Origin of the sequence: Streptomyces sp. NPDC058701, assembly GCF_042715295.1 — a bacterium.
GTDB lineage: Bacteria > Actinomycetota > Actinomycetes > Streptomycetales > Streptomycetaceae > Streptomyces.
In genome coordinates, this window is the sequence record NZ_JBHXSY010000044.1 from 1 (window position 1) to 54,462 (window position 54,462).

At 73.2% G+C, this 54,462-nt stretch carries 56 protein-coding genes, 1 pseudogene and 1 riboswitch (1 of these 58 only partly in view); of the genes and pseudogenes, 20 read left to right on the top strand and 37 right to left on the bottom strand.

Features of this window, described 5'->3' with window-relative positions; translation table 11 throughout:
• Positions 1–183: pseudogene (locus ACFWW8_RS31380) on the bottom strand (hypothetical protein); the annotation flags it as partial.
• Between the two features lie 174 nt (positions 184–357).
• Between ACFWW8_RS31380 and ACFWW8_RS31385 the strand changes: the two are divergent.
• Positions 358–762: a CoA-binding protein gene (locus ACFWW8_RS31385; protein WP_386534264.1), complete on the top strand. Its 405-nt coding sequence runs from the start codon at positions 358–360 to the stop codon at positions 760–762.
• A gap of 105 nt (positions 763–867) precedes the next feature.
• On the opposite strand, the gene ACFWW8_RS31390 is transcribed toward ACFWW8_RS31385, so the two are convergent.
• Positions 868–1,482 carry a helix-turn-helix domain-containing protein gene (locus ACFWW8_RS31390; protein ID WP_386534384.1) on the bottom strand — a complete coding sequence of 205 codons (615 nt, stop codon included), beginning with the start codon at positions 1,480–1,482 and terminating at the stop codon, positions 868–870.
• Between the two features lie 106 nt (positions 1,483–1,588).
• Between ACFWW8_RS31390 and ACFWW8_RS31395 the strand changes: the two genes are divergently transcribed.
• Positions 1,589–2,455 carry an EamA family transporter gene (locus ACFWW8_RS31395; protein ID WP_386534267.1) on the top strand — a complete coding sequence of 289 codons (867 nt, stop codon included), beginning with the start codon at positions 1,589–1,591 and terminating at the stop codon, positions 2,453–2,455.
• Between the two features lie 9 nt (positions 2,456–2,464).
• Here the strand turns inward: ACFWW8_RS31395 and ACFWW8_RS31400 are convergent, their stop codons facing one another.
• Positions 2,465–3,232: an acyltransferase gene (locus ACFWW8_RS31400; protein WP_386534270.1), complete on the bottom strand. Its 768-nt coding sequence runs from the start codon at positions 3,230–3,232 to the stop codon at positions 2,465–2,467.
• 193 nt (positions 3,233–3,425) lie between these two features.
• Between ACFWW8_RS31400 and ACFWW8_RS31405 the strand changes: the two genes are divergently transcribed.
• The gene (locus ACFWW8_RS31405) at positions 3,426–3,971 is read left to right on the top strand and encodes a gamma carbonic anhydrase family protein (protein WP_386534273.1); all 546 of its coding nucleotides are present in this window, start codon (positions 3,426–3,428) and stop codon (positions 3,969–3,971) included.
• A 97-nt stretch (positions 3,972–4,068) separates the two neighbouring features.
• Here ACFWW8_RS31405 and ACFWW8_RS31410 read toward each other — a convergent pair whose 3' ends face one another.
• The 3 genes from ACFWW8_RS31410 to ACFWW8_RS31420 all read right to left on the bottom strand — a co-directional run bounded on the left by ACFWW8_RS31410 (position 4,069) and on the right by ACFWW8_RS31420 (position 7,630).
• Positions 4,069–4,731: a DedA family protein gene (locus ACFWW8_RS31410; protein ID WP_386534276.1), complete on the bottom strand. Its 663-nt coding sequence runs from the start codon at positions 4,729–4,731 to the stop codon at positions 4,069–4,071.
• Between the two features lie 58 nt (positions 4,732–4,789).
• Positions 4,790–7,312 carry a beta-glucosidase gene (locus ACFWW8_RS31415; protein ID WP_386534279.1) on the bottom strand — a complete coding sequence of 841 codons (2,523 nt, stop codon included), beginning with the start codon at positions 7,310–7,312 and terminating at the stop codon, positions 4,790–4,792.
• A gap of 117 nt (positions 7,313–7,429) precedes the next feature.
• The gene (locus ACFWW8_RS31420; RefSeq protein ID WP_383929470.1) at positions 7,430–7,630 is read right to left on the bottom strand and encodes a type II toxin-antitoxin system VapB family antitoxin; all 201 of its coding nucleotides are present in this window, start codon (positions 7,628–7,630) and stop codon (positions 7,430–7,432) included.
• Positions 7,631–7,813: 183 nt separating this feature from the next.
• On the opposite strand from ACFWW8_RS31420, the gene ACFWW8_RS31425 reads away from it, so the two are divergent.
• Positions 7,814–8,653, top strand: coding sequence for a hypothetical protein (locus tag ACFWW8_RS31425; RefSeq protein ID WP_386534281.1), 840 nt, complete (start codon positions 7,814–7,816; stop codon positions 8,651–8,653).
• Positions 8,654–8,758: 105 nt separating this feature from the next.
• Here the strand turns inward: ACFWW8_RS31425 and ACFWW8_RS31430 are convergent, their stop codons facing one another.
• Positions 8,759–9,196 (bottom strand): DUF4442 domain-containing protein, encoded by a 438-nt coding sequence (locus ACFWW8_RS31430; protein WP_386534386.1) that lies wholly within the window; start codon positions 9,194–9,196, stop codon positions 8,759–8,761.
• Between the two features lie 110 nt (positions 9,197–9,306).
• Between ACFWW8_RS31430 and ACFWW8_RS31435 the strand changes: the two genes are divergently transcribed.
• Both ACFWW8_RS31435 and ACFWW8_RS31440 read left to right on the top strand, forming a co-directional pair.
• Complete coding sequence (locus tag ACFWW8_RS31435; protein WP_386534284.1) at positions 9,307–10,338, top strand: hypothetical protein; 1,032 nt, start codon at positions 9,307–9,309, stop codon at positions 10,336–10,338.
• Between the two features lie 70 nt (positions 10,339–10,408).
• Positions 10,409–11,716 carry an MFS transporter gene (locus ACFWW8_RS31440; protein ID WP_386534287.1) on the top strand — a complete coding sequence of 436 codons (1,308 nt, stop codon included), beginning with the start codon at positions 10,409–10,411 and terminating at the stop codon, positions 11,714–11,716.
• Here ACFWW8_RS31440 and ACFWW8_RS31445 read toward each other — a convergent pair.
• The 4 genes from ACFWW8_RS31445 to ACFWW8_RS31460 form a co-directional block, all read right to left on the bottom strand.
• Positions 11,703–12,494, bottom strand: a complete 792-nt coding sequence (locus ACFWW8_RS31445; RefSeq protein ID WP_386534388.1) for a spermidine synthase — start codon at positions 12,492–12,494, stop codon at positions 11,703–11,705. The two genes, ACFWW8_RS31440 and ACFWW8_RS31445, sit on opposite strands and share 14 nt — an antisense overlap.
• A gap of 162 nt (positions 12,495–12,656) precedes the next feature.
• Positions 12,657–13,502 carry a patatin-like phospholipase family protein gene (locus ACFWW8_RS31450; RefSeq protein WP_386534290.1) on the bottom strand — a complete coding sequence of 282 codons (846 nt, stop codon included), beginning with the start codon at positions 13,500–13,502 and terminating at the stop codon, positions 12,657–12,659.
• 120 nt (positions 13,503–13,622) lie between these two features.
• On the bottom strand, positions 13,623–14,804 hold the full coding sequence (tuf, locus tag ACFWW8_RS31455) for an elongation factor Tu (RefSeq protein ID WP_386534293.1): 1,182 nt from the start codon (positions 14,802–14,804) through the stop codon (positions 13,623–13,625).
• Between the two features lie 267 nt (positions 14,805–15,071).
• Positions 15,072–15,788, bottom strand: coding sequence for a DNA alkylation repair protein (locus tag ACFWW8_RS31460; RefSeq protein WP_386534296.1), 717 nt, complete (start codon positions 15,786–15,788; stop codon positions 15,072–15,074).
• Positions 15,789–15,837: 49 nt separating this feature from the next.
• Here ACFWW8_RS31460 and ACFWW8_RS31465 point away from each other — a divergent pair, with 49 nt between their 5' ends.
• The 5 genes from ACFWW8_RS31465 (at position 15,838) to lnt (ending at position 19,916) form a co-directional block, all read left to right on the top strand.
• The gene (locus tag ACFWW8_RS31465; RefSeq protein WP_386534299.1) at positions 15,838–16,566 is read left to right on the top strand and encodes a TVP38/TMEM64 family protein; all 729 of its coding nucleotides are present in this window, start codon (positions 15,838–15,840) and stop codon (positions 16,564–16,566) included.
• Positions 16,567–16,614: 48 nt separating this feature from the next.
• Entirely contained in the window at positions 16,615–17,493 is an 879-nt protein-coding gene (locus ACFWW8_RS31470) for an undecaprenyl-diphosphate phosphatase (protein ID WP_386534302.1), read from the top strand.
• A 113-nt stretch (positions 17,494–17,606) separates the two neighbouring features.
• Positions 17,607–17,783 carry a hypothetical protein gene (locus ACFWW8_RS31475; RefSeq protein WP_351282195.1) on the top strand — a complete coding sequence of 59 codons (177 nt, stop codon included), beginning with the start codon at positions 17,607–17,609 and terminating at the stop codon, positions 17,781–17,783.
• 69 nt (positions 17,784–17,852) lie between these two features.
• The gene (locus ACFWW8_RS31480) at positions 17,853–18,320 is read left to right on the top strand and encodes a nuclear transport factor 2 family protein (protein ID WP_386534305.1); all 468 of its coding nucleotides are present in this window, start codon (positions 17,853–17,855) and stop codon (positions 18,318–18,320) included.
• 48 nt (positions 18,321–18,368) lie between these two features.
• A complete protein-coding gene (gene lnt / locus ACFWW8_RS31485) occupies positions 18,369–19,916 on the top strand; it encodes an apolipoprotein N-acyltransferase (protein ID WP_386534308.1) in 1,548 nt (515 codons plus the stop codon).
• Here the strand turns inward: lnt and ACFWW8_RS31490 are convergent.
• Positions 19,861–20,766 (bottom strand): Gfo/Idh/MocA family protein, encoded by a 906-nt coding sequence (locus ACFWW8_RS31490; RefSeq protein WP_386534311.1) that lies wholly within the window; start codon positions 20,764–20,766, stop codon positions 19,861–19,863. The genes lnt and ACFWW8_RS31490 overlap by 56 nt on opposite strands.
• 85 nt (positions 20,767–20,851) lie before the next feature.
• Between ACFWW8_RS31490 and ACFWW8_RS31495 the strand changes: the two genes are divergently transcribed.
• Complete coding sequence (locus tag ACFWW8_RS31495; RefSeq protein WP_386534312.1) at positions 20,852–21,373, top strand: DinB family protein; 522 nt, start codon at positions 20,852–20,854, stop codon at positions 21,371–21,373.
• A gap of 213 nt (positions 21,374–21,586) precedes the next feature.
• Here ACFWW8_RS31495 and ACFWW8_RS31500 read toward each other — a convergent pair whose 3' ends face one another.
• The 8 genes from ACFWW8_RS31500 to ACFWW8_RS31535 form a co-directional block, all read right to left on the bottom strand.
• Positions 21,587–22,123 carry a hypothetical protein gene (locus ACFWW8_RS31500; protein WP_386534314.1) on the bottom strand — a complete coding sequence of 179 codons (537 nt, stop codon included), beginning with the start codon at positions 22,121–22,123 and terminating at the stop codon, positions 21,587–21,589.
• Between the two features lie 95 nt (positions 22,124–22,218).
• Complete coding sequence (gene ung, locus ACFWW8_RS31505; protein WP_383929479.1) at positions 22,219–22,887, bottom strand: uracil-DNA glycosylase; 669 nt, start codon at positions 22,885–22,887, stop codon at positions 22,219–22,221.
• Positions 22,888–23,022: 135 nt separating this feature from the next.
• The gene (locus ACFWW8_RS31510) at positions 23,023–24,606 is read right to left on the bottom strand and encodes an ABC transporter substrate-binding protein (protein WP_386534316.1); all 1,584 of its coding nucleotides are present in this window, start codon (positions 24,604–24,606) and stop codon (positions 23,023–23,025) included.
• A 152-nt stretch (positions 24,607–24,758) separates the two neighbouring features.
• Positions 24,759–25,520: an SDR family oxidoreductase gene (locus ACFWW8_RS31515; RefSeq protein ID WP_386534319.1), complete on the bottom strand. Its 762-nt coding sequence runs from the start codon at positions 25,518–25,520 to the stop codon at positions 24,759–24,761.
• 20 nt (positions 25,521–25,540) lie between these two features.
• Positions 25,541–26,302 (bottom strand): 3-oxoacyl-ACP reductase FabG, encoded by a 762-nt coding sequence (fabG, locus tag ACFWW8_RS31520; RefSeq protein ID WP_386534321.1) that lies wholly within the window; start codon positions 26,300–26,302, stop codon positions 25,541–25,543.
• Between the two features lie 222 nt (positions 26,303–26,524).
• On the bottom strand, positions 26,525–26,908 hold the full coding sequence (locus tag ACFWW8_RS31525) for a DUF3037 domain-containing protein (protein WP_386534324.1): 384 nt from the start codon (positions 26,906–26,908) through the stop codon (positions 26,525–26,527).
• Positions 26,905–27,744 (bottom strand): HipA family kinase, encoded by an 840-nt coding sequence (locus ACFWW8_RS31530; protein WP_386534325.1) that lies wholly within the window; start codon positions 27,742–27,744, stop codon positions 26,905–26,907. Before ACFWW8_RS31530 ends, ACFWW8_RS31525 begins: the two co-directional genes overlap by 4 nt.
• 18 nt (positions 27,745–27,762) lie before the next feature.
• Positions 27,763–28,377 (bottom strand): isochorismatase family protein, encoded by a 615-nt coding sequence (locus ACFWW8_RS31535; RefSeq protein ID WP_386534328.1) that lies wholly within the window; start codon positions 28,375–28,377, stop codon positions 27,763–27,765.
• A 202-nt stretch (positions 28,378–28,579) separates the two neighbouring features.
• On the opposite strand from ACFWW8_RS31535, the gene ACFWW8_RS31540 reads away from it, so the two are divergent.
• Complete coding sequence (locus ACFWW8_RS31540; protein WP_386534390.1) at positions 28,580–29,005, top strand: pyridoxamine 5'-phosphate oxidase family protein; 426 nt, start codon at positions 28,580–28,582, stop codon at positions 29,003–29,005.
• 46 nt (positions 29,006–29,051) lie between these two features.
• Here ACFWW8_RS31540 and ACFWW8_RS31545 read toward each other — a convergent pair whose 3' ends face one another.
• Entirely contained in the window at positions 29,052–29,954 is a 903-nt protein-coding gene (locus ACFWW8_RS31545; protein WP_386534331.1) for a LysR family transcriptional regulator, read from the bottom strand.
• Positions 29,955–30,027: 73 nt separating this feature from the next.
• On the opposite strand from ACFWW8_RS31545, the gene ACFWW8_RS31550 reads away from it, so the two are divergent.
• On the top strand, positions 30,028–31,011 hold the full coding sequence (locus ACFWW8_RS31550; RefSeq protein ID WP_386534333.1) for a DMT family transporter: 984 nt from the start codon (positions 30,028–30,030) through the stop codon (positions 31,009–31,011).
• 154 nt (positions 31,012–31,165) lie between these two features.
• Here the strand turns inward: ACFWW8_RS31550 and ACFWW8_RS31555 are convergent, their stop codons facing one another.
• Positions 31,166–32,500, bottom strand: coding sequence for an aminotransferase class I/II-fold pyridoxal phosphate-dependent enzyme (locus ACFWW8_RS31555; RefSeq protein WP_386534335.1), 1,335 nt, complete (start codon positions 32,498–32,500; stop codon positions 31,166–31,168).
• Between the two features lie 38 nt (positions 32,501–32,538).
• Here ACFWW8_RS31555 and ACFWW8_RS31560 point away from each other — a divergent pair, with 38 nt between their 5' ends.
• Complete coding sequence (locus tag ACFWW8_RS31560; protein WP_386534338.1) at positions 32,539–33,243, top strand: pyridoxamine 5'-phosphate oxidase family protein; 705 nt, start codon at positions 32,539–32,541, stop codon at positions 33,241–33,243.
• On the opposite strand, the gene ACFWW8_RS31565 is transcribed toward ACFWW8_RS31560, so the two are convergent.
• Both ACFWW8_RS31565 and ACFWW8_RS31570 read right to left on the bottom strand, forming a co-directional pair.
• On the bottom strand, positions 33,225–34,220 hold the full coding sequence (locus ACFWW8_RS31565; protein WP_386534340.1) for a DMT family transporter: 996 nt from the start codon (positions 34,218–34,220) through the stop codon (positions 33,225–33,227). The genes ACFWW8_RS31560 and ACFWW8_RS31565 overlap by 19 nt on opposite strands.
• A gap of 163 nt (positions 34,221–34,383) precedes the next feature.
• Positions 34,384–35,340, bottom strand: a complete 957-nt coding sequence (locus ACFWW8_RS31570) for a DMT family transporter (protein ID WP_386534343.1) — start codon at positions 35,338–35,340, stop codon at positions 34,384–34,386.
• A gap of 171 nt (positions 35,341–35,511) precedes the next feature.
• Between ACFWW8_RS31570 and ACFWW8_RS31575 the strand changes: the two genes are divergently transcribed.
• Positions 35,512–35,940 (top strand): SRPBCC family protein, encoded by a 429-nt coding sequence (locus ACFWW8_RS31575; RefSeq protein WP_386534346.1) that lies wholly within the window; start codon positions 35,512–35,514, stop codon positions 35,938–35,940.
• A gap of 111 nt (positions 35,941–36,051) precedes the next feature.
• Here the strand turns inward: ACFWW8_RS31575 and ACFWW8_RS31580 are convergent, their stop codons facing one another.
• A complete protein-coding gene (locus ACFWW8_RS31580; protein ID WP_386534348.1) occupies positions 36,052–36,663 on the bottom strand; it encodes a PadR family transcriptional regulator in 612 nt (203 codons plus the stop codon).
• 659 nt (positions 36,664–37,322) lie between these two features.
• Here ACFWW8_RS31580 and ACFWW8_RS31585 point away from each other — a divergent pair.
• A complete protein-coding gene (locus ACFWW8_RS31585; protein WP_386534351.1) occupies positions 37,323–38,144 on the top strand; it encodes a PhzF family phenazine biosynthesis protein in 822 nt (273 codons plus the stop codon).
• Between the two features lie 34 nt (positions 38,145–38,178).
• Here ACFWW8_RS31585 and ACFWW8_RS31590 read toward each other — a convergent pair whose 3' ends face one another.
• A complete protein-coding gene (locus tag ACFWW8_RS31590; protein ID WP_386534353.1) occupies positions 38,179–39,000 on the bottom strand; it encodes a CPBP family intramembrane glutamic endopeptidase in 822 nt (273 codons plus the stop codon).
• An 88-nt stretch (positions 39,001–39,088) separates the two neighbouring features.
• Positions 39,089–40,624 carry a glutamate-cysteine ligase family protein gene (locus tag ACFWW8_RS31595; RefSeq protein WP_386534356.1) on the bottom strand — a complete coding sequence of 512 codons (1,536 nt, stop codon included), beginning with the start codon at positions 40,622–40,624 and terminating at the stop codon, positions 39,089–39,091.
• A 493-nt stretch (positions 40,625–41,117) separates the two neighbouring features.
• On the opposite strand from ACFWW8_RS31595, the gene ACFWW8_RS31600 reads away from it, so the two are divergent.
• Both ACFWW8_RS31600 and ACFWW8_RS31605 read left to right on the top strand, forming a co-directional pair.
• On the top strand, positions 41,118–41,732 hold the full coding sequence (locus ACFWW8_RS31600) for a hypothetical protein (RefSeq protein WP_386534358.1): 615 nt from the start codon (positions 41,118–41,120) through the stop codon (positions 41,730–41,732).
• Between the two features lie 261 nt (positions 41,733–41,993).
• The gene (locus ACFWW8_RS31605) at positions 41,994–42,200 is read left to right on the top strand and encodes a DUF5999 family protein (protein ID WP_385778455.1); all 207 of its coding nucleotides are present in this window, start codon (positions 41,994–41,996) and stop codon (positions 42,198–42,200) included.
• A 72-nt stretch (positions 42,201–42,272) separates the two neighbouring features.
• Here ACFWW8_RS31605 and gcvP read toward each other — a convergent pair whose 3' ends face one another.
• Positions 42,273–45,158 carry an aminomethyl-transferring glycine dehydrogenase gene (gene gcvP / locus ACFWW8_RS31610; protein WP_386534360.1) on the bottom strand — a complete coding sequence of 962 codons (2,886 nt, stop codon included), beginning with the start codon at positions 45,156–45,158 and terminating at the stop codon, positions 42,273–42,275.
• A gap of 196 nt (positions 45,159–45,354) precedes the next feature.
• Positions 45,355–45,453, bottom strand: a riboswitch (glycine riboswitch).
• A gap of 112 nt (positions 45,454–45,565) precedes the next feature.
• Between gcvP and ACFWW8_RS31615 the strand changes: the two genes are divergently transcribed.
• Positions 45,566–45,958: a PRC-barrel domain-containing protein gene (locus ACFWW8_RS31615; protein ID WP_386534362.1), complete on the top strand. Its 393-nt coding sequence runs from the start codon at positions 45,566–45,568 to the stop codon at positions 45,956–45,958.
• A 35-nt stretch (positions 45,959–45,993) separates the two neighbouring features.
• Here the strand turns inward: ACFWW8_RS31615 and ACFWW8_RS31620 are convergent, their stop codons facing one another.
• The 9 genes from ACFWW8_RS31620 to ACFWW8_RS31660 all read right to left on the bottom strand — a co-directional run.
• Positions 45,994–47,478: a DNA polymerase IV gene (locus tag ACFWW8_RS31620; protein ID WP_386534365.1), complete on the bottom strand. Its 1,485-nt coding sequence runs from the start codon at positions 47,476–47,478 to the stop codon at positions 45,994–45,996.
• Positions 47,479–47,620: 142 nt separating this feature from the next.
• Positions 47,621–48,259 carry a MerR family transcriptional regulator gene (locus ACFWW8_RS31625; protein ID WP_386534368.1) on the bottom strand — a complete coding sequence of 213 codons (639 nt, stop codon included), beginning with the start codon at positions 48,257–48,259 and terminating at the stop codon, positions 47,621–47,623.
• A 192-nt stretch (positions 48,260–48,451) separates the two neighbouring features.
• Entirely contained in the window at positions 48,452–48,925 is a 474-nt protein-coding gene (locus ACFWW8_RS31630; protein ID WP_007262890.1) for a bifunctional nuclease family protein, read from the bottom strand.
• A 55-nt stretch (positions 48,926–48,980) separates the two neighbouring features.
• A complete protein-coding gene (locus ACFWW8_RS31635; protein WP_386534371.1) occupies positions 48,981–49,748 on the bottom strand; it encodes a MerR family transcriptional regulator in 768 nt (255 codons plus the stop codon).
• 40 nt (positions 49,749–49,788) lie between these two features.
• Positions 49,789–50,331: an FHA domain-containing protein gene (locus ACFWW8_RS31640; protein WP_386534373.1), complete on the bottom strand. Its 543-nt coding sequence runs from the start codon at positions 50,329–50,331 to the stop codon at positions 49,789–49,791.
• A gap of 483 nt (positions 50,332–50,814) precedes the next feature.
• The gene (locus tag ACFWW8_RS31645; protein ID WP_386534375.1) at positions 50,815–51,759 is read right to left on the bottom strand and encodes a DUF881 domain-containing protein; all 945 of its coding nucleotides are present in this window, start codon (positions 51,757–51,759) and stop codon (positions 50,815–50,817) included.
• Between the two features lie 5 nt (positions 51,760–51,764).
• Positions 51,765–52,097 (bottom strand): small basic family protein, encoded by a 333-nt coding sequence (locus ACFWW8_RS31650; protein WP_112452698.1) that lies wholly within the window; start codon positions 52,095–52,097, stop codon positions 51,765–51,767.
• Positions 52,094–52,996: a DUF881 domain-containing protein gene (locus ACFWW8_RS31655; RefSeq protein ID WP_386534378.1), complete on the bottom strand. Its 903-nt coding sequence runs from the start codon at positions 52,994–52,996 to the stop codon at positions 52,094–52,096. The genes ACFWW8_RS31650 and ACFWW8_RS31655 overlap by 4 nt, the downstream gene beginning before the upstream one ends.
• A 109-nt stretch (positions 52,997–53,105) precedes the next feature.
• Positions 53,106–54,462, bottom strand: the 3' portion of a protein-coding gene (locus tag ACFWW8_RS31660) for a sugar phosphate nucleotidyltransferase (protein ID WP_386534380.1). The gene runs 1,136 nt beyond the window's last position; the window shows 1,357 of its 2,493 coding nt (coding positions 1,137–2,493); its start codon lies off the right edge, out of view; its stop codon occupies positions 53,106–53,108.

Here is a 54,462-nt window from a genome sequence, read left to right on the forward strand (position 1 = left end):
CCAAAGATCGCGAACGGACTCCGCATAGAAGTCCAGGTCGGCTTCGCGGCCCGGCGCGCCGGCCCTCAGGCTCACGAACAGTGGCGCCATGCGTTCGGTGCAGGCGGCGACAAACAGGCGGATCGCCTCGCTCCCCCCGTCATGAAGTGCCTCCGTGACGGCCCCCTCCACCAGCTTCTCCACGTCCCACCCTCATCCCGTTCGAACAGATCGACAGGCTACACAGCGGGCTGAAGGGCGCAGCTTGACGAGTTAGGACCCTGAGGTGTCTACGGGGAATCGGACATGTGTCTTTTCGGTTGATCCGCAGAGCAGGCGACCAGGAACGGCAGTCCAGAGCAGCAGGAGGCGGCGCACGTGTACGGCGATCCGGCAACCATCCGCAAGATCCTCACCGAAGTCGGCGACACCTGGGCCGTGGTGGGCCTCTCGAACAACCAGGACCGCGCGGCCTACGGGGTGGCCCGCGTCCTCCAGCGGTTCGGCAAGCGCGTGATCCCCGTGCACCCGAAGGCGGAGACGGTTCACGGAGAGCCCGGGTACGCCTCGCTGGAGGCGATCCCCTTCAAGGTCGACGTGGTGGACGTCTTCGTGAACAGCCGGCTCGCCGGGGCGGTCGCCGACGAGGCGGTCGCGATGGGGGCCGGGGCCGTGTGGTTCCAGCTGGGCGTGATCGACGAGGCCGCCTTCGCGCGCACCCGCGAGGCCGGCCTGGCGATGGTCATGGACCGCTGCCCGGCCATCGAGATCCCGGCCCTGTAGTCCGGGCGAAGGTCCGCCGCGGCCGCCGGACCGCGCCGGCGGTGCGCGGCACCCCGCCCGTGCGCCGCGCCGCGTCAGTGCGCGGCACCTGGCCCGTGCGCCGCGTCAGTGCGCCGCGCCCGCCTTCCGGGCGGGTGCGGGGACCGGCGGCGACACGGGCGGGACCGCCACGGCGAGCGTCATCTCCATGGGGACGGGGCCGTCGTTGCGGTAGGAGTGCGCCGCGTTGGCCTCGAAGGCGGCGGCGGCCCCGGCCGGTACCCGGAACTCCTCCTCGCCGACCACCAGCGTCAGCTCGCCCGCCGTGACGTGCAGCATCTCGATGGTGCCGGACGGGTGGGGGGCCGACTCGGTGCTCTCCCCGGGCACCAGGTGCCAGGTCCAGAGCTCCATCGGACCGCGCTCGTCGGTGCCGATCAGCAGGGTCGTGGAGCTGCCCGCTGCGCTGCTCCAGATCCGTACGGCCTGCTCCGGCGGGACGACGCGGACCTGGGGCCCCCGGTCGTGGTCGAGGAGCGTGGAGATGCTGACGCCGAGCGCGTCGGCCAGCCGGACGGTGGTGCCGACGCTGGGGTTCGTCCGGGCCTGCTCGATCTGGATGATCATGCCCCGGCTGACGCCCGCCCGGGCCGCCAGCGCGTCGAGCGTGAAGCCTCGCTCACCGCGCCAGCGCTTGAGGTTCGCGGCCAGCGACTGCGTGAGCTTTTCGAGGTCGGACAGGACCCATCACCCTTCAGTCCAATATCGTGAATGACAGAGTGCAGCAGAGTGAACTACCGTGCCCTGTACTCGAACGTTCAATGCACTGTACTGCGAGGTCCCCGCCATGACCGCCCTCTTCGCCTTGGCCACAGCCGTGCTGTGGGGTCTCGCCGACTTCGGCGGCGGGCTGCTCACCCGCCGGATCCCGGCCCTCACGGTGGTCGTGGTCTCCCAGGTCGTCGCCGTCGTGGTGCTCGGTTCCGTCGTCCTGGCCACCGGGGCCTGGAGCGAGGCCGGACCGGGGCTCTGGTTCGCGGTGGCCGCCGGCGTCGTCGGGCCGGTCGCCATGCTCAGCTTCTACAAGGCCCTGGCGCTCGGGCCCATGGGCGTGGTCTCGCCGCTGGGCTCCGTGGGCGTGGTGGTGCCCGTCGCGGCCGGACTGGCGCTGGGTGAACGGCCCGGCCCCGGCCAGTTCGCCGGCATCGCGGTGGCCGTCGTCGGCATCGTCCTGGCGGGCGGACCGGAACTGCGCGGCGCGCCCGTCCAGCGGCGGGCCGTCGTCCTCACCCTGGTCGCCGCGTTCGGCTTCGGCGCGGTGATGGCACTGATCTCGCACGCCTCCACCACCCTCACCGGCCTGTTCCTCGCGCTGTTCGTCCAGCGGGTCACCAACGTCGCCGTGGGCGGCACGGCCCTGTGGGTCCAGACCCGGCGCGGCATCCCCGCCCTCCCGGCGGGCACCGGACCGCGCGTCCTGTGGGGCCTGCTCCCGGCCCTCGCCTTCGTCGGCCTCGCGGACGTCGCGGCGAACGGCACCTACTCCGTCGCCGCCCAGAGCGGCCCGGTCACCGTCGCCGCCGTACTGTCCTCGCTCTACCCGGTGGTCACCGCGCTCGCCGCCTTCGCCGTGCTCAAGGAGCGCCTGCGCACCGTCCAGGCGGCGGGCGCGGGCCTGGCCCTGGCGGGCACGGTCCTGCTGGCCGCGGGCTGAGGGCTGTCCCTAGACCGTCCGGGCCGCGTCCTGGCGGGCCTCCGCCTCGGCCAGCTCGGCCAGCCCGCGCAGCTGTTCCGGGGTCATCCCGTCGGGGATCGGCACGGGGGCCGGCGTGCGCAGCGGGGGCTGCCAGCCCGTCTCCGGCTCCCAGCGCCGTACGACGCGCGCCGGCGCCCCCGCGACGACGGCGTGGTCCGGCACCTCGCCCCGTACGACGGCGCCCGCCGCCACCACGACGTTGCGGCCGAGCCGCGCGCCCGGGAGGACCACGGCGCCGGTGCCGAGCCAGCAGCCCGGGCCGATCTCGACCGGTGCGCTGCGCGGCCACTGCCGTCCGACCGGCTGGTGCGGGTCGTCGTAGCTGTGGTTGGTGGAGGTGATGTACACGCCGGGGCCGCAGAACGTGTCGTTCCCGATGGTGATCCGGGTGTCGGCGATGACGTGGCTGTCGCGGCCGATGACCACGCCGTCGCCGAGCACCAGCATCGGTTCGGCGCCGAGGTCGAGGTCCGGCATCATCCCGGCGGTGAGGGTGACCTGTTCGCCGATGATGCAGTGGTCGCCGAGCCGGATCCAGCGCTCGCCGAAGACCGTGCCCTGCGGGAAGGCGAGCCGGGTGCCGTGTCCGATCGCGCCGAAGCGCAGCCGCCCGGGGGTCTGCGCGGTCACCGCGCCGGCCCGCTGCATCCAGCGCCAGCCGGCGTGGACCGCGCGGTTCGCCAGCCTGCGGCGCAGGGCCGCGAGGGATGAGAACGTGTTCTGGTTCTTCGGCACCCGGCCACGGTAGTGGGCGGGGCGGCGGGCATCCGGGCGGCGGACCTGTGATGTTCACCCCATCGCGGGAGCGCGCGGGCGCGTGCCCTACGGTGCCGGTAGCGCGGCAGGTACCCGTACGCGCGACGCCGGCCGTGCCGGACGGCGGACGCGGGCGTACGGGCGGAGACAAGCGAAGGCAGAGGAAGAGCACATGACGCAGCAGTCGGCCCGGGCACTGGTGGCGGGCGTGGGCGGGAAGAGCCCCTCCGTGGACCCGACGGCCTTCACGGCGCCCACCTCCGTCGTCATCGGCGACGTCACGCTGGCCGCCGGGGCGAGCGTCTGGTACTCCGCGGTGCTGCGCGCCGACTGCGGACCGATCACGCTCGGCGCGGACAGCAACGTCCAGGACAACTGCACAGTGCACGTGGACCCCGGGTTCCCGGTGTCGATCGGCGAACGGGTCTCCATCGGCCACAACGCCGTCGTGCACGGCTGCACCGTCGAGGACGACTGCCTGATCGGCATGGGCGCGACCGTGCTCAACGGCGCGGTGATCGGGGCCGGTTCGCTGGTGGCCGCGCAGGCGCTGGTCCCGCAGGGGATGGTGGTGCCGCCCGGGTCGCTGGTCGCGGGGGTCCCGGCCAAGGTGCGGCGCGAGCTGACCGGGGAGGAGCGCGAGGGCCTCAAGCTCAACGCGGCGATGTACCTGGAGCTGGCGAAGCAGCACCGCGCCGCGGTGACCCCGGAGGTCTAGGCTTCTCTTCCGGATCGTGCCGGGTCCGCGCCCCCGCCCTTCGGAACGGGTCGCGGACGCCGACGCCCGCGACCGGGGCCGCGTCGGGCCGGCCGGATCAGTCGGCGACGCCGGCCGGGACCGGCTCAGGAGCCTCCGCGGCGGTGCGGACCTCCGCGGCCGCCTTCTTCATGCGGCTGCGCACCACCAGCGTCACGGCGAGCCCCGAGAGCACCGCCAGCAGCAGGGCCGCCCAGGAGAACCGCTTCAGCCAGGGCTCCGCGACGATGCCGACGGAGTAGACGACGGCCGTGGTGCCGCCGGCCCACAGGATGCCGCCGAAGACGTTGGCGATCAGGAACTTCCAGTAGGGCATGCGCAGCACGCCCGCCAGCGGACCTGCGAAGATCCGCAGCAGCGCCACGAACCGCCCGAAGAAGACGGCCCACATGCCCCACTTCTCGAAGGAGCGCTCCGCGAGCGCCACGTGCTCGGGCCCGAAGTGCTTGGGGAAGCGCCGGCCGAGCTTCTCCAGCAGCGGCTTGCCGCCCCGGCGCCCGATCGCGTAGCCGATCGAGTCGCCGACGATCGCCCCGGTGATCGCGCAGGCGCCGAGCACGACCGGGTCGATGTCTCCGTGCTGCGAGGCCAGCAGCGCCGAGCTGACGAGGACGATCTCTCCCGGCAGCGGGATGCCGAGGCTCTCCAGCCCGATGACCAGACCCACCAGGAGATAGACGCTGACCGCCGGAATCGTCTCCAGCCATTCCTGGATGTGCACCGGTACGTCCTCCCGAGTCGACTCCGGCGCGCCCCCTGTGGCACGCCGAGCGGGCAGCCTACCGGCTGCTCAGCACCGTCTTTGACCTCAGTGGCAGTTCGCGCGACGAGCGGCCCGCGAACACCTCCCGGTGGCCGCCGCCCAGCACCCACGCGTGCCGTTCGGGGTCCCAGGAGGACAGGGCCCTCGGATCGACGGTGACGGTGACCCGCTGCGCCTCGCCCGGCGCGAGGGTCAGCCGCCGGTATCCGGCCAGTGTGCGCACCGGCTGGTCGAGTTTCAGCTCCGGCGACGGGCCGACGTACACCTGGGCCACCTCGGTGCCCTTGCGGCGCCCGGTGTTGCGGACGGTGAACTCCACCCGCAGTCCGCCGTGTTCCGGCCGGACCGCGAGCTTCTCGTACTGCCACGTGGTGTACGAGAGCCCGTGCCCGAACGGGAACAGCGGGACGGCATGCTGCGCGTCGTACCAGCGGTGGCCGACGTGCACTCCCTCCGTGTGCTCCAGCCGACCGCCCACCCCGGGGTAGCGCAGCGGGTTCCCGGCGACCGGGGTCGCGTCCTCGTCGGCGGGGAAGGTCTGGGTCAGCCGCCCGCCCGGGTCCACGTCCCCGAAGAGGATGTCGGCGGTGGCCCCGGCGCCCTCCTGCCCCGGGTAGTACGTCTGGAGGACGGCGCCGGTACGGGTGAGCCACGGCATGGTCGTACCGGACGAGGTGTTCAGCACGACGGTGGTGCGCGGGTTCGCGGCGGCGACCGCCTCGATGAGCCGCTCCTGCCCGCCCGGGAGCGCCAGCGAGGTCCGGTCGGTGCCCTCGGTGGCGTCCTCGTAGGCGAACAGCACCACGCTGCGGGCCGCCTTGGCCGCCTTCACCGCCTCGGCGACGTCCGCCGCCCGGGTCGCCCCCGTCGTGAGCCGCAGCCGGAAGCGCTGGCCCGCGGCGCCGCCGCGGGCGGACACGGCGAGCCGGTGGGGGCCGGCCTTGAGGGCGAGGGTGCGGCGGCGGACGGTCAGCCCGTCGGGCGCGGCGGCGAGCAGCCCGCCCGCGAACTGCTCCGCCACGCCCTGCCGGACGGGGAACAGCTCCTCCCCGTCGAGGCGCACGCTCGGCCGCTGCCCGGTGTAGTGGACGAGCAGGGTCCACTCGTCGGCGGCGGCGAGCGTGAAGGTGCCCTCGTGGCTCCAGGTCCGCCCGGCCTCCACCCTGCGGTCGTCGAGGTCGGCCGCGGGCCGCAGGAGCGCCGGCGGGAGGGGGCGCCCGTACAGGTCCTCGCCGAGGGCGTAGCGCACGGTCGCGCCCTTGCCCGCCCGCTGCCGGATCGCGGCGAGCGGGGCGGCGGCCGCGTCGGGGACGACGTGGGCGCTGCCGCCGCCGCTGACGAAGGGCACCTGCCCGGTGGGGCCGATGACGGCGACGGAGCGGGCGGCCTCCCCCGTCAGCGGCAGCGTGCCGCGCTCGTTGCGCAGCAGCACGGCTCCGGCGGCGGCCACCTTGCGGGCCGTCCGGGCGCCGGCCGCGGCGTCCCGGGCGGGCCGCGCCGCGGGGCGGTCGGTCAGGAGCCCGAAGCGGTCCAGGGTGCTCAGGAGCCGGTGCACGGCGAGGTCGACGGTGTCCTGGGACACGGAGCCGCCGCGCACCGCCTCGCGCAACGGCGCCCCGAAGTGGGTCGCGCCGGGCATCTCCATGTCGAGGCCCGCGCCGATGGCGGCGACGGTGCTGTGGACGGCGTCGCGCTCGGAGATCACCCAGCCGTCGAACCCCCAAGCCCCGCGCAGCACTTCGTCGAGCAGCGGTCGGCTCTCGCAGGCGTACACGCCGTTGACCTTGTTGTACGCACCCACCACGGCGCCCGCGCCGGCGGCCACGGCCGCCTCGAAGCCGCGCAGCTCGGTCTCGTGCAGGGTCCGTTCGGCGGCGATCACGTCGACGGTGTCGCGGCCCTTCTCCTGGTTGCCGAGGGCGAAGTGCTTGACGGCGGCGATGAGCCCCTCGTCCTGGATGCCGCGGACCACTTCGGCCACCAGGTCGGCGGTGAGGCGCGGATCCTCGGCGAAGGTCTCGAAGTTGCGTCCGGCGTACGGGGTGCGGATGAGGCTCGCCATGGGCGCGAGCAGGACGTCCAGGCCGAGTGCGCGGCCCTCCCGTCCGAGGACCCTCCCGTACTCGCGGGCCAGGGCGGGGTCGAACGCGGAGGCGAGCAGGACCGGAGCGGGCAGCGCGGTGGCGGGCCGGGCGACGCGCACGCCGGCGGGCCCGTCGGCGAGCCGCAGCGCCGGGATGCCCAGGCGGGGGACGCCGGGTACGTAGCCGGCCTGCCCCAGGGGGGCCGGGTCGCGGCCGCCGTGCAGCAGGGCGGTCTTCTCCTCCAGGGTGAGCCGCTCCAGCAGGGACTCCACGCGGGCGGCGGCGTCGGCGGGTCCGGCGCCGGGGGCTCCCGGAGCGGGCGCCGGGGGCGCGGGCGGCGCCGTGCCCCGCCCCGCGCCCGGAGGCACGGTGGGCGCGCAGCCGGCCGCCCCGAGCGCGGCGCCCGCCCCCGCGAGGAGCCGGATCGCGGAACGTCTGGAAACGGCCTCGCTCATGGGCGCTCTCCTGCGGCGTCGGGCGGCGGGAGCGGCCCGCGCCGGACCGCTCCCGCCGCCCACTGTGCGCCGCCCGACCCCCGGGCCGGGTCAGACGCGCCACCGGAGCACCGAGGTTCAGCCCTGCGGCGGCTGCTCCACGGCGTCGGCGACCCGCCGGGGCTCGTCCTGCCGCTGGACCCGCGCCTCGGTGCGGTGACCGCGCGCGATGTAGTCCCGTACGACGGCTTCCACCGCGTCCTGCGGAGAGCCGACCCCGGCGAGGACCATCACCTCCACCACCAGTTCGGCGTCGAGACTGATGTTGACCTTGGCCACGGGTACCCCCTTCGTCGCAGTCGTCGTGCGAGGGACTCTAGCCGCAGCGCGGCCGCCGGTTCCCCCGTTCCCCCACCGGCGACCGGTCGCTGCCACTACGGTCTCCCTACGCACACCCCCGCTGGCACGTTTTGTCACCCTGGGGCGGGTGCGCCCCTCCCCCTCCGCCCGCACTGGAGCCCCGTGTACCCACCACCGCACCCGCACCCGTACGGCTTCACGCCCGCGCCGTCCGTCCGGCGCTGGTGGCACCACCCCGCACTGATCGTCACGGCGCTGGTCCTGCTGCCGCCGGCCGGCATCGTGCTGGCGTGGACGAGCCGTTGGAGCCGGGGCAAGAAGATCGTCGCGACCGTGCTCTCCGGCCTCTGGTTCCTGCTGTTCCTGGTCACGGACCCGCCGGAGAAGCCGGACGACGCCAAGGCGCTGCCGGTGGCCGCCCCGGCGGCGACGCCCCCGGCCTCCTCCAGCCCGGCTCCGCCGTCCCCGCCTTCCCCGTCCCCGTCCGCGCCGGACGAGCCGCGGATGCCGTCCGTGGTGGGCAAGTCGTTCGCCGAGGCCGAGAAGGCCGTGCAGGACGGGGGCGGGACCGGGCTGAGCGCGCTCAGCGCCTACCGCGACGTCGCCCTCGCCACGCCCCACGCGGACTGGACCGTCTGCCTCCAGGGACTGTCGCCCGGCTCCCCGATCGCGGCGCGGCTCGCCGCCCCGACCGTCCACCTGGCCGCCCGCGGGACCCCGTGCCCGACCCGCGAGGGCACGGACCTGCGCCCGAGTCCGGCGCCGGTACCGACGCCCACCCCGACGCCCCCGCCGCCCCCGCAGCCCCCGCAGGACGAGTCCGACGACGGTGGATCCACGGCCTCCGGCGGGGCGGGCGACGGCGACAGCGACAGCAGTACGCCGGTCAAGCGCGCGGGCTCGTTCTGCGCGCCGGCCGGGGCGGTCGCCGTCACCTCCGCCGGCACCCCGCTCGTCTGCGGACCGGGCTCAGACGGGCGCAACCGCTGGCGCCGGGGCTGAACCGCGACCGCCCGCAACGCCGCGAGGCCCCCGCCCGGCAGGGGCGGGGGCCTCGCGGCGGTCCGGCGCCCGGGCCGGACCGGGAGCCAGGGCCGGACCGGGGGACTAGGCGTTGGGGCGCAGCGTCCACACGACGGTCATCTCGCCCGTCACGGCCTCGTCCTCGCGCTGGATGGCGATGGTGACGGGGAACTCGGGGCGGCCGCCGGCGTCGAGCTCGGCGACGACGTCCGCGATCGGGCGGCCGAGGGTGGCGGTGGCGGTGACGACGCCCTTGGCGAGCTTCTTGTAGCCGATCTCGGCCTTCACGGCCAGCGGCACCGCGCGCGAGAGCTGGTCGCCGAAGGCGGCCAGGACGATCGCGCCGCTCGCGGACTCGGCGAGGGTGAACATGGCGCCCGCGTGCGGGCCGCCGACGTGGTTGTGGAAGTCGGGCTGGTCCGGAAGCCGGACGACCGCGCGCTCGGGGGTGGTCTCCAGGAACTGGAGGTTCAGGGTCCGTGCCATCGGCACCGTCGCGGCGAGCATGTCGCCCACGTTCATCTGGTCTGCGCTCATGACCCGGATGTTACCCATGAGTAGATACGGTTGGCCAGAGTCGGGCCGGGGGCGGCCGTGGCCCCCGGGGACCACTCCCACTATGGTTACCGGCCATGTGGCCAGGACAGCAGCAGCCGCCCGGGGGCGAGCAGAACCCCCAGGACGCGCAAGAGAACCCGTACCAGCAGCAGCCGGGACAGCCGGGGCAGCCGAACCCGTACCAGCAGCCCGGATACGGTGAGCAGCAGCCCGGCTACGGCTACCCCCAGCAGGGGTACCAGACGCCGCCGCCGGTCCAGCCCTGGGGACAGCCCCAGCAGGCTCCGCAACCGCCCGGCGGTGGCGGCAGCCCCTACTCCACCAGGACGGTGGCCATCGTCGCGGCCTCGGCGGTCGTCGTGGCCGCCGCCGCCACCGGCGCCTTCGTCCTGACCCGGGACGACAGGACGAACGAGGCGGACGGCAAGCCCGCCGCGTCCTCCTCCGCCCCGCCGTCCTCCGCGCCCGCCCCGGCGGGGACCAGCCCGAACCCGCGGGCCGGCGGCGACGTCCAGCCGGTGGTCCCGGGCTGGAAGGTGGTCCTCAACCCGAAGTACGGCACCGCCTTCGACGTTCCGCCGGAGTGGAACGTGCTGGGATCGGGCACGTCGATCGGCTTCGAGGACGAGGTGAAGAACGACGGCGGCCCGGTCGTGATGATGTCGGGCCCCGCCTACCTCAAGGAGGACTGGTGCAAGGTCGACTCCGACAAGAACGGCAGTGAGGAGACGACTTCGCTGGCCGGCACCGGCACCAAGGGCGGGCAGGGCGCCAAGGACACCGCCGAGGCCGTGCGCAACGAGGCCGGCACCTGGGCGTTCGCCGGATACGCGCAGAAGGCGCCGAAAGGCACCGTGAAGGTCTCCGACCCGAAGGAGTACACCACCTCCTCCGGGCTCACGGGCCACATGGCGACCGCCACCGCGCAGGGCATCGCCAAGGAGAACAAGTGCTCCTCCGACGGCAAGTCCATCGCCTTCAGCTTCAAGACCACGAACGGTGACTTCTCCAGCTGGGTCCTCTACAGCGCCGCCGGGGTTCCGGACGAGGTCCCCCAGGCGACGCTCGAAAAGATCCTGAGCACCGTCCGCCTCTCCACGGGCTGATCTCCCGCCGCCCTCGGACCGGGCCGACCATCCGTTTGGATTCTCGGCCCGGCCCGTGGATAGTCCGGGGGTGAGTCCTTCCCAAGCCGCCCCGCCCCGTACGCCCGCGCGCCGCCGCCGCCCCGAGTGGGCCGGCCGGAACTACGGCCTGCTGACGGGCGCCGCGGTCGTCACGAACCTGGGCAGCCACGGGGCGCTGATCGCGGCCTCCTTCGCGGTCCTGGAGACCGGGGGCTCCGGCTGGGACGTCGGTCTGGTCACGGCCGCCCGTACCCTGCCGCTCGTGCTGTTCCTGCTCGTCGGCGGGGCGATCGCCGACCGGCTGCCCCGGCACCGCGTGATGGTCGCGGCCAACGCCCTCAACTGCGTCTCGCAGGCCGCCTTCGCGCTGCTGGTCCTGGCCGGCGATCCGCAGCTGTGGCAGATGATGCTGCTGACCGCCCTGTGCGGCACCGGTACGGCCTTCTTCAACCCGGCCGCCGAGGGCATGCTCCTGTCCACCGTCTCCGGCGAGCACGCGAACCGCGCGTTCGCCCTGTTCCGGATGTCCATGAACGGCGCCGGGATCGGCGGCGCGGCGCTCGGCGGCGCCATGATCGCCGCGTTCGGTGCGGGCTGGGTGCTCGCCGTCGACGCGGCCGCCTTCGCCGTGGCGGGCGCGATGCGCGCCTTCCTCGACGTCAGCCACATCCCCGAACGCGAGCCGGGCGGCGGGCTGCTGTCCGACCTGCGGGAGGGCTGGGTGGAGTTCCGGTCCCGGCCGTGGCTGTGGAGCATCGTGCTCCAGTTCGCCGTCGTGGTCGGCGTGATCAGCGCCGCGGAGGCGGTGTACGGGCCGCTGGTCGCGCGGGACCAACTGGGCGGGGCGGCGCCGTGGGGCCTGGCCCTGGCCTTCTTCGGCCTCGGCACCATCGGCGGGGCCGTGCTGATGATGGTGTGGAAACCGCGCCGGCTGCTCCTCGTCGGCACGCTCTGCGTGTTCCCGATGGCGCTGCCCTCGGCGGGGCTGGCGATCCCGCTGCCCGTCTGGGCGCTGTGCGTGGTCATGCTCGTCAGCGGGATCTCGATCGAGGTGTTCGGCGTCAACTGGATGACGACCCTGCACCAGGAGATCCCCGAGGAGAAGTTCTCCCGGGTCTCCGCCTACGACTGGTTCGGCTCGCTGTCGATGACGCCGCTGGCCACCGCCCTCGCGGGCCCCGTCGAGTCCGCCTTCGGCCGCTCCCCCGCGCTGTGGGGCTGCGCGGTCCTGGTCCTGCTGCCCACCGCGGCGGTGCTGCTGGTGCCGGACGTACGCCGGATCACCCGCAAGGCCGGGCCGGCCGGCCCGGCCCCGGTGCACGCCGTCGAGCCGGCCGGCTCGCTCACCCCAGGCTGAACGCGCCCTCCGGCGGCTCCGGCGAGCCCACCGCCTCCGCGTCTGCGACCGTCCCGGCCCCCCGTGCGAACCGGGCGAGCTTCGCCCCGGACTCCACCCGGGCGGGGAACGCGTCGGAGGCGCAGCGCCGGGCCAGTTCCGCCACCGGCAGGCCGCCGTCCGACGCCAGCAGCACCGCGTTCCCGAACCGCCGCCCCCGCAGCACCGCGGGCTCCGCGATCAGGGCCAGCTCCCCGAACACCGCCCCGAAGGTGGCCAGCTGCCCGCGCAGGAAGCCGAACGGCGCCCCGTCCGCCAGGTTGGCCGCGTACAGCCCGCCGGGCCGCAGCACCCGCGCCGCCTCCCGCGCGTACTCCACGGACGTCAGCCGGGCCGGCACCCGCGAGCCGCCGAACACGTCGGCGACCACCACGTCCGCGCTCGCCTGGGGCGCCGCCTCCAGCCAGGTCCGGGCGTCGGCCGCGTGCACCGTCACCCCGGCGTCCGCCGGCAGCGGCAGATGCTCGGCGACCATCTCCACCAGGCCCGTGTCGAACTCGACGACCGTCTGCCGCGATCCCGGCCGGGTCGCCGCGGCGTACCGCGGCAGGGTGAGCGCGCCGCCGCCCAGGTGCAGCAGGTCCAGCGCGCGCCCCGGCTCCGCGGCCGCGTCCAGGACGTGCGCGAGGCGGCGGGCGTACTCGAACTCCAGGTGCTCCGGGTCGTCCAGGTCCACGTACGACTGCGGCGCCCCGTCGACGGTCAGCAGCCAAGCCCGGTCCCGGTCCACGTCCGGCATCAGTTTGGCGGTGCCCTGGTCCACGTCCCGGACGACCGGGATCTGTTCGTCGCTCACCCCACCATTGTCGGCCCGTCCCCCGCCGGGCCGGACCGCCCCCCGCGCCCCGCCGGACGCCCGTCCCCCCGCCGCGGCCGCCCGTGCCCTGGGCCGCCCGGGGCCTCAGCCCGACCAGACCGCCCGCGCCTCGGCGACGTGCCCGGCGGCCTGCTCCAGTCCCGCCCGCGCGGCCGGGTCGCGCCGGGCCGGGTCCAGGACGTTGCGGCCGAACACCTTGCGGGCCGCCGCCGACGGGGTGACCAGCAGGACCCGTGCGCCGGCCGCGCGCAGCCGGGCCACCTGGGCAGCGGGCGAGGGGATCAGCCCGGCGCCCATCGCCATCGGGGCGAGCACCACCACCCGCGCGTAGCCCGCGGCCAGGTCGGCGTTGGTGGCGGAGCGGATGCCCCCGTCGATGAACCGGCGCCCGCCGACCGTGACCGGCGGCCACACCCCGGGAACCGCGCAACTCGCCGAGACGGCGTCGACGAGGCCGCCCCCGCCGTCACGGTCGAAGGCCTTGAGTTCTCCGCTCAGCGCGTCCACGGCGGTGACGACCAGGCGCCGTTCGGGCCACTCGTGCGAGACCAGCCGGGCCTCCAGCACCGTGCGCCGCTCGGCCTCGGTGCCGGTGTCCGCGGCCAGCGCGATCGCGCCGACCCGTCGCCGGTAGGCCTTCACGTCGCGCGAGCGCGCCATCGCGAGGGCGTAGCGGGCGATGAGGCCCGCCGCGAGCCGCGCCGGCAACTCGCCGCGCGGGTCGCCGAGCTGGCGCTCGTACAGCTCCTGCGGGGTGAGCCGTCCCGAGGTGAGCTGCGCGCCGACGACCGAGCCGGCCGAGGTGCCGATGACGAGGTCCGCGGTGGTGAGGTCGACCCCGGCCCGGGCGAGCCCGTACAGGATCCCGCACTCCCAGCCGACCCCGGTCAGCCCCCCGCCGCCCAGCACCAGTGCCGTGTCGCCGCCCATCGCCGTCCGCCCCCTCGTCGCCGCGTCCCGTACGCCCCGCGGCAGCCCGCGGTGACGACAGGCAGTCTGGCGCAGCCTGCCCGCCGCCACCACGGAGGGGCCCCGGTCAGTTCGGCCGGATCACTTCAGGACGGCCGTCACGGTGCCGGCGCCGACGGTGCGGCCTCCCTCGCGGATCGCGAAGCCGAGGCCCGACTCCAGCGGCACGTCCCGCCCGAGCTCGACGGTCATCTCGACCGTCTCCCCCGGCCGCGCCGTGCCGGCCGCGCCCAGGTCCACGTCGCCGACCACATCGGCGGTGCGGATGTAGAACTGCGGCCGGTACCCGCTGACGACCGGGGTCGTCCGCCCGCCCTCGCGCCCCGACAGCACGTACACCCGCGCCGTGAACCGCCGCCTGGGCACGACGCTGCCGGGCGCGGCCACCACGTGGCCCCGGCGCACCCCGTCGCGCGGGACCCCGCGCAGCAGCAGCGCGACGTTGTCGCCGGCCTCGGCGGACTCCATCGGCTTCCCGAAGGTCTCCAGCCCGGTGACGACGGTCTCGACCGGCTCGCCGTCGCCGCCGAGCACGCTCACCCGGTCGCCGAGTCGTACGCGGCCCCGCTCGACGGCGCCGGTCACGACGGTCCCGCGCCCGGTGATGGTGAGCACGTTCTCCACGGGCATCAGGAAGGGCGCGTCGGTGTACCGCACGGGCATCGGCACGTACGTGTCCACCGCGTCCAGCAGCGCCTCGATCGCCGCGGTCCACCGCGGGTCGCCCTCCAGCGCCCCGAGTCCGGAGACCCGTACGACGGGCGCCGCGTCCCCGCCGTAGCCGTGGGCGGTGAGCAGCTCGCGGACCTCCAGCTCGACCAGGTCGGTGAGTTCGGGGTCGCCCGCGTCGGCCTTGTTCAGGGCGACGACGACGTGGTCGACGCCGACCTGCCGGGCGAGGAGCACGTGCTCGGCGGTCTGCGGCATGACCCCGTCGAGCGCGGAGACGACCAGGATCGCCCCGTCGAGCTGCGCGGCCCCGGTGACCATGTTCTTGATGAAGTCGGCGTGGCCGGGCATGTCGACGTGGGCGTAGTGACGGGTGTCGGTCTCGTACTCGACGTGGGTGAGGTTGATGGTGATCCCCCGCCGGGCCTCCTCCGGGGTCCGGTCGATCCGGTCGAAAGGCACGAAGGCCGCGCCGCCGCGCCCGGCGAGGACCTTGGTGATGGCGGCGGTGAGGGTGGTCTTGCCGTGGTCGACGTGACCCATGGTGCCGATGTTGAGGTGCGGCTTGGTCCGCACGAAGGCCGTCTTGGCCATGATGGTCTTTCCCGTGGCTCGAAGCTGGAACGGGACCCCGGAACCGGGCCGACCCTCCCCCTGCGGGGTCCGCCGGACTGTCCGGGAAGGGTCAGCTTCGTGCGCCGCCGAGTGCGGCGCGGGAGGGTGCCTGCGCACCCGCGGCAGCCTTCGGCGCGTCCGCGACTGCGGACGGCGCTGCGGGGAAGGCGTACCGGGACATGACCCTGATCGTGCCGGACGGTCCCCGCGGCGTCGAATGGTTTTCGGCCGCGAACGCGACCGCGGTCAGAGGTTCTTGAGCGCCTCGCGCACGGACAGCGGGGACAGCCGGGGGCGTTCGGCCTCCACGAAGGCGCGGACCGCGTCCGCGTCGGTCCTGGCGTACTCCCGCAGGCTCCAGCCGATGGCCTTGCGGATGAAGAAGTCCGGGTGGCCGGCCTGGTGGCGGCAGTAGCCGAAGAGCCGGCCGGTGTCCGTGGCGTCCTTGTGGCGCAGCTGGTGCAGGAGGGCGGTGCGGGCGACCCAGAGGTCCTCGTCCCCGATCCACTCGTCCATGTCGGCCCGCAGCGCCGGGTCGGCGGCCACCAGCGGGCCCACCGTGTGCGCGGCGAGCAGGTCGACGGTGTCCCACCAGGGGTCGGTCACGACGAGGTGCCTCACCACCGGCAGCAGGGCGGAGGAGCAGCGGGCGACATGCCGGCGCAGGTAGTCCACGGCGAAGTACCGGTACTCGCGCTCGGGGAGCCGCCAGCAGCGCAGGGCGAGCGCCGCGCAGTCCGCCTCCCGCGGGGCGGGGGTGTCCTTGGTCACGGCCTTCGACAGCTCGCGGCGCAGCGGGGTGGGGATGCCGAGGAAGGGCGAGACGTCCTTCATGTACGCGGCCATCGCCGCGGCCCGTACGGGGTCGGCGGCGCCCGCGTAGAGCGCGGTCAGCCGGTCCACGAGGGTGTCCGCGAGGGCGCTGAGGGGGACCCCCGGCGGCCGCGGGTCGTTCGGCTGCATGAGGCCCAGATTACGGCGCGGCATCCCGGAGGTCGGTTAGTCTCCCGGAATGTCCCTCCTCCTCGCGCCGTGGTTCCGGCTGTCGCTCCTCGTCGTGCTGCTCTCCGCGGCCGGCGTGTGCGTGCTGCTGTACGAGCCGCAGCGGATCCTCTCGGAGGGCTGGCCCCCGGGCCTGCCCGTGGGCACGGCGGTCCTGCTGTTCGCAGGCGTGTACGGGGTGTGCACGGCGGCGTTCGTGCCGCGTCCGCTGCTGAACCTGGCCGCCGGAGCCGTGTTCGGTACGCAGTTCGGACTGCTCGCGGCGGTCGGCGGCACCGTGCTCGGCGCCGCGATCGCCTTCGGCCTGGGCCGTTTCATGGGCCAGGAGGCCCTGCGCCCGTACGTGCGCGGCCGCTGGCTGCGGGCGGCCGACGGCCAGCTCAGCCGGCACGGGTTCCGCTCCATGATCGCCGTGCGGCTCTTCCCCGGCGTGCCGTTCGTGGTGGCGAACTACTGCGCCGCGGTCTCCCGCTGCGGCTGGGTGCCGTTCCTGTCCGCAACCGCGCTCGGGGTCGTCCCCAACACCACCGCGTACGTCGTCGCGGGGGCCAGCGCCTCCTCCCCCGGTTCGCCCGCCTTCCTGGTCTCGTTCGGGTTCATCGTGGTCTCCGTGGTGGCCGCCGGAGCGGTCGCCTGGCGCAAGCGGCACCGCCTGGCACCGCCCCGGCCGCTGGGAACCGCGTACGAACGGGCGCCCCGGCACCCCCCGGTGGTCAGCACCGCCCCGCACGGGCCCTAGCATCGGACGCGAACTGCCCGACGATCACAAGGACGAGCGCACCCCGACATGAGCTGGTTCGAATCCCTAATCCTCGGTCTCGTCCAGGGGCTTACGGAGTTCCTCCCGATCTCCTCCAGTGCCCACCTGCGGCTGACCGCGGCGTTCGCCGGCTGGCACGACCCGGGAGCGGCCTTCACCGCCATCACCCAGATCGGCACCGAGGCGGCCGTGCTGATCTACTTCCGCAAGGACATCGCGCGGATCGTCTCCACCTGGTTCCGTTCCCTCTACACCAAGGCCCTGCGCTCCGAACAGGACGCGAAGATGGGCTGGCTGGTGATCGTCGGATCGATTCCCATCGGTGTCCTCGGCCTCGTGTTCAAGGACCAGATCGTGGGCCCGGCGCGCGACCTGCGCCTGACCGCCACCACCCTCATCGTGATGGGCGTCGTGCTCGGCGTCGCCGACCGGCTGGCCGCGCGCGACGAGGAGGGCGGCAGGCACCGCGCGATCCGTGAGCGCAAGACGCTGGGGCAGCTGAGCGTCAAGGACGGCCTCGTCTTCGGATTCTGCCAGGCGATGGCCCTGATCCCGGGCGTCTCGCGGTCCGGCGCGACGATCTCCGGCGGCCTCTTGCTGGGCTTCACCCGTGAGGCGGCCGCCCGCTACTCCTTCCTCCTCGCGATCCCGGCCGTGCTGGCGTCGGGCGCGTTCGAGATCCTGGACGTGGTCGAGGAGCCGGGCCACATCTCGTGGGGGCCGACGATCTTCGCGACGGTCATCGCGTTCTTCGTGGGCTACGCCGTCATCGCGTGGTTCATGAAGTTCATCTCCACCAAGAGCTTCATGCCGTTCGTGATCTACCGGATCCTGCTGGGCATCGTCCTGTTCGTCCTGATCGGCATGGGTGTGCTGAGCCCCCACGCGGGCGAGTCCGGCTCGTAGCGGCGACCCCGCTCACCGCTCCGCGTGAACCGGAGGCCGCTCGGGAACGTTCCCGGGCGGCCTCCGCGTCGTTGTGCCTGAGAGACCTGAAGGCGAGCAACCAGGGGTGTCCCATGGGTCGAGTGGTGTTGGAGCGATTTCCGGCCGGAAGTCCGAGGGGGAGCTGGCCGGCCGAGGAGTACGCGGCGCAGCGCCTGCGCGAGGGCGTACAGGCCGAAGTGGTGATGGACCTGGACAGCGACGCGTTCCTCGTCGTGGTGCGGCAGCGGGAGGTGCGTTCCGGTCACTGACCGCCCGCGGCGGGTTCCGGCGGGCACGCGCCCCTTGGCGTCGCGCCCCGTCAGCCCCACACTGTCCCGATGACGCAGCGTGTGGACCTCGCGACGGTAATGGACCGGCTGGCGATCGACGAGGTGGTCTCGGGGTACGCGGTGGCCGTCGACGACGGCGACTGGGACGCGTACCGCGCCCTGTTCGCCGCGGGAGGGCGGGCCGACTACAGCTCGGCGGGCGGGGTCGAGGGGCCGGCCGGGGAGGTCGCGGACTGGCTGGCCGAGGCCATGAAGCTCTTCCCGGTGCGCCAGCACCTCATCGTGAACCGGCTGATCCGGGTCGAGGACCTGGGCGGCTCGCCCGGGGACAGCGCCCGGGTGCGGGCCGACTTCCTGAACCCGATGCGGCTGGCCGGGCCGGAGTTCGACGGGACCGTCACCGCGCCCAACTTCGTCGCGGCCGGGCGCTACGCCTTCGAGTTGGCCCGCACCCGCGACGGCTGGCGGCTGACCGGCGTCACGGTCCACGAGAAGTGGCGGCACCTGTCCGCCTGACCGGGCCCCGGGCGGGCGGCTGATCCACACTGGAGGCGGAGGCATGCCATGGTCCCGTTGAGCGGTGCCCGGATCCCGGGCCGGCGGATCGCCGCCGCGGTTCTCGCCGGGGCGCTGCCCGCGCTCGCCTTCCCCGCGCCCGCGCTGTGGTGGTTCGCCTACGTCGCCCTGGTGCCCTGGATGCTGCTGCTGAGGTCGGCGCCCACCGGGCGCCGGGCCGCCCTGGAGGGCTGGCTGGGCGGCGCCGCCTTCGTCGTGGCCGTCCACCACTGGCTGCTGCCCAGCCTGCACGTGTTCCTGGTGCCGGTGGCCGCGCTGCTCGGCCTGCTGTGGATCCCCTGGGCGCTGCTGGTGCGGGAGCTGCTCGGCGGTACCCCCTCGGCCGGCCGGGCGGGCGCCTCGCTGGTCCTCGTACCGGCGGGGTGGCTGCTGTCGGAGCTGGTCCGGTCCTGGCAGGGCCTGGGCGGGCCCTGGGGGCTCCTGGGAGCGAGCCAGTGGCAGGTGCCGCCCGCGCTGCGGCTGGCCTCGGTGGGCGGGGTGTGGCTGGTCGGCCTCGTCGTGGTGGCGGTGAACTGCGCGGTGGTGCTGCTGGCGGCGGTTCCGGGCGCGCGGGTTCCGGCGGTGGCCGGGCTGACGGGGTGCGCGGTGCTGACGGGCGTGGCGTGGCTGTGGGCCCCGTCCCCCGAGGTGACGGGGCGGCTGCGGGTGGCCGTCGTCCAGCCGGGGCCGGTGGCGGACGGCCCGGACAGCACGGAGCGGCGGTTCGCCGCCGGCGAGCGGCTGACCCGGGCGCCGGGCGGCAGACCGGTCGACCTGGTGGTGTGGGGCGAGAGCAGCGTCGGGGAGGACCTGACGGCCCGCCCGGACCTGGCCCGGCGCCTGGCCGCGCTCTCCGCGGAGGCGGGGGCCCCGCTGCTGGTGAACGTGGACGCGCGGCAGCCGGACCGTCCCGGGATCCGCAAGAGCGCGGTGCTCGTCGACGCCAGGGGCCCCACCGGCGACCGGTACGACAAGATGCGGCTCGTCCCCTTCGGAGAGTACGTGCCGGCCCGCTCGCTCCTCGGCTGGGCCACCTCGGTCGGCAGGGCGGCCGGCGAGGACCGGGTGCCGGGCGACGCCCCGGTGGTCATGGGGCTTCCCGGGGGCGTCCGGATCGGCCCGCTGGTCTGCTTCGAGTCGGCGTTCCCGGACATGAGCCGCCACCTGGTCCGCGATGGCGCCGGCGTGCTGGTCGCCCAGTCGTCGACGAGCACCTTCCAGGGCAGCTGGGCCCCGGCGCAGCACGCCTCGCTGGCCGCGCTGCGCGCCGCGGAGACCGGCCGTCCCATGGTGCACGCCACCCTGACCGGGATCAGCGCGGTGCACGGCCCGTACGGCGAGCGGATCGGCGGGCCGTTGCCCACCGCGGCGAGCACGGCGGCCGTGTACGAGGTGCCCACGGCCCGGGGCACGACGCTCTACGTCCGCTTCGGGGACTGGCCGGTGGCTGCGGCCCTCGCCGTACTGGCGGCGTACTGCGCGGCGGAGGGGTCCCGCTCGCTCAGGAGGCCTGCTCGAGGGCCGAATCCACCACCCTCTCGCACAGTTCGTGGGTGAGGAGCGCGTCCCGGGCGCTGAGGGTCCGGCCCGCCGCTACGGCGTCCAGGAAGGCGTCCACGACCTGCTCGATGCCGCGCTGGCGGGCGACCGACACCCAGTCCCCGCGGCGCCGGACGGTCGGCTGGCCCTTGTGGTCGATGACCTCCGCGAGGTTGACGACCTGCCGCTTGGTGTCCTGTCCGGACACCTCCAGGACCTCTTCGGCGGACCCGGAACGCCGGTTCATGATGCCGAGCGCGGTGAAGCCCTCGCCGGACATCTGGAGCACCACCTGGTGCATCAGGCCGTCGCGCACCACGGCCCGCACGTCGATGTGGTCGGCCTCGGCGGGCAGCAGGAAGCGCAGGGTGTCGACGACGTGGATGAAGTCGTCCAGTACGAGGGTGCGCGGGTCCTCGGGCAGGCCGACGCGGTTCTTCTGCAGGACGATCAGCTCACGCGGGTGCTCGGCACACTGCGTGTAGCCGGGTGCGTGGCGGCGGTTGAAGCCGACGGCGAGGGAGACCCCGCGTTCCTCCGCCAGGTCCACCAGCCGGCGCGACTCCGCGAGCTCGTAGGAGAGCGGCTTGTCCACGTACGTGGGCACGCCCGCTTCCAGGAGGCGGGTGACGATCTCGGGATGGGCGGCGGTCGGGGCGTGCACGAAGGCCGCGTCGAGTCCCTGCGCCAGCAGGGCGTCGAGGTCGGTGTGCCGGCGCGCGGCCGGGACGTGGTGGAGGGCGCCGACCCGGTCCAGCGTGGCGGGGGTCCGGGTCTGCAGGTGCAGCTCGACTCCCGGGCGGGTGGTGAGGACGGGCAGGTACGCCTTGCGCGCGATGTCGCCGAGTCCGATGCAGCCGACCTTCACCGGGGGGCCTCCAGGTTCGTTGCGAGCGGTATTCCCGCAGCTTAATCCCTGGTGGCGGGGGCTTCGTTCGCCCAGGATGAGGGTCATGCACTCCAATGGATCACATCGCACCGAGCCGTCCACCACCGCCGACGAGCGGGAGATGCTGGACGGCTGGCTCGACTACCACCGCGCCACGCTCGCCTGGAAGTGCGAGGGCCTGGGTGACGAACAGCTGCGCCTGACGCTCCTGAAGCCCTCCGAGCTGAGCCTGCTGAGCCTCGTACGGCACATGGCGGAGGTGGAGCGGTACTGGTTCCGGGAGATCATGCTGGGCGAGGACCTCCCGGAGCTCTACTGTTCCCAGGAGGAGCCGGACGGCGACTTCCACTTCGCCGACGGGGACACCTGGGCAGACGCCGAGCGGGTCTGGCAGACCGAGGTCGAGCTGGCCCGGCAGGCGTCGGCGGGCCGCTCCCTGGACCTGGTGTCGGACGCGGCCGCCCACCACCGCGGCGAGGTGTTCAGCCTCCGCTGGGTCTACACCCACATGATCGAAGAGTACGCGCGCCACAACGGCCACGCCGACCTGCTGCGCGAGCACATCGACGGCTCCACCGGCGAGTAGGACCGTCCGTCCGCCGGACACCGGACCCCGTCACCCGTGCGGGGTGAATATCGCCTCCGGGTTTTCGCAACGGTATCCCCGCCCAGCAGAGTTGCGCGAGTGCATCCCACCCGAACCACGACACCCCCGCCGCTCGGAGTCGCCTGCGCCGTCTCGGCGGTGCTGGAGGCCCTGGAAGCCGCCCCCGGGCCCGGGCCGTCGTACGGAGGGCGGCTACGGGGACTGTTCCGGGAACGGCCCCGGCCCCGTGCCCGGTTCCGCGGCGAGGCGGCGCTCCAGCCGGGTGATGGCGGCCCGTACGCCGTTGCCGTACCCGTCGTCGGACAGCGCGCCGGTGGCGGCGCGGGCCCGGGCCAGGTGGACCCGGGCCGCCTCGGGGCGCCGCAGCTTGACGTAGTCGGCGGCGATGCTGAGGTGGAGGGACGGGTAGAACACCCGCATCGCCCGCCGCGGCTCGGCGGTCCGCCCGGCCGGGATCCCCTCCCCCGGGGCGGCCCCGGCGGCGGCGCCGTGGGCGGCGGTCAGGGCCCGCAGGTCCCAGGCCAGCTCCTCGGCGGGATCGTCCTGCGCGTCGGCCAGGTAGTGCGCGAGCGTGCAGCGGTGGAGGGAGTCTCCTTCCACGCCGATCTCGGACCAGATCGCGCCGAGCCGGTTGCGGGCCTCCTCGCGGTCCCCCGCGTGCAGCAGGATGACGGCCTGGCCGATCCGGGTCATGACGGCGTCCTCCGACGCCTCCTGCTGCTCCGTCAACGCGGCCTCCGGCTCACTCCGCCGGACCTGCGCCGGTCCGGTCGTCACGAAGCTAGCCGGAGGCACCGGCAATGCCGCCGAGGCGCGGGGGGAGGTCAGCCGAGGTCGGGAATCCGCCAGTCGATCGGCTCATGGCCCTGGGCGGCGACGGCCGCGTCGATCTGCGTGAAGGGGCGGGAGCCGAAGAACTTCTTGGCCGACAGCGGGGACGGGTGGGCACCCTTGACGACCGCGTGCCGCTCCTCGTCGATGAGCGGGAGCTTCTTCTGGGCGTAGGCGCCCCACAGGACGAACACCGCCGGGTCGGGACGGTCGGAGACCGCGCGGATCACCGCGTCGGTGAACTTCTCCCAGCCCTTGGCCTTGTGCGAGTTGGGCTCGGCCTCCCGGACGGTGAGCACCGCGTTGAGCAGCAGGACACCCTGCCGGGCCCACGGCATCAGGTACCCGTTGTCGGGGACCGGCAGGCCGAGTTCCTCCTTCATCTCCTTGTAGATGTTGCGGAGGGAAGGCGGGGTCTTGACGCCCGGCTGCACGGAGAAGCACAGGCCGTGGCCCTGGCCCGCGCCGTGGTAGGGGTCCTGTCCGAGGACCAGCACCTTCACCTGGTCGAAGGGGGTGGCCTCCAGGGCCGCGAAGACCTGCTCGCGGGGCGGGTAGACCGGCCCGTTGGCCCGCTCCTTCTCGACGAACTCGGTGAGTTCCCTGAAGTAGGGCTGGTCCAGCTCTCCGCCGAGGACGGGGAGCCAGGACTCGGGCAGCATCTGGGTCACGGGGACAACCTCCGGTACAAGTTCGTGCGACTGCTCCAGAACCTACCGGGGGCCACTGACAGCGCCTCGCCCACCCGCTCCGGTGCGCGGCCGCCCCCGGCCGCGCACCGATCCCGCGACCGCCGCCTACCAGCTGGTCTTGCGGTACAGCTCCCACATCTGCATGGCCGTCTGCGGGTCGAGCGCCCGCTCGGCGCCCGCGATGTCGTCGCGCGCGGCGACGTACAGCTTGCCCTGCCACAGCGGCAGGAGGCGGACGTCCTCGGCGAAGATCTGCTGTGCCTGCTCGAACTCGCGGATGCCGGCCGAGCGGTCGCCCTCTCGGCGGGACTTCGGCAGCAGCTCGTTGATGATCTGCGCGGGCTCGTACGGTGTACCGACCGCGTTCTCCTTGCCGACGAACGGCGCGATGAAGTTGTCGGGGTCCGGGAAGTCGGGGAACCAGCCGCGGCCGAAGATGGGGTACTCCCCGCCCTTGTAGCCCTCCTGGAAGGTCTTCCAGGGCTGGCCGCGCAGCGTGATCCGGAAGAGGTTGCTCTCGTCGAGCTGCCGCTTGAGCTCGGTGAACTCGTCGGCCGTCGAGGCGCCGTAGCGGTCGGTGGTGTACCAGAAGGTCAGGTCCACCGGCTGGGTGATCCCCGCGTCCTTGAGGATCTTCTTCGCCTTGGCGACGTCCGAGTGGCCGTACTTGTCGAAGAACGGCGTCTTGTGGCCGACGACCCCCTTGGGAACCATCGAGTACAGCGGCTCGGCGGTGCCCTGGTAGACCTTGGACACCAGCGTGCCGCGGTCGATGACCTGGGCGATCGCCTGGCGGACGGCGAGCTTGTTGACCTGCGGGTCCTTCGGGTTGAAGACCAGGTAGCGGATCTCGGCGCCGACGTTCTCGACGACCTGGACCCCCTGCGAGTGGGCTTCGGGGGCCTGGAGCGCCCGGACCTCCGCGGCGGAGAGGCCCCGGTAGGTGGCGTCGATCTCCTTCGCCTTCAGGTCCGCGATCATCTTCACGGAGTCCTTGAAGTAACGGATCGTGACGGCGTCGTTGCGGCGGTTGGCGAAGCCCGCGTAGCTGCCGTTGCGGCTGAGGACCGCTTCGGCGCCGTCCTTGTACGAGTCGAGCACGTACGGGCCGGAGCCGGTGACCTTGTCGTCCTCGCGGACCTTGTCGGCCGGGTAGTCCTTCGGCGCGACGAGCGAGGCGGCCGGCGAGCCCAGCACGTAGGGGAACGTCGCGTCCGGGGTCTTCAGGTGGAAGACGACGGTCAGCGGGTCCGGGGTCTCGATCTTGTCCAGCGTGCCGAAGAGGTCCTTGGGACCCAGCTTGTGGCCGATGGTCCGGATCCGGTCGAGAGAGTGCTTGACGGCCTTGGCGTCCAGGGCCTCGCCGTTGGAGAACTTCAGTCCCTTGCGCAGGGTGCACCGGTACGACTCGTTCGCCGTGTCCGTGAACTCGCAGCCCTGGGCGGCGTCCGGCTGGGGCTTGGTGGAGCCCGTCGGGAAGGCCAGCAGGGTCTGGTAGACGTTCCGGTACAGCTCCCAGGAGCCGTCCCATGCGGCCGCCGGATCGAGGGTGCTCGGGGCGCTGGTCGTGCCGACGACGATTCGTTTCTGATCGCCACCGCTGTCGTCCGAGAGCAGGCCGCATCCGGCGAGCAGGGATATGGACGCAAGGGCCGCAGTGATCTGCAGGCATCTGGTCCGGTTGAACACGTGCACGCTCCTCGATCAGCCAGGGGTGCGGCAGACCCTACCGCAGTGCCCCACGAATCCAATGGATAGGTTTCGTGGGGCACTTGACCGGTTCCGTGCATATTCGGTATGCATTTGACTCTCCCCAGGAGGTCAAAGCGTCCGATTATCGGTCAGTGCACTCCGGCATTGAGGAACATTCCTCCGTCAATGACGAGAGTTTGCCCAGTGATCCATTCCGCTTGTGCAGATGTCAGGAACGCCGCGGCCCCCCCGATGTCCTCCGGGACCCCGAGCCGGCCGAGCGGATAGGCCGCCGCGGCCTCCTGCTCGCGCCCCTCGTAGAGCGCCTGGGCGAACTTCGTCTTGACCACCGCGGGGGCGATCGCGTTCACCCGGACACCGGGTGCCATCTCGTGGGCGAGCTGGAGGGTGAGGTTGACCATGGCGGCCTTGCTCATCCCGTACGCCCCGATGAAGGGCGAGGCCGAGACGCCGGCGATCGAGGCGATGTTCACGATCGCCCCGCCGTGGTCCTTCTGCCACGCGTGCCAGGTCCGCTGCGCGAAGCCCAGCGCGGAGATCACGTTGGTCTCGAAGACCTTGCGCGCCACCCCCAGGTCGAGGTCCGCGATCGGACCGAAGACCGGGTTCGTGCCGGCGTTGTTCACCAGGAAGTCGACCCGCCCGAAGGCCTCCATGGTCCGCTCCACGGCGACGGCCTGGTGGGCCTCGTCGTGCGCCTTCCCGGCGACCCCGATGACCCGGTCCGCGCCGAGCCGCTCCACGGCCTCCTTGAGGGCCTCTTCGTTGCGCCCGGTGATGCAGAGCCGGTCGCCGCGGGCGACCAGCGCCTCGGCGACGCCGAAGCCGATGCCCCGGCTCGCGCCGGTGATCAGCGCGACCCTGCCGCTGTCGATGCCTTCGTACGTCATGACGTGCGCCCTGCCTCTCGTCAGTTGAGCGGGCCGCCGGCCACGTACATGACCTGGCCGGAGACGAAGCCGGCGGCCTCGCCCGTGAAGAACGCGATCGCGTTGGCGATGTCGTCCGGACGGCCGACCCGCTGGACGGGGATCTGGGTGGCGGCGGCCGCCTGGAAGTCCTCGAAGCCCATGCCCACGCGGGCGGCCGTCTGGGCGGTCATCTCGGTGACGATGAAGCCGGGGGCGACGGCGTTGGCGGTGACGCCGAACTTGCCGAGCTCGATGGCCAGGGTCTTGGTGAAGCCCTGCAGACCGGCCTTGGCGGCGGCGTAGTTGGCCTGCCCGCGATTGCCGAGCGCCGAGCTGCTGGAGAGGTTCACGATCCGGCCGAACTTGGCCTCGACCATGTACTTCTGACAGGCCTTCGACATCAGGAACGCCCCGCGCAGGTGCACGTTCATGACCGTGTCCCAGTCGGTCTCGGTCATCTTGAAGAGGAGGTTGTCGCGCAGCACGCCCGCGTTGTTGACGAGGACGGTCGGGGCGCCGAGGGTGCTCGCGACGCGCTCGACGGCCGCCTCCACCTGCGCGGCGTCGGAGACGTCGCAGCCGACCGCCAGGGCCGTGCCGCCGGCCGCCGTGATCGCCTCCAGGGTGTCCTTGCAGGCCGCTTCGTCGAGGTCGAGTACGGCGACGGCCCGGCCTTCGGCGGCCAGGCGTACGGCGGTGGCCGCGCCGATGCCCCGGGCCGCCCCGGTCACGATCGCGACGCGCTGCTCGGTGGTGGACATGCTGGATCTCCTCGCCCTTGAGAGGCGGCCGCCCAAAGGTGAGCAACCGCTTAGTAGCTTCAGCTGAGGAGACGCTAGGAGCCCTGGCACCCGGTGTCAACGGGGGTCCGCCCCGCCCGGGCCGGCGGAGGCGGCACGGTCGGGGCGGAGGCCCCCCGGACGGAGGCGCGGGGACCTGCGCCGGAACGGCGGAGCGGTCCCGACGGGATCGAAGGAGACGGCTCAGAGGACCAGCAGGCCCAGGAGCCGGTCCACCTCCGCGGCGGGGTCGGCCGTCAGGCCGGTGTGCACTGGGCCCGGCTGGACCACGGTGCTCCGCGGCGCGATCAGCCAGCGGAACCGGCGGCCCGCGTCGTCGCCGGCCGCCTGCCCGGCGCCCTCCCCGCCGACGCACACGCCCTCGACCCCGCGCAGTGCGGCCCGTACCCCGGCCACGTCGGCCTCCGGGTCCAGGGCGAGGAGCTTGGCCTCGTCGAGGTGGGTGCGGGCGGCCACGTACGCGTGGGCCCGGCTGTAGACGATCACTCCGGCGTTGAAGCACTCGCCCCGTTCCATCCGGGGCACCACCCGCACCAGCGCGTACTCGAACACGTCCCGCTTGATCACTCGCTGTCGCTCTTCTTCCGGTGGGGCTGGGGGGCAAGACGCTCGGCGAGCCATCCGGGAGGGCCGGACCGCGGCCTCGCCTCGGCCTCCATGGTGATCCTCTCGTGGATGGTGGCCGCGCGCGGCAGCAACACCTCCACGTAGGCGCGGCGCAGGGCGTCGGTGGTGTCGAAACCGGGCTCGTCGACCAGCCATTCGTCGGGAACGTCGGCCGCCACCTCGGTGAGCAGTTCCTCGGTGACGAGCGGGGCGAGGGCGGCGGCCGCCGCCGCGACGTCCGGTCCGACGGGGGCCAGTACGTGGTCGGAGGCGTTGTAGGGCTTGGCGGCGGCGGCTCCGGCCGTGGGCCAGTTGTGGTGCCAGATCATGGTGGCGCCGTGGTCGATGAGCCAGAGGTCGCCGTGCCAGACCAGCATGTTGGGGTTGCGCCAGGACCGGTCGACGTTGTTGATCAGGGCGTCGAACCAGACCACGCGCCCGGCCTCGACCGGGTCCACCTGGTACGCGAGCGGATCGAAGCCGATCGACCCGGGCAGGTAGTCCATGCCGAGGTTGAGCCCGCCGCTGGCCTTCAGCAGCTCCTGGACCTCCTGGTCGGGCTCGCCGAGCCCGATCACGGGGTCGAGCTGCATCTGGACCAGCCGCGGGACCCTCAGCCCCAGCCGCTGGGCGAGGCGCCCGCAGATGACTTCGGCGACCAGGGTCTTGCGGCCCTGGCCGGCTCCGGTGAACTTCATGACGTAGGTACCGAGGTCGTCGGCCTCGACGATTCCCGGGAGCGAGCCGCCCTCACGCAGGGGCGTGACGTAACGGGTCGCGATCACTTCGGACAGCATCCGCCCAGGTTACGGGGGTCAGGCCGGTCGGGCCCACAGCTCGAGGAGTTCCTCTGCCGTGGTGATGGTCGCGACCAGCCCGAGCGAGTTGCGGACCACCTCGGCGGTGACGGAGGCGGGCACCCCGGCGATGGCGTCGGCCGGGACCACGACCCGGTAGCCGAGGTTGACGGCGTCGAAGACGGTGTTCGGGATCGCGATGTTGGAGGAGACCCCGGTGACGACGAGCGTACGGACGCCCAGGTTGCGCAGGAGCGCGTCCAGGTCGGTGCCGGACATCGGCGACAGCCCGTGCAGCCGCCGCACCACCAGGTCCTGTTCGGCCACCACGATCGGGGCCGCGACCTCCACCGCCCGGCTGCCGGTCAGCTGGCGGACGGGCAGCTTCCCCGCGGCCCGGAACAGCCGCGCGTTGGTGTTGGACCCGAGCCCGTCCGGACGCCGCTCGGCGACCGCGTGCAGCACCTGTACGCCGGCCCCGCGCGCGGCGTCGGCCAGCGCGGCCACCCGCGCCAGGACGCCCGAGTCCCGGGCTTCCTTGGCCAGATCGGGCAGCGCGCTCTCCTCGCCGACGACGCCGTTCTGGCACTCGACGGTGAGCAGTGCGGTGGTGGCGGGATCGAGATCCGGCATGGCTCCCCCTGGCGCGGCGACGGAAGAGCCCGCATGATTCCTGACAGACAGTCAGATGTGAAGGGGCGCGGGCCGGATGGACGACGACGCACGCTTGAACGACACACCCACGGACGGAGCACTCTCGGACGGCACACCCACGGACGGCACACCTCCGGACGGAGCCCTCCCGGACGGGGCGCAGCGGCGGGGCCGCCGCATCATGATGACCGGGGAGGAGGTGGACGCCTTCCTGCGCGAGCAGCGCACCTGCCGGGTGGCCACGGTCTCCCCGGACGGGCGCCCGCACGTGGGCGCCCTGTGGTTCGCCTGGGACGGCAGTTCGCTGTGGCTGTACTCGATCACCCGCAGCCGGCGCTGGGCCGACCTGCGCAAGGACCCCCGGATCTCGGTGGTCGTGGACTCCGGGGAGTCGTACGACGAGCTGCGCGGCGTGGAGCTGTCGGGCAGCGCCGTCTTCGTGGGCGAGGCCCCGCGCACAGGTGAGCCGTGCCCGGAACTGGCCGAGGCCGAGCGGATCTTCCCGGTCAAGAACTTCGGGATCGAGGAGATGCCGCACGACGGCCGTCACGCCTGGATCCGCCTCACCCCCGAGTCGGTCGTCTCCTGGGACTTCCGCAAGATCTAGGGGTTCGCCGGAAGGGGCGCGCCGGGGCAGAACCGCGCGGGCGGGTCTACACCCGGGCGGCCGCCGCCCGTCGCAGCGCGTCGGCCGCGGCCCGGATGGAGGGGCGCCGGTCGGCGTCCGCGCGCCAGACGGCGTACACGTGACGGCGGACGCTGTCGCTGACGGGCAGCAGCCGGACCCCTTCCGGCACCGGGCCGCGGCCCAGCCGGGGCGCCACACACACCCCGAGCCCGGCCTCGACGAAGGCCAGCTGGGTGTGGTGCTCCTCGGCGATGTGCGCGATGCGGGGTTCGGTGCCCGTGCCGCGCAGGGTGAAGACCAGCCACTCGTGACAGAACTGACCCTCGTTCCAGGAGATCCAGTCGTCGTCGGCGAAGTCCGCCAGCGAGATCTCGGTCCGCCCGGCCAGCCGGTGGCCGGCCGGTACGGCGATGTCCACGGAGTCGTCGAGCAGGTGGGTCCGGATGAGTTCCGCGGGCACCGGCATCCGTTTGTTGTACCAGTCGATGGCCAGCGCCATGTCGAGGTCCCCGCGGACCACCGCGGCCATGCTCTCCTCCGGCTCCCGCTCGCGCGCCAGGGCGCGGAGCTCGGGGTGGTCCGCGCGCAGGACGGACAGGGCGCCGGGCAGCAGGCCGCGCATGGCGGTCGGAAAGGCGCCGATCCGCAGCTCGCCGACCGCGCAGCCGCGCTGGGCCTCGACATCGGCCTGGGCGAGCTCGACCTGGGAGATGATCCGGGCCGCGTGGCCGGCGAGGAGCCGCCCGGCGTCGGTGAGCCGGATGCCGCGCCCGTTCCTCGCCACCAGGGGCTGACCGACTTCGCGTTCCAGCTTGGCCATCTGCTGCGATACGGCCGAGGTGGTGACGTGCAGGCCGTCCGCCGCTCCGCCGACGGAGCCGTGGCGGGCGAGGGCATCGAGGGTGCGCAGGCGCTCCAGGTTCAACATGTAAGCAATGCTACGACGTTGCCCCGACGAACTCTCGCTTGTCCTACGAAGTTGATACGCGCACAGTAGGGCCATGAGCGCACCCGCGGCCCCCCGCCCCACCTCCACGGCACCCTCCACCGACCCGGCCGGCGCCGCCCCGGCCGGTCTGCCGTCCGGCCGTCGCGCCCGACTCCTCGACTGGCGCGTGCGCTTCGCGGTCCTCTCGGTGGTCTGGGGCTTCAGCTTCCTGCTGATCAAAGTCGGCACCGAGGCGTACGCCCCGTTCCACGTGGCCCTGGGCCGAGTGCTGTTCGGCGCGCTCGCGCTGCTCGCCGTCCTGCTGGTGCGCCGGGAGCCGCTTCCCCGGGGCCTGCGCACCTGGGGGCACCTGACGGTGGCGGCGCTGCTGCTCAACACGCTGCCGTTCTCGCTCTTCGCGTTCGCGGAGCTGAGCATCCCCTCCAGCCTGGCCGGGATCTGCAACGCGACGTCCCCGCTGTGGGGCATGGCGCTCTCGCTGGTGGCGCTGTCGGAGGACCGCCCCACCCGGCGCCGCTTCGCCGGCCTGGGCCTGGGCTTCCTCGGCGTCCTCACCGTCCTCGGCGCCTGGCAGGGCTTCTCGGGGGTCGACGGCAAGGGCACCGCGCTCGCCCTGCTGGCCTCGCTCTGCTACCCCATCGGCTGGATCTACGTCCGCCGTACGCTGGCCGGCACCCCGGGCTCCCCGGTGGCCATGACCGGAGCCCAGCTGCTGGTCTCCACGCTCCAGCTGACCCTGGTCAGCGCCCTGTTCACCTCGGCCCCCTCGTCGTTCCCGCTCTGGCCGACCCTCTCGGTGATCGCGCTGGGCGCCCTGGGCACCGGACTGGCCCTCCAGATGCAGTACGGGCTGGTGACGGAGGTCGGCCCGACGACGGCCCAGATGGTCACCTACTTCATCCCGGTGATCGCCACGGCGGCGGGCGTCCTGGTCCTGGGCGAACAACTGCACTGGAACACCCCGGTCGGTGCCCTCGTCGTCCTGGCCGGCGCCGCCCTCACCCAGACCCGTCCCGCGGCCCGCAAGCCCGTCTGACCCGGTCTCCCTACCCGGCCTCCCACCCGGCCTGCGACCCGGCCCGCGACCCGGGGCGAACGCCGCCACCCGGCGGTACGGCTCCGCCGGACGGTCCCCCGGGGCCATGCGGGCCGCCGACGCGGTCGGCGCGCACCGGCCCCGCGCCGGTCGGTCAGTCGTAGCGGACGCCCGACGCCCCCGGGCGGACCGCCGCCGCCACCGCGTCGGCCAGCTCCGCGACGTCCGCGGGCCGCAGCTGCGACACCGTCAGCCGCACCCCCGGTCCGGACTCGACGCGGAACCGGGCCCCCGCGGCCACCGCCCAGCCCGCGCCGAGCAGCCGGGTCACGGCGCCCGTCTCGTCGGCGACCGGCACCCACACGTTCATGCCGCTCCGCCCGTGCGCCGCCACGCCCCGCTCCCGCAATGCGGCGACCAGCGCGCCCCGCCGTTCACCGTACGAGCGCGCCACGGCCTCCCGGTCCACGGCGCCGGAGGACCACAGCTCGACGACCGCGTACTGGAGCAGCCGGCTCACCCACCCGGGGCCCAGCCGCTGCCGCCCGCGCACCCGGTCCAGGGTCACCGCGTCCCCCGTGAGCACCGCGAGCCGCAGGTCGGGCCCGTACGCCTTGGCCGTGGAGCGGACCAGCGCCCAGTGCCGGGTCACCCCGCCCAGGGGGTGCAGCGGCAGGTCGACGAAGCCGTGCCCGTGGTCGTCCTCGATCACCAGCACCTCGGGGCGGTCCGCCAGGAGTCCCCGCAGCTCAGCCGCCCGCTCCGCGCTCACCGCGGCCCCGGTCGGGTTCTGCGCCCGCGCGGTCACCACCAGCGCCCTGGCCCCGGCCGCCAGGGCCCGCGCCAGGGCGTCCGTGCGGGGCCCGTCGTCGTCCACCGCCACCGGCAGCACGCGCAGTCCCAGCGCCGGGGCGAGGTCCAGCACGCTCCCCCAGCCCGGGTCCTCGACGGCCACGGCGTCGCCCGGTCGCAGGTGCGCGGCCAGTACCCGCTCGATGGCGTCCAGGGCGCCCGAGGCGAGCGCGACCGGCCCGTCCGGTACGCCGTCCGCGTCGAGGCCGGCCCGGGCCAGGCGGGCCAGTTCGGGGGCGACCGGGTCCTGGCCGTAGAGGGTCGGCCGGCGCGCGGACGTCCGGGCGGCAGCGGCGAGCGCTCCGTCGAGCGGGGGCAGCAGTGCCACGTCCGGATTTCCGTCGGTGAGGTCCCGTACGCCCGCGGGCACCTCCGTCCGCAGCGCGTCCCGCGGCGCGCTCGACGGCCGCGGCCGCACCCGGCTGCCGCGCCGCCCGTCGGTCTCGATGACCCCGCGTTCGCGCAGCGTCCGGTAGGCGGCGGCCACGGTGTTCGGGTTGACCCCGAGCCGGGCGGCCAGTTCCCGCATGGGCGGCAGCAGCGTTCCGGGCGCGAGGGCGCCCGAGCCGACGCCCGCCTCCACGCTGGCCGCGATATCCGATGCGCCGCGTCCTGTGATTCGATACTCTCCTAGCACAAAGCACATTATGCACTAATACAATGGAGACGGCCAGGATGACCACCACATCGACCGCAGGGGCGACGGAGGCGACCGGATCGGCGCCCGCCGGGGCCTACGAGCCCACTGACCGCACGGTCCCCTCCCGGTCCCGCGAACGCGCGCACTACGACCGCGAGACGGTCCACTCGATCCTCGACCAGGCCTACGTGTGCCACCTCGGGTTCGTCCGCGACGGCGCGCCCGTGGTGCTGCCCACGCTCTTCGCCCGCGTCGGCGAGTCCCTGTACATCCATGGTTCGACCGGCTCGCGCCCGCTGCTCGCCGCCGGGCGCCGCGACCCCGGCCTGCCCGTCTGCGTCACCGTGACCCACCTCGACGGCCTGGTGCTGGCCCGGTCTGCGTTCCACCACTCGCTCAACTACCGCTCGGTGCTGGTCCACGGCACCGCTCACCAGGTCACGGACGAGGCGGAGTGCCGGCTGGCCCTGGACGCCCTCGTCGACCACGTCGTCCCGGGCCGCTCCGCCGACTCCCGGCCGGCGAACGCCAGGGAGCTCGCGGCCACCGCCGTGATCCGCCTGGACCTGACCGAGGTGTCCGCGAAGATCCGCACCGGCGGCCCGAACGACGACGCCGAGGACCTCGCCCTCCCGTACTGGGCGGGCGTGGTCCCCGTCGCTCCGGCGTACGGGACGCCGGAACCCGCGGCCGACCTGGCCCCCGGCACCGTCCTGCCGGGCTACCTCGCCGCGCGCTGAGGGCCGCTCCGCGGCGCGGCGGGCCCGCGTTCCGGGTCACCGCCCGGTCCGGCCGGCCCGCCCGCCGGGCGGCGGGACTCCGCCCCGATCAGCGCCCCGACGGCCGTGAGGAGCAGTACGGTTCCCAGCACCACGGCGCCGGTCAGCCGCTCGCCGAGTACCAGGACGGCGATCACCGCCGCGCTGACCGGCTCGATCAGCATGATCACGGAGACGGTCGCCGCCCGCACGGCGGCCGCCCCGGTGAAGTAGAGGGCGTACGCCAGCGCCGTCGGGACGACGGCCACGTACACCAGCAGCCACAGCACGCGCCCGAGTTCGGCGGTGTGCGGCAGCAGCCCCTCCAGTGCGGCGAGCGGCAACAGGCACACCGTGCCCACCCCGACCGACCAGGCAGTGGTGATCAGCGGGTCACCGCCCGCCCCGCGCTGCCCGAGCCACCGGGCCCGCAGGGTCATGGCCGCGTATCCGGCGGCGGACAGCAGCGCCCAGCCGACGCCGAGCGGCCGCACCTCCCCGCCCCCGCTGCCCATAACCAGCACGGCCAGCCCGGCCAGCGCCCCGACCACGGCGGCGGTCCCGCCGCGGCCGAGCCGCTCGGCCATCCAGTACCGGGCGCCGAGCGCGATGAGCACCGGCCCGGCCCCGAGGGTGACCACGGTCCCGACGGCGAGACCGGTCTCGCGGACGGCGGCGAAGTAGGCGGCCTGGAAGAGGGTGAACAACAGCCCGGTCGAGATCAGCGAGGGCACCGAGGGCCGCGACCGCCGGGCACCGGATCGGGGCCGGCGCCGTACGGCGAGCACGGCCAGCAGCACGGCGAGCCCGCCCGCGCAGCGCCAGAAGGACAGCGAGAGCGGGCCGAGATCACTGGCCAGGAAGAGGAGCGAGGCGGCCGCTCCGGCGGTGCCCCAGGCGGCTCCGGCGAGAACGAGGTAGAGCAGACTGCGCCCGGCGGCGGGCGAATGGTTCGACACGTGTGGTCTCCGCGCGTGCGTGAAGGATGAAGGGAAGGGTCATCGCTTCGCGGGCAGCGCGCACCCGCCCGGGAACACCCGGGCCGGGGCTGTCGTACGTGGAAGTGCCGCCCGCGCCTAGGCGGCGGGAGGCGGAAGCACGGTCATCGGCATGGTCCGCACCCTATGCCGTGGTCGTCTCGCGGTCCAGCACGGCCGGGTCGACCGCCGCGGGCGGGGTGGGCCGGGAGGACTGAGCGATGAAGGCACCGCCGAGCACCAGCGCCCCGCCGGCGATCTGCCAGGTCGAGAGGTACTCGCCGAGCAGGATCCAGGCCAGCACCGTCGCGATGACCGCCTCCAGGCAGGCCACGACCCCCGCGACCTGCGGGGAGAGCCTGCGCACCGACACCACGCCGGTCAGGTAGGCCAGTACGGTCGCGACGAGGACCACCCAGCCCAGCAGGATCCCGGCCGGGAGCATGGTCCCGTTCAGCGAGGCCTCCGCGGCCAGCACCCCCCAGTCCATCTCCCAGGGCCGGGAGATCACCGTCATCACCAGGGTGCCGATGAGCATCCCGTACGCGATCACGCCCAGCGGGTCGGGGACGTCGTCCCCGTCGGCGCCCTGGTCGGCGAAGACGAAGTAGAAGGCCTGGCAGCAGGCCGCGGCGAGGCCGAGCAGGACCCCGAGCGGGTCCAGGCTCAGCCCGGCCCAGATCTCGACGACGCAGGCGAGGCCCACGACGGCCACGGCCGCGCCGACGGCGGCCGCCCTCGTGACGGGCTTGCGCTGTACGAACCGGATCCAGCCGAGCAGCAGCGCCGGGCCCAGGTACTCCAGCAGCAGGGCCACGCCCACCGGGATGCGCGACAGGGAGGCGAAATAGAAGGCCTGTACGCCCGCGACGCCGATCAGCCCGAAGCCCGCGAGCAGCGCGGGTTTGCGGCGCAGCAGATCGCGGTGGCGCCAGGCGAGCGGCGACAGCACGAGCGCTGCCCCGGCCACCCTGAGCCAGACTGTGTGGAGGGGGTCCAGACCCGCCTCGATCAGCGGCTTCGCCGCCACTCCGGAACCACCGAACGCGAACGCCGAGACGAGGGCGAGGCCCAGTCCGGCGTGTCTCCCTGACGCTTGCATCGGGCCATCATGGCAGGGCTCGTCAGGAGCGTCACCGAGGTGACGCCTGTTGAGACGCGGCGGCCGGCCGACCGGAGGAGACCGACGATATCTGACAGGTCGTCAGTATTGAATGTTCCGCCCACCGGGGCTACCTTCCGCCGCACGTACCCGACGAGAAGGGGTGGTCGCATGGCCGAAGTCACCGCGGAGTCACGCATCGAGGCGCCCGCCGCGAAGCTCTGGTCCCAGCTGACGGACTGGGACGCGTACGGCCAGTGGAGCATGACCCACACCAATTTTCCGAAGGGCGGCCCGGAGACCCTCGCACTCGGCTCCACCTTCGCCGAGAACATGAAGATGATGGGGTTCCCGGCCGAGGTCGTCTGGACGGTCTCGGAACTGGAGGACGAACGCCTCTTCGCCATCACCGGCAAGGGGCCGATGGGCGTGGCCGTCCTGACCCGCTACACCCTGGTCCCGGACGGCGGGGCCACCACGGTCCGCATCGACGGCGAGTTCACGGGGGCCGCCGTGTCCCTGATGGCCGGCAAACTCAAGGACTCGGCCACCGCCGCGCTGAACGAATCGCTGCGCCGGCTCGCCGGCCTGGTCGCCTGACTCCCTCCGGCCCCGTTCGCGGGTACGCCTCAGCGCCCCGCGAGAGGACTCGCGGGGCGCCGCTCCGTGCGTACGGCCCGTACGGCTCGGACCCCGTGCGGAGCCGGCCGGTCAGTGTTCGTCGGCCAGGATCAGGTAGAGCTTCTTGCGGGCGTCGTTGACGACCGCGACCGCCTTCTCGCGCTGCTCGGGCGAGCCGGTCTTGAAGACCTGCCCGAAAGCCTCCATCAGACCGATACCGGCCGTCCGGACCTCCTGCATCGCCTCGAAGTCGAAGCCGCGCCCGGCGTCCGCCCACGGGGCGTCCGGCCCCGACTCGGCCTCGGCGCGGCCCGCGTCGGTGAGCGTGAACAGCTTCTTGCCGCCCTCGCTCTCCGCCGTGATGAGACCCTCGTCCTCCAGCAGTTGCAGGGTCGGGTAGACCGACCCCGGGCTGGGTTTCCAGGCCCCGCCACTGCGCTCGCCGATCTCCTGGATCATCTCGTAGCCGTGCATCGACCGGTCGGCGAGCAGCGCCAGGATCGAGGCGCGCACGTCACCGCGCCGCGCCCGGCCCCGCGGTCCGCCGCGTCCACCACCCCGCCCGCCGAAGGGCCCGCCTGCGAAGGGCGGCCCGAACGGCCCGAAGGCGGCGCGGCGCCCCTGGAACTCCTCCCGACGATCGGGCCCGCAGTGGCCGTGGCCCCGTCCGTGGTCGTGTCCGTGCTGTCCGTGTGAACGCATGACCGCGCTCCTTTCGTCACTGTGTTCCGTCGTCATCGGTTGTCCGATACCTCCACTATCACTGACCGATCGCGATGCGTCAACGATATATCGGAAACCATCTCACCGAACAGTTCTGCCCTGCGGGGGGAGGCCGAGGCGACGACCGCCCGGGGCGTCAGCTCCGTACGGGCGGCGCCGATTAGCCGCAGGTGGACGCCGACGGGCAGGAGGGCGTCACGGACGCCGCCCCTCCCGCGGCAGCGCGCGGACCAGCCGGAGGAGCCCCCGGCGTCCCGCCGCGGGCAGGACCGTCGCGTCCGTCACGATGTGCGCCACGTGCGCGGCAGCCCCGGCGTCCAGCGGCGCAGGGCCCTCGGGACCTCCAGCCCCGCCAGGACGAACGGGTCGACGGCGCGGAAACCCGGTGCGGGCGGGAGCCGGCGCGGCGACTCCCGCACCACAGAGGGCTCGGCGTGCGGGAGCCGGCCGGTCGCGCCGGGCCGGGCGAGGGCCGGGCCCCGGCCGCGCCTACGGGGGACCGTCCCCGCGGCACGCCCGTCCGAAGCACCAGCACCGGCACCGGCACCGGCACCGGCACCGAACCCCCGCATACCGGACAGCCAGGCACGCCGGATTGGCCTTTGTCCGCCGCCGCGCAGGGGCCCTACCGTCGGAACATGCGCATCCGAATCGTCGACGCCTTCACCGACCGCCCCTTCCGCGGGAACCCCGCGGCCGTCCTGCTCCTCGAAGCGGGCTTCCCCCCGGACACCTGGCTCCAGCAGGTCGCCTCCGAGATGAACCTCTCCGAGACCGCCTTCGCCCACCCCCTGCCGCCCGGCGGGGACGCCGACTGGGCCCTGCGCTGGTTCACCCCCGCGGCCGAGGTCGACATGTGCGGCCACGCAACCCTCGCCACCGCCCACGTCCTCGCGTCGAACGGCCTGGCCACCGGCCTGATCCGGTTCGCCGCCCGCTGCGGCGTCCTGACGGCCGGGACCGGCGCCGACGGCTCGATCACGATGGACTTCCCGACGTCCTCCCTGACCCCCGTGGAGGCACCGGCCTCCGTGGGCCACGCGCTCGGCGGCGCACCGATCCTCTCCGTCCACGACACCGCCGCCCACATCGGCGACCTGCTCATCGAGCTCGCCGACGAGAGGACCGTCCGGGAGCTGGAGCCGGATCACGCCGCGCTGCGCGCCTTCGCCAAGCGCGGGGTGATCGTCACCGCGGCGGCCGAGGACCCCTCCCTCGGGTACGACTTCGTCTCCCGCGGCTTCTTCCCCGCGTTCGGGATCGACGAGGACCCGGTCACCGGCAGCGCGCACACCGCGCTCGCCCCGTTCTGGGCGCGGCGCCTGGGCCGCACCGAGCTGACCGGCCTCCAGGGCGGGGCCCGCCAAGGGCGCGTACGGGTCACCCTGGCGGGCGAGCGCACCCTGCTGGGCGGTCACGCGGTGACCGTCCTCGACGGCGAACTCCTCACCGCGCCCTGATCCGGCCGCCGCGCACGCCGTGCCGGTCCGCCGGTCACGGCGTCGGCAGCCACCCCACCTTGCCCGCGAGCAGCGCGTACCCGCCGAAGGCCACGATGTCGAGCAGCGCGTGCGCGACGACCAGCGGCCCCACCCGGCCCCAGCGGCGGTAGGCGACCACGAAGACGGCGCCCATCACCATGTTGCCGATGAACCCGCCGATGCCCTGGTAGAGGTGGTAGGAGCCGCGCAGCACCGAGCTGGCCACCAGCGCGCCCGTCGGCGACCAGCCCAGCTGGTCCAGCCGGCGCAGCAGGTAGGCCAGCACGATGACCTCCTCCACCACGGAGTTCTGCACCGCGGAGAGGATCAGGACGGGGAACTTCCACCACACGTCGGGCAGCGCCTCCGGCACCACCGTGAGGTTGAAGCCGGCCGCCTGCGCCCCCAGGTAGAACGCCAGCCCGGCGCTGCCGATCCCGGCCGCGACGAGCGCGCCCCGGCCCAGGTCACGCCAGGGCCGGGTGAGGTCGAAGCCGAGGACGCGCAGCCCCGGCGCGCCTTCGCGGGTCAGCAGGTGCGCCACCAGCAGTACGGGTACGAGCGCGCTCGCGATCCCGAACAGCTGCCAGGCCAGGTCCAGCCAGGGCCGCCCGGGGGCGTACGAGCCGTTGAGGGTGGCGGCCTGGTCCTTGAGCCCGCCGGGCTTGGTGAGCGAGCCGAGGAAGCTGATCAGGGCGGACACCCCGCTCGCTCCCAGCGACAGCGCCAGGACGAGCAGCGTCTCGGTGCGCAGCACGCCCCGCCGCCCGTCCTCGCGCAGCTCCACGACCACCGGCTCCGGCTCCGCCCGCACGCCCGACTCCCGTCCCGCCATCCCGTTCCGACCACCCCATACTGCCTCCTCGGCGGGCCGGGCGGATCATCGTGACGGGATCACCGGGAGCCGCCCGGGCGGGCGGGCCTCACCGCCCGACGGGCAGCGGGGTCATCACCTCCTCTTCGGCGAGCCCCACGGGCCAGGTGTGCACGGGTTCGCCCCGGTGCATCAGCTCGCTGTAGCGGCGGGTCGTCGCGGCGAGCGCCTCGTCCCGTTCCAGGCCGGCGGCGAGGGCCCGGTGGTAGGTGTCCACCTGCCAGGTCGCCCCGTTGACCCGGCGCCGGCAGCGTTCCTCGATGATGCCGAGGTAGTGGTCCCGGTCGGCGGGCTCGATCCCCCAGGCGTCCAGCCCGGCCGCCGCCATGGGCAGCAGCTCGTCCAGGACCAGCCGTACGGCCGGAACGCTCGCCAGGCCCCCGCCCCGGCCCCGGCGCGGCCAGCGCAGCCGCGCGTCGATGCCGTACCGGCAGGCCGCGTCGAAGTTGGCCTCCGCCTCGGCGAACGGCAGTCGGCTCCACACGGGGCGCTGCTCGTCGGCCAGGGTGCGGACGAGCCCGTAGTAGAACGCGGCGTTCGCGACGACGTCGGCGACGGTGGGCCCGGCCGGCAGGACCCGGTTCTCCACCCGCAGGTGCGGTACGCCGTCGGCAACCCCGTACACGGGACGGTTCCAGCGGTAGACGGTCCCGTTGTGCAGGACCAGCTCCTGGAGCCGCGGCACCCCGCCGTCGGCGAGCACCCGCAGCGGCTCCTCCTCGTCGCAGATCGGCAGCAGGGCGGGGAAGTAGCGGACGTTCTCGGCGAAGAGCTCGTACGCGGAGTCCACCCACCGCTCCCCGAACCAGGTCCGGGGCCGCACCCCCTGCGCCTGCAGCTCGGGCGGCCGGGTGTCGGTCGCCTGCTGGAAGAGCGGCGGCCTCGATTCGCGCCACAGTTCCCGCCCGAACAGGAACGGGGAGTTCGCACCGACGGCTATCTGTACGGCGGCCACCGCCTGGGCGGCGTTCCACACGTCCGCGAACCGGCCCGGGGTCACCTGGAGGTGCAGCTGCACCGACGTACAGGCGGCTTCCGCCACGATCGACCCGGACCGCCAGGTCAGCCGCTCGACGCCGTCGATGTCGAGCGCGAAGTCCTCGCCGCGCATCATCAGGATCTGCTCGTTCAGGAGCGAGTAGCGGTCCACCGCCGACAGGTTGGCGGTGACCAGGTCGGCCCGCGTGATCGTCGGCAGGATCCCGATCATCACGACGCCCGCGTCGATCTCGACTGCCTGCCGGTGGGCATAGCCCAGCCCCGCACTGAGTTCCTCCGCGAGCTGGTCGAATACCCGGCCGCCGAGACGGTGGGGAAGGACGTTCACCTCCAGGTTGAACATTCCGAGTTCGGTCTGGAAATCCGGACTCGCAATCCGCTCCAGCACCTGCGCATTCACCATTCTCGGCAACCCGTCGGCACCCGCGAGATTCAGTTCGATCTCCAGCCCCATCATGTTCTTCGGACGATCGAACCTCTTCTCCGCCAGAAGCCGCTCCAGCCCCTCCAGGCACTCGTGAAGCTTCCTTCGATACCGCTGCCGATCGGACAGGTCGAATCCGCCTGCCACGACCTTCTCCCCCATCGAAGCGTCCCTCCTCGAGTGGGCCTGGCCCGGCACACCCGGCCCGCGTTACGGTCGATGATGCCCCGACAGCGTGATCCATAACGCGGAGGGGGCGCGAGTGGCGAGGAGCGCGCGCCGGTTTGGCCGACGGGCGCTTCGGCACATTCGCCTGGCAAGTCGTCGTATGCAAATTCCGCATCGACTTTGCCGCCTCCGGATTACCGGCGCTTTTCAGCCGAGCCCTCTTCCGGTAACCTCCGAGGTCAGCGCTACTTGGTCGCGCGCATCCGGCACGAATGCCATGCCAGCGGGACCGGTAAGCGACTTGCCCGCAATAGCCGGGACAGCTAGCTGAAACACCGCGTGAACACATGTCGTATAAACTCCGCAAACGAGGCAGAGAGTTGGCGCGCGGCCATTGCCCCTCAGCCCCCCTCTGGCCCCAGAATGCGACAGCGCCGTCCGCACCTGCCCCCGTTCCACCGGTCTCCCAAGTGAGAGGCGACCCACCATGCCGCTGCATGTCCCTCCGGCTCCCGCGCCCGCCCTGCGCAGCGTCCTCGCGGCACTCGGTTCCCCCACCGCCGTCCACGAGGCACACACTCCGGCCCTGCGCGCGGTCCAGGGACCGCTGACCGCCGAACTCCCCCTCCCGGTCCACGTCATGGACCGGCTGCACACGTCCACCCTGGCGGCCGGGGGCAGGCCGCCCCGCACCCGGCTCACCGGCTGGCGGTTCCTGATCCGCAGCGGCGACCGCCACGTCGCGGCGGCCGACACCCGGCTGACCCCGGACGGCTGGGCCTTCTCCCACTTCTTCGAGGGTCCGTACGTCGCCGCCACCGAACGCGCCCTGCGCCAGGCGGAGTCGCTCCCCACGGACTACCAGCCGCGGCTGCTGTCCGTGCCGGAGCTGTACATGCTGACCCTGTGGCTGCACGGCGCGGTGGGCGCCGACGCCTCCGCGGGCCTGCCCGCCGGCGAGGACCTGCTCGTGCCGCTTGCGCCCGCCCCGCCCGGCATCGCAGCGTTCCGTCCGCACCCGGTGTCCGAACTGCTGCCCGCGCTCATCCGCCGGCTGACCCCCGCACCGCTCCCGCCCACCCTGGCCGCGCCGGCCGCCTGACCCGAGTGGCCCATTCGGCCTAGCCCGCACGGGCTACTCCCGAACCATCCGAAATGACAGGGGAGTTGGACTGAACCGCCCGCACGGGTGATGCGTCATCATTCTGTGAGGACAGCTGCCGGGAAATACCTGCGAAGCGGCTGTCGTGGGGGAAGACTGATGACAAGCTCCCCGCGGGTGCGGGGATGACCCAGGGGGACGGCCATGAACCACGCATCGAGCCGTAGCACGCAGACCACACCGCAGCGAAAGAACGCATCCATGTGCCAGCACCAGCCAGCCTGCCCGTCAGCCGACTCCGCCGACCGGGAGGCCGCGCACCCCGTGGCGAACCACCCGGAACAGGGCTGGAGCCTGCTGTGCAACGGAGTCCTGCTCTTCGAGGACACCGGGGAGCTGCTGCCCGACGGCAGGATCATCGCCCCGCACCGCCCGCTGGCGGCCGCCCAGGTGATGAAAGCGGCCTGACCCGCCGCGGCAACGACGAAGGGGCCGGCCCGGGAGGAGATCCCGGGCCGGCCCCTTGTCGGCACCCTGACGTCAGTTGTCGTACTCGTCCAGCGGCGGGCAGGAGCAGACCAGGTTCCGGTCGCCGAACGCACCGTCGATGCGGCGGACCGGCGGCCAGTACTTCTCCGCCGCCGTGACGCCGGCCGGGAAGACCGCCTCGTCACGGGTGTACGGGTGGTTCCACTCGCCGCCCAGCGCCGCCGCCGTGTGCGGGGAGTTGGCCAGCGGGTTGTCCTCCAGCGGCCATTCGCCGCCCGCGACCCGCTCGATCTCGGCGCGGATGGCGATCATCGCGTCGCAGAAGCGGTCGATCTCGGCGAGGTCCTCGGACTCCGTCGGCTCGATCATCAGCGTACCGGCGACCGGGAACGACATGGTCGGCGCGTGGAAGCCGTAGTCGATCAGACGCTTGGCGATGTCGTCCACGCTGACGCCGGTGGCCTTGGTCAGCGGGCGCAGGTCGATGATGCACTCGTGCGCGACCAGGTTGCCGGGGCCGGTGTACAGCACCGGGTAGTGCGGCTCCAGGCGCTTGGCGATGTAGTTGGCACCGAGCACGGCCACCTGGGTGGCGCGCTTGAGGCCCTCGCCGCCCATCAGGCGCACGTACGACCACGAGATCGGCAGGATGCCCGCGGAGCCCCACGGCGCGGCGGAGATCGGGCCGACGCCCGTCTCGGGGCCGGCGGTCGGCTGCAGCGGGTGGTTCGGCAGGTACGGGGCCAGGTGCGCCCGGACACCGACCGGGCCGACGCCCGGACCGCCGCCGCCGTGCGGGATGCAGAAGGTCTTGTGCAGGTTCAGGTGCGAGACGTCGCCACCGAAGTGACCCGGCTTGGCCAGGCCCACCAGGGCGTTGAGGTTCGCACCGTCCACGTAGACCTGGCCGCCGGCGTCGTGCACCTGGGCGCAGATGTCGGCGACGTGCTCCTCGAACACACCGTGCGTGGAGGGGTAGGTGATCATCAGCACGGCGAGCTCGTCGCGGTACTGCTCGATCTTCGCCCGCAGGTCCGCCGCGTCCACCTCACCGTCGTCGGCCGTCTTGACGACGACGACCTTCATGCCGGCCATCACGGCGCTGGCGGCGTTCGTGCCGTGCGCGGAGGACGGGATGAGGCAGATGGTGCGCTGCTCGTCGCCGTTGGCGCGGTGGTAGGCGCGTACGGCCAGCAGACCGGCCAGCTCACCCTGCGAGCCGGCGTTGGGCTGAATGGAGACCTTGTCGTAGCCGGTGACCTCGCAGAGACGTTCCTCCAGCTCGGTGATGAGCGTGAGGTACCCCTCGGCCTGCTCCACCGGGGCGAACGGGTGCACCTGGCCGAACTCGGGCCAGGTGACGGCCTCCATCTCGGTGGTGGCGTTGAGCTTCATCGTGCAGGAGCCCAGCGGGATCATGCCGCGGTCCAGCGCGTAGTCCTTGTCCGAGAGCCTGCGCAGGTAGCGCAGCATCGCGGTCTCGGATCGGTGTTGGTGGAACACCGGGTGCGTGAGGACCTCGTCCGAGCGCAGCAGGGCCTCGGGCAGCGTGTCGGCCGTGGTCGCGTCGAGGGCCTCGATGTCGGCACTGACGCCGAAGGCGGCCCAGACGGCCTCGATGTCGGCGCGCAGGGTGGTCTCGTCGCAGGAGAGCGAGACGAGGTCGGCGTCGACCCGGTACAGGTTGACCCCGCCCTCGCGGGCGGCGGCGACGACCTCGTCGGCCCGGCCGGGAACCCGCGCGGTGAGCGTGTCGAAGTACGAGCCGTGGACGATCTCGACCCCGCCGGCCCGCAGGCCCGCGGCGAGGAGGGCGGCGTAGCGGTGCGTCCTGCGGGCGATCGTCCGCAGGCCGTCCGGGCCGTGGTACACGGCGTACATGGCCGCCATGACGGCGAGCAGCACCTGCGCGGTACAGATGTTGCTGGTGGCCTTCTCGCGGCGGATGTGCTGCTCGCGGGTCTGCAGGGCCAGGCGGTACGCCTTGTTGCCGTCCGCGTCCACGGAGACGCCGACGAGGCGGCCCGGAAGCGAGCGGGCGTGCTTGGCCTGGACGGCCATGTAGCCGGCGTGCGGTCCGCCGAAGCCCATCGGGACGCCGAAGCGCTGGGTGGTGCCGACCGCGATGTCCGCGCCCAGCTCGCCCGGCGAGGTCAGCAGGGTCAGGGCGAGCAGGTCGGCCGACACGGTGACGATGGCACCGAGCCCGTGCGCCTGGTCGATGACCGGCTTGATGTCCCGCACGGCGCCGGAGGCGCCCGGGTACTGGAGCAGCACGCCGAAGACGCCGCGCTCGGCGATCTCCGCGGGAATGCCGTCGGAGAGGTCCGCGACGACGATCTCCACACCCGTGGGCTCGGCACGGGTCTCGATCACGGCGATGGTCTGCGGCAGCGCGTCGGCGTCGATCAGGAAGACACCGCCCTTGACCTTGCCCACGCGGCGGGCCAGGGACATGGCCTCGGCGGCCGCCGTGCCCTCGTCGAGCAGCGAGGCGCCCGAGGTCGGCAGCCCGGTCAGGTCGGCGACGACGGTCTGGAAGTTCAGCAGCGCCTCCAGGCGGCCCTGCGAGATCTCCGGCTGGTAGGGCGTATACGCCGTGTACCAGGCCGGGTTCTCCATGACGTTGCGCAGGATCACCGGCGGCGTGAAGGTCCCGTAGTAGCCGAGACCGATCATGGAGGTGAGGACCTGGTTGCGGTCGGCGAGCGACCGCAGCTCGGCCAGCACCTCGGCCTCGGTCCGCGCCTCGGGCAGGTTCAGCGCTTCGGCGGTCTTGATCACATCCGGTACCGCGGCGGCGGTGAGTTCGTCCAGGGAGCCGTAGCCCACCTGAGCGAGCATCTTCGCCTGTGCCCCGGCGTCCGGGCCGATGTGGCGCTGCTCGAAGGGGATGCCTCGCTCCAGCTGGGAGAGCGGAATGCGGTTGGCGGTCATGTACGGAGGCCTCCTGGTCGTATGACCTGCGAGGGGCACCACGGCGCGGGCACCCGGACGGCCTCCCCCTCTGTCATCTCAACCTGAGAGTTTCACCGGAGTCGCGGGGATCGCCCTCGAGCTCCGGCTTTCACCGTCGGTGAGGAGGGGGACCGGCACTGCGCGCCCGGTTCCCGCTCCTGCTTTCCAGAGTGGCCTCGTCCGTGCGGTACGTATGCCTGAGAGATTCCGGGGAGGATTTGCTCCTTCGGCGCCTCCGGCGAGCTCATTCGGAGGACTCTCCCGCACAGGGTCGACAGCCACCACCCAGCCTACCAGCGCCGTTCCGGGGCCTCCCCGAGTGGCCTCGGCTCCCGATATGCCCTTCTGTAGTCATTACGGAGGAGTTGCGACCCAAGGGAGGGACCGTGCAGACCGACATCGATCCGCGCAGTCTGATCGGCCGCAAGGCGTTCGACCGCAACGGCAGCAAGATCGGCACCATCGACGAGGTCTACCTCGACGACGCCACCGGCGTCCCGGAGTGGGCCGCCGTACGGACGGGCCTGTTCAGCCGGGACGCCTTCGTCCCGCTGGAGCCGAGCGAGCTGGTCGGGGACGCCCTGCGCGTCCCGTTCGACCGCTCCCTGATCAAGGACGCCCCCGACTTCGGCGTCGGCCGCCACCTCTCCCCCGAGCAGGAGCTGCAGCTCTACCACCACTACGGCCTGGACGTGACCCTCCCCTCCGAGTTCCACCCTTCGCCCCCGCCCCCCGAGCAGCCGCGCGACTTCGGCCGGCTGGCGGGCGACGACGGCTGACCGGCCGCCCCTCCGCGGCCGGCCCGGGCGCCCCTTCAGGCCGTACCCGGCTCCTCCTCACCCACCGGCTCCCCCACCAGGGGCAGCGGATCGGCCGCCTCCAGCTCCGGATCGTCCACCCGGAAGGTGCGCACCCGGCCGGGCGCCGACCCGGGCCGCTCGAACCGTACGGTCACCCGCCCGACCCCGCTGCCCTGCACCCAACCCGGCCCGTGCACGGCGTGCCGTACGTCGTTCCCGGGCGCCCAGCGCCGCTCGGCGGCGGCCTCCGGCTCCCCCGGCGTCCCGTGCTCACCGGCCGCCGCCGGACTCCCGGCGGCCGTTGCGTGCCGCGCGGCGGCGCCGGCGTCCGACGGCCCCGCCGCCGTCGTCACCCCATCGGCCCCCTCCGCCCCATCGGCCCCGGCGGGCACGTCCCCGGCCGGGTCCCCCCCGGCGGCGAGCGTCGCGGCGGCCTGGGCGAACAGGTCCTCCTGCGTGTAGTCCGCCAGGCCCGTGACCCCCACCCCGAGCAGCCGCACCCCGCCCGTGGTGTCCACGCCCTCCAGCAGCCGGGCCGCGGCCTCCCGCACCACCCCGGGGTCGTCGGTGGGCCCGCGCAGCGTCTCCGAGCGGGTGAGCGTCGAGAAGTCGAACCGGCGCACCTTCAGCACGATCGTGCGGCCCGAGTGCCCGGACTCGCGGAGCCTGCGCACGCAGCGGTCCGCCAGCCGCTGCACCTCGTTGCGGATCCGGACCCGGTCGTGCAGGTCCACGTCGAAGGTGTCCTCGACCGACACCGACTTCGCGTCCCGCTCGGCGACCACCGGCCGGTCGTCCAGTCCCAGGGCCATCCGGTGCAGCCCCACGCCGTGCGCGCGCCCGACCATCCGGACCAGCTCGTCCTCCCCGGCCTGTGCCAGCTCCCCCACGGTGGTGATCCCGGCCCGGCGCAGGTGTTCCCCGGTGGCCGGCCCCACCCCGGGCAGGGTCCTCACGGACATGGGCGCGAGCAGCTCGCACTCGGTGCCCGGCTCGATCAGCAGCAGCCCGGCCGGCTTGGCCTCCTCGGACGCCACCTTGGCCAGCATCTTCGACCCGGCCAGTCCCACCGACCCGCTCAGACTCGTCGCCGCCCGGATGTCCGCGCGCAGCCGCTCGCCCGTCGCCCGGGCGGTGCGCGAGTCGAAGGCGACGCCGCCCGCCTCCAGGTCCACGAACGCCTCGTCCAGGCTGAGCGGCTCCACCAGCGGCGACAGCTCCCGGAGCAGGCCCATGACCACGTCGCTGACCTCGCGGTAGAGGCTGAAGCGCGGCACCAGGCAGGCGCCGTTGGGGCACAGCCGCCGGGCCTGGGCCATCGGCATGGCCGAGTGCACCCCGAAGCGCCGTGCCTCGTACGAGGCGGTGGCGACGACCCCGCGCGGACCGAGCCCCCCGACGATCACGGCCTTCCCCCGCAGGCTCGGCTTCGACGCCTGCTCCACGGAGGCGTAGAAGGCGTCCATGTCGAGGTGCAGGATGGTCGGCGCGGCTCTCACGCCCCCGATGCTGCCCTATGCCTCTGACAATCCCGGGGACCGCTCCCGGGGCGCCTGCGGCCCGGGAGGAACGACGGCGGGCGCGGAGCCCCCCTCAGGGGCCCCGCGCCCGCCGACACGGCCGTCCGTGCTCAGGCCGGGTTCAGACGGCCCGGTTGCGACGGGCCGCCAGCTCGTCCGCCGGGTGGTGGCGGACGACGGTCTCGCCCGTGTCCACCCGCTCCCCGTGCAGCTGCGCCAGCGCGTTCTCCACGTCCCGCCACACGACGCCCACGGCGATGCCGAAGACGCCCTGACCACCCTGGAGCAGGCTCACGACCTGGTCCGGCGAAGTGCACTCGTACACGGAGGCGCCGTCGCTCATGAGCGTCATCCGCTCCAGGTCCGCGAATGCGGGGTCCCGCAGGTGCTGTACGGCCGTGCGGATGTTCTGGAGCGCCACACCGGTGTCCAGGAAACGCTTCACGATCTTGAGGACCACCACGTCCCGGAAGCTGTACAGCCGCTGTGTGCCCGACCCGTACGCGGCGCGCACGCTGGGCTCCACCAGCCCGGTGCGTGCCCAGTAGTCGAGCTGCCGGTAGGTGATCCCGGCCGCGGCGCACGCCGTGGGCCCGCGGTAGCCGACCTCCGCGGGCGCCGGGTCGTCGCTCACCGGACCGACCGGCGTCGACTCCGGCTGACGGCGCGCGGACCCCACCGTGCTGCCGTAAAGCGGGTACGGTCCCCCGTCACTCCGTACGGGGATGCCCCCGGTCGTACCGTCGCCCGTGATCCTCACGCCGACCCTCCGTCCTTGACCTGCCCACCTTGAAGGTAGGCAGTCACCAGGGGTGCGTCAACGATCGCCACACTCGGCACGCCGAGTGATAATCACCCTGAGAGTGGTTTCCCGTATCCGATTGCCGGGAAGGGCTACTCGAATGGGCCGACGCTTTCCCGTGGACAGCCCCCTGGACGGCGCGGCCGGCGCCTACTGCGGGCCGGTGCCGAAGTCCTCGGGCGAGATCTGGTCGAGGAACTCGCGGAACTTCTCCACTTCGTCCTCCTGCTCGTCGGGAATGGCGATTCCGGCGTCGTCGAGCACGCCGTCACTGCCGTAGATCGGCGTCCCCGTCCGCAGGGCCAGCGCTATGGCGTCGGACGGCCTCGCGCTCACCTCGACCCCGCTGGCGAAGACGAGCTCCGCGTAGAAGACGCCCTCCCGCAGATCCGTGATGCGGACCTCGGTGAGCTCCTCCCCGACCGCTTCCAGCACGTCCTTGAACAGGTCGTGCGTCAGCGGCCTGGCAGGGGCCATGCCCTGCTGCGCGAAGGCAATGGCGGTCGCCTCCCCTGGACCGATCCAGATGGGGAGGTACCGATCGCCTCCCACTTCACGCAGGAGCACGATCGGTTGGTTGGAGGGCATTTCCACCCGGACACCCACAACGTCGAGCTCGTTCACACAGTAACCCTAGGACCTGCCCAGCCGATTTGGGTAGTCGGGCCCCCCTCGGTCCCTACAGGCGGACCCCGAGAGCGGTCTGTACGAGCGCCTCGTGCAGCCGTACGGACAGCCCCGCGAGCTCCTTCAGCGTCGCCTCGGCGTGCGCCCGGGTCTGCGGGTTGCGGTGCCGGCGCAACGGTGCCACGACCTGTTCGACGAGCCCCGCCTCGCGGTCCGCGGCGGCCTTCATGGCACGCAGGTGACGCGGCTCCAGCCCGAACCGGCCCAGATCGGCCACCAGACGCGCCACGGTGACGGCCTCGGCGTCGAATCCGCCGCCCGGGGCCTCGGCCAGCAGCCCGTACGACTCCCACTCGAGGAGCTGCACCTCGTCCACGTCGGCGGCCGCCAGCAGTTCGGCCCGGCCGATGCGCGCCGCCGTGGGCCGTTCGCGGCCGACTTCTCCGTAGACGACCGCCGGACTGCCGGGGTCGGCCGCGTCGCCGGGGTCGCGGTGCGCCGTCGGCGCCGGGATGCGGATCTGCTCCCCGCGTGCAAGGGCGTCGAGCTGGTCGCGGATGACCTTCAGGGGCAGGTAGTGGTCGCGCTGCAGCCGCAGGATGTGGGCGAGCCGCTCCACGTCCCCGGCACTGAACTTGCGGTACCCGGACGGAGTGCGCGTGGGCTCGACCAGCCCCTCCGCCTCCAGGAAGCGGATCTTCGAGATCGTGACTTCGGGGAACTCGTCACGCAGCGTGGTGAGCACCGTTCCGATGCTCACCAGCCGCCCGGCCGAGCCGGCGGTGCCGTTTCCGGCACCGCCTGTCGGGGTGCGCAACATGGGACCTTTCCTGGGCCCCCGGACGCGGTCCGGGGGCGGGTCAGATGCCCCGCAGGCTTGCGTAGAAGACCACCCGGTACTTGCCGATCTGCACCTCGTCGCCGTTGTTCAGGGCGACGGACTCGATCGGTTCCCGGTTCACGTACGTGCCGTTGAGGCTGCCGACGTCGGCCACGGTGAATCCGCCGTCCTGGCTCCTGCGGAACTCGACATGGCGCCGGGAGACGGTGACGTCGTCCAGGAAGATGTCGCTCTGCGGGTGCCGCCCGGCTGTGGTCAGCTCGCCGTCCAGCAGGAAACGGCTGCCGGAGTTGGGACCGCGCCGCACGATGAGCAGGGCGGAACCGGGCGGCAGGGCCTCCACCGCGGCCTGGGCCTCGGGGGACAGCGAGGACGACACGTGCGTTTGGCCCGACACCTCGGCCTCGTAGGCCTCCAGGCCCGAGATCGAGATGGTGGACGTGGTCTCCGAGGCGCGCTCCGGCGTCAGACCCGCCCGCAGCGGCGCACCGCAGTTGGAGCAGAACCGGCTGGCCGCATCGCTGCGGTGTCCGCACCTGCTGCAAACCTGCTCGGCCGACATGGACGGCTCCTCGCGCCGCGGCTGCCCCGCGGAGGCACTGGTGGCATACGGGTCGGAGGCAAACCCTCCACCCGCACTTGAGGTTGATGGTTCACCGAAACCTATGCGTCCGGTACCAGCGGGGTCAACAGCCGACGCGCCGTACGCGCCCGCATTGTCCCCCGCGCCGCCGACCTCGTCACGGAAGAGCGGGCGGTCGCCCTGCCCCTCCGCGTCACCGTGCCCGGCGCGATGGCGTGCCGAGCCACCTTCCTCACGGTTCTTCTTGCCGAACAACTTCTCAAACAACTTCACGGGCGATTCCCCTTGACCGAAACAGACCCGCCCGTGGGGCAGGACGAACTCCGAATGCACAACCTGCCGACCCGGACATACTCACAACGTCCGTAACCACCAGACAGTTTCCACCACGCACCGCGACTTCGGTGCGCCGACCCCCCGCAGGCTTCCGCCCGCGTGAGCCGGTCCGCTCCTCACCGCATCTCATGGTGATGACGACCGAGCGTAGTCAGGCTGCTTCGCCGCCCGCAAGGCGTCCACAACGATCTTCGCCGACCGCGTGACGGTGACCGCGGCCTGCTCCTTCTCCAGCGTCTGGACGACGCCGCCGGGGATGTTGAGCGCGGGCTCCAGATCCTGGGGCTTGCCGATCACCTTGAACTCGTAGGGTTGTGTGATCTTCTTGCCGTCGATCGCGACCCCGCCGTCCTCCTCCGAGAAGTACGTGCCCGCCACGATGCGCGTCCCGTTGATCTGGATCGCCTCGGCGCCGGCCGCCCGCAGCTCCTGGAGGGTGTCCAGCAGCTGGTCGGACTGCACCTGACCGGTGGGGTCGGTGATCTTCAGGGTGATCCCCGGCCCCTGCGCAGCCACCGTACCGGCCAGGATGCCGAGTTGGCGCTCCTTCTCCACGGTCTGCCTGCGGGCCTCCTCGGCCTGGTTGGAGCTGCTCTCCAGTTCCTTGCGCTGGTCCTCCAGCCGCTGCTTCTCGTCCTCCAGGCGCTTGGTCCGCCCGTCGAGCTCGTCGAGGATGCGTACGAGGTCCTCCTGTCGGGCCCCGCGCAGGGCGCTCTCGTCGCTGTTGGACCGCACCTGAATGGCCAGGCCCAGCCCGAGGACGAACAGCAGCAGCGCGACGATCAGTTGGGCCCGGCTCGCCCGCGGCGGCCACAGCCCGGCCGCGAGCCGCTGCCGTCCGGTCCGTTCGGGAGCCTCCGGCGGCTGCGGCGGCCCGGAGGCCGCGGGGGTCGGGGCCGCCGCCTGCGGCCCCGACCCGGCAGGCGGCGCGGGCTGGGCCGGCTGCACGGGCGGTGCAGGCTGCACGGGCGTTGGAGGCGGTACGGGCGGTACGGGCATGGGAGGCGGTACGGGCGGTACCGGTCCGCCGGGTCCCTCGGGACGCTCGGGAGGGGTGTCGTTCGTACTCATCGGCCTCACGCCCGGAACACGTGCCGGCGGATGGCCGCGGCGTTGGAGAAGATGCGGATGCCGAGGACCACGACCACACCGGTGGACAGCTGCGAGCCGACGCCCAGCTTGTCTCCCAGGAAGACGATCAGCGCGGCCACGACCACGTTCGACAGGAACGACACGACGAAGACCTTGTCCACGAAGATGCCGTCCAGCATCGCGCGCAGCCCGCCGAACACGGCGTCCAGCGCCGCCACGACGGCGATCGGCAGATAAGGCTCCACCACGGCCGGCACTTCGGGCCGGACCAGAAGTCCGACCACCACTCCGACCACGAGGCCCAGTACCGCGATCACGATGCACCCTTCTGCTGCTCTGCTGCTGTGGCTGTCCGCACGGTCAGGCTCGACGCGGCCGGCAGCCGCACCTCGTCCTGGGCGGACAGGGTGGAGCGGATTCCGTAGTTCTCCTGCAGCACGTGCAGGTACTGTCCGTCCGCCGAGTCCTGGAAGGCGGTGCCGAGGCGCTTCTTGTCCCCCACCGCCAGGACCTCGTACGGCGGTACCAGAGGCTTGTTGTCGACCAGTATCGCGTCGCCCGCGGCTCTGATCGCCGACAGTTGCGTCAGCCGTTGCCCGTTGATCGAGACGGCCTCCGCCCCGGACTGCCACAGGCCGTTGACGATCTTCTGCATGTCGCGGTCCCGGAGCCGGCCGGTATCGGAGAAGCCCGCGCTCTCACGCGGTCCACCGCCGCCCGACGAGGAACCCTTCGCGTCGTCCACGACCAGTTTGACCCCGGGCCCGCGCACCTCGGTGGCACCGGACAGCAGTGCGACGAGCTCTCCCTGTCCGCCACCGGGCTGCTTCAACGCGGCGCGCTGGCGGTCCGCGACGTTCGTCCGCAGCCGCTCGATGTCCCGCTCCAGGCCGTCCGCGCGCTCGTCGGCCCGCTCCACCCGGTCGATCAGCTCGTGACGTTCCTTGGCCAGTACCGGCGCGGCCACCCGCGCCTGCGCGGCCCCGAGCGTGACGACGAGGGCGGCGAGGACGAGCCCGGCCGCGAGCCCCAGCTTGGCCTTGAGCGTGCGCGGCAGTCCTGCCGTGCCGTCCGCCTCGCGCCGGGCCGATGCCTCCGCGTACCCCTCGTCGAGGCTGTGGTCCATCACGTGGGTCAGCAGCGACATGGAGGCGTCCGGGCGCGCGGGCGGGGACGCCGGAGTCCGGTGGTGGGGCGGCTGCGACATGCCGCACATCGTCGCATGTCGGCGCCGTACACACCCAATGCGTACGGCGGGCCGGGTACGGAGCTGTTCCCGTACCCGGCCCGCCGGACTTCGTTCGTACGCGGTCACCCCGCGGCGGTCACCTGCCGCCGTCCACCACGGCCGCCCACTCGTCGAGCAGGGCCTGCGCCGAAGCGTCGTCGGGGCCCTCGGCCCACAGGTGGGTGACGGCCTCCGCCGGGTCCGGGAGGACCAGCGCCCAGCGCCCGTCCGCCTCGACGACCCGCACCCCGTCGGTGGTGTCCACCTGCCGGTCTCCGGCCGCCTCAACGACCCGTCGCATGACGAGCCCCTTGACGGCCCACGGGGTCGGCACGTCCCGCTTGAGGACGTGGGCCCTGGGGATCCGGGCATCGATCTGGCTCAGCGTGAGCTGCGTCCGCGCGACGAGGCCGAGCAGCTGGACGAAGGCGGCCGACCCGTCGAAGACGCTGCCGAACTCGGGGACGATGAAGCCGCCCCGGCCGTCGCCCCCGAAGATGGTGTTCTCCGCCCGGCCGACCCGCGTGAGGTCGTCCGGAGAGGTCGTGGTCCACTCCACCTGGGTGCCGTGGTACGCGGCCACCTGCTCGGCGACCCGCGTCGTGGTCACCGGGAGCGCCACCTTGCCGCTGCGCTTCTCCGCGGCGACCAGGTCGAGCAGGACCAGCAGGGCGCGGTCGTCCTCGATGATCCGCCCGCGCTCGTCGACCAGGGAGATCCGCTCGCCCACCGGGTCGAAGCGCACCCCGAAGGCGGCTCGCGCGGAGGCGACGATCTCGCCGAGCCGCACCAGCCCGGCCCGCCGGGACTCGGTGGTCTCGGTCGGCCTGGACTCGTCGAGCCCGGGGTTGATCGTCAGGGCGTCCACGCCGAGACGGCCGAGGAGGCTGGGCAGTACGAGGCCGGCGCTGCCGTTGGAGGCGTCCACGACCACCTTGAGCCCGGCGTCGCCGATCCCGGTGGTGTCCACCCGCCGCAGGAGCGAGCCGGTGTAGGCGTCGAAGACGCTGCCGGGGAACTGGAGGTCGCCGATCTCGCCGGGGAAGGCGCGCCGGTACTCCTGGCGGGCGTAGACCCGGTCCAGCTTGCGCTGCTGCTGGAGCGAGAGGTCCGCTCCCCGCTCGTCCAGGAACATGATGTCGACCGAGTCCGGCACACCGGGCGAGGTCCGCAGCACGATCCCGCCCGCGCTGCCGCGTGCGGTCTGCTGCCGTGCGACGGGCAACGGTACGTTCTCCAGGTCGCGCACGTTGATGGCGCTGGCCTGGAGCGCCGAGATCACGGCCCGCTTGAGCGCTCTCGCGCCTCGGGAGTGGTCTCGGGCGGTGGTGACGATCGCACCCTTCTTCAGGGTCGTCGCGTAGGCCCCGGCGAGCCGGACGACCAGCTCGGGGGTGATCTCCACGTTCAGGATCCCGGAGACGCCGCGCGCTCCGAAGAGGTGGGCCTGTCCG

What these genes read in the sequence shown, in the direction of transcription:
- ACFWW8_RS31395 (WP_386534267.1), top strand. Translation starts at nt 1,589, where the DNA reads ATGACCGCCCTCTTCGCCTTGGCCACAGCCGTGCTGTGGGGTCTCGCC.
- ACFWW8_RS31405 (WP_386534273.1), top strand. Translation starts at nt 3,426, where the DNA reads ATGACGCAGCAGTCGGCCCGGGCACTGGTGGCGGGCGTGGGCGGGAAG.
- ACFWW8_RS31415 (WP_386534279.1), bottom strand. Translation starts at nt 7,312, where the DNA reads ATGAGCGAGGCCGTTTCCAGACGTTCCGCGATCCGGCTCCTCGCGGGG.
- ACFWW8_RS31430 (WP_386534386.1), bottom strand. Translation starts at nt 9,196, where the DNA reads ATGAACGTGGGCGACATGCTCGCCGCGACGGTGCCGATGGCACGGACC.
- ACFWW8_RS31435 (WP_386534284.1), top strand. Translation starts at nt 9,307, where the DNA reads ATGTGGCCAGGACAGCAGCAGCCGCCCGGGGGCGAGCAGAACCCCCAG.
- ACFWW8_RS31445 (WP_386534388.1), bottom strand. Translation starts at nt 12,494, where the DNA reads ATGCCGGACGTGGACCGGGACCGGGCTTGGCTGCTGACCGTCGACGGG.
- ACFWW8_RS31450 (WP_386534290.1), bottom strand. Translation starts at nt 13,502, where the DNA reads ATGGGCGGCGACACGGCACTGGTGCTGGGCGGCGGGGGGCTGACCGGG.
- tuf (WP_386534293.1), bottom strand. Translation starts at nt 14,804, where the DNA reads ATGGCCAAGACGGCCTTCGTGCGGACCAAGCCGCACCTCAACATCGGC.
- ACFWW8_RS31460 (WP_386534296.1), bottom strand. Translation starts at nt 15,788, where the DNA reads ATGCAGCCGAACGACCCGCGGCCGCCGGGGGTCCCCCTCAGCGCCCTC.
- ACFWW8_RS31465 (WP_386534299.1), top strand. Translation starts at nt 15,838, where the DNA reads ATGTCCCTCCTCCTCGCGCCGTGGTTCCGGCTGTCGCTCCTCGTCGTG.
- ACFWW8_RS31470 (WP_386534302.1), top strand. Translation starts at nt 16,615, where the DNA reads ATGAGCTGGTTCGAATCCCTAATCCTCGGTCTCGTCCAGGGGCTTACG.
- ACFWW8_RS31475 (WP_351282195.1), top strand. Translation starts at nt 17,607, where the DNA reads ATGGGTCGAGTGGTGTTGGAGCGATTTCCGGCCGGAAGTCCGAGGGGG.
- ACFWW8_RS31480 (WP_386534305.1), top strand. Translation starts at nt 17,853, where the DNA reads ATGACGCAGCGTGTGGACCTCGCGACGGTAATGGACCGGCTGGCGATC.
- lnt (WP_386534308.1), top strand. Translation starts at nt 18,369, where the DNA reads ATGGTCCCGTTGAGCGGTGCCCGGATCCCGGGCCGGCGGATCGCCGCC.
- ACFWW8_RS31495 (WP_386534312.1), top strand. Translation starts at nt 20,852, where the DNA reads ATGCACTCCAATGGATCACATCGCACCGAGCCGTCCACCACCGCCGAC.
- ung (WP_383929479.1), bottom strand. Translation starts at nt 22,887, where the DNA reads ATGCTGCCCGAGTCCTGGCTCCCCGTCCTCGGCGGAGAGCTGGACCAG.
- ACFWW8_RS31515 (WP_386534319.1), bottom strand. Translation starts at nt 25,520, where the DNA reads ATGACGTACGAAGGCATCGACAGCGGCAGGGTCGCGCTGATCACCGGC.
- fabG (WP_386534321.1), bottom strand. Translation starts at nt 26,302, where the DNA reads ATGTCCACCACCGAGCAGCGCGTCGCGATCGTGACCGGGGCGGCCCGG.
- ACFWW8_RS31530 (WP_386534325.1), bottom strand. Translation starts at nt 27,744, where the DNA reads ATGCTGTCCGAAGTGATCGCGACCCGTTACGTCACGCCCCTGCGTGAG.
- ACFWW8_RS31535 (WP_386534328.1), bottom strand. Translation starts at nt 28,377, where the DNA reads ATGCCGGATCTCGATCCCGCCACCACCGCACTGCTCACCGTCGAGTGC.
- ACFWW8_RS31540 (WP_386534390.1), top strand. Translation starts at nt 28,580, where the DNA reads ATGATGACCGGGGAGGAGGTGGACGCCTTCCTGCGCGAGCAGCGCACC.
- ACFWW8_RS31545 (WP_386534331.1), bottom strand. Translation starts at nt 29,954, where the DNA reads ATGTTGAACCTGGAGCGCCTGCGCACCCTCGATGCCCTCGCCCGCCAC.
- ACFWW8_RS31550 (WP_386534333.1), top strand. Translation starts at nt 30,028, where the DNA reads ATGAGCGCACCCGCGGCCCCCCGCCCCACCTCCACGGCACCCTCCACC.
- ACFWW8_RS31560 (WP_386534338.1), top strand. Translation starts at nt 32,539, where the DNA reads ATGACCACCACATCGACCGCAGGGGCGACGGAGGCGACCGGATCGGCG.
- ACFWW8_RS31570 (WP_386534343.1), bottom strand. Translation starts at nt 35,340, where the DNA reads ATGCAAGCGTCAGGGAGACACGCCGGACTGGGCCTCGCCCTCGTCTCG.
- ACFWW8_RS31575 (WP_386534346.1), top strand. Translation starts at nt 35,512, where the DNA reads ATGGCCGAAGTCACCGCGGAGTCACGCATCGAGGCGCCCGCCGCGAAG.
- ACFWW8_RS31580 (WP_386534348.1), bottom strand. Translation starts at nt 36,663, where the DNA reads ATGCGTTCACACGGACAGCACGGACACGACCACGGACGGGGCCACGGC.
- ACFWW8_RS31585 (WP_386534351.1), top strand. Translation starts at nt 37,323, where the DNA reads ATGCGCATCCGAATCGTCGACGCCTTCACCGACCGCCCCTTCCGCGGG.
- ACFWW8_RS31590 (WP_386534353.1), bottom strand. Translation starts at nt 39,000, where the DNA reads ATGGCGGGACGGGAGTCGGGCGTGCGGGCGGAGCCGGAGCCGGTGGTC.
- ACFWW8_RS31595 (WP_386534356.1), bottom strand. Translation starts at nt 40,624, where the DNA reads ATGGGGGAGAAGGTCGTGGCAGGCGGATTCGACCTGTCCGATCGGCAG.
- ACFWW8_RS31600 (WP_386534358.1), top strand. Translation starts at nt 41,118, where the DNA reads ATGCCGCTGCATGTCCCTCCGGCTCCCGCGCCCGCCCTGCGCAGCGTC.
- ACFWW8_RS31605 (WP_385778455.1), top strand. Translation starts at nt 41,994, where the DNA reads ATGTGCCAGCACCAGCCAGCCTGCCCGTCAGCCGACTCCGCCGACCGG.
- gcvP (WP_386534360.1), bottom strand. Translation starts at nt 45,158, where the DNA reads ATGACCGCCAACCGCATTCCGCTCTCCCAGCTGGAGCGAGGCATCCCC.
- ACFWW8_RS31635 (WP_386534371.1), bottom strand. Translation starts at nt 49,748, where the DNA reads ATGTTGCGCACCCCGACAGGCGGTGCCGGAAACGGCACCGCCGGCTCG.
- ACFWW8_RS31640 (WP_386534373.1), bottom strand. Translation starts at nt 50,331, where the DNA reads ATGTCGGCCGAGCAGGTTTGCAGCAGGTGCGGACACCGCAGCGATGCG.
- ACFWW8_RS31645 (WP_386534375.1), bottom strand. Translation starts at nt 51,759, where the DNA reads ATGAGTACGAACGACACCCCTCCCGAGCGTCCCGAGGGACCCGGCGGA.
- ACFWW8_RS31655 (WP_386534378.1), bottom strand. Translation starts at nt 52,996, where the DNA reads ATGTGCGGCATGTCGCAGCCGCCCCACCACCGGACTCCGGCGTCCCCG.